At 33.7% G+C, this 57,671-nt stretch carries 58 protein-coding genes and 1 CRISPR repeat array (1 of these 59 running past the window's edge); of the genes, 22 read left to right on the plus strand and 36 right to left on the minus strand.

Annotation, left to right across the window (positions count from 1 at the left end):
• Positions 1 to 111 precede the first annotated feature (111 nt).
• The 32 genes from pyrF to CSUIS19073_RS03055 all read right to left on the minus strand — a co-directional run bounded on the left by pyrF (position 112) and on the right by CSUIS19073_RS03055 (position 30,799).
• Complete coding sequence (pyrF, locus tag CSUIS19073_RS02895; RefSeq protein WP_086242180.1) at positions 112 to 792, minus strand: orotidine-5'-phosphate decarboxylase; 681 nt, start codon at positions 790 to 792, stop codon at positions 112 to 114.
• Positions 789 to 1,187 carry a transcription antitermination factor NusB gene (gene nusB, locus CSUIS19073_RS02900; protein ID WP_086242181.1) on the minus strand — a complete coding sequence of 133 codons (399 nt, stop codon included), beginning with the start codon at positions 1,185 to 1,187 and terminating at the stop codon, positions 789 to 791. The genes pyrF and nusB overlap by 4 nt, the downstream gene beginning before the upstream one ends.
• A 1-nt stretch (position 1,188) precedes the next feature.
• Complete coding sequence (gene ribH / locus CSUIS19073_RS02905) at positions 1,189 to 1,659, minus strand: 6,7-dimethyl-8-ribityllumazine synthase (protein WP_086237700.1); 471 nt, start codon at positions 1,657 to 1,659, stop codon at positions 1,189 to 1,191.
• A gap of 9 nt (positions 1,660 to 1,668) precedes the next feature.
• Entirely contained in the window at positions 1,669 to 1,992 is a 324-nt protein-coding gene (locus CSUIS19073_RS02910; protein WP_086242182.1) for a DMT family transporter, read from the minus strand.
• Positions 1,989 to 2,315, minus strand: coding sequence for an SMR family transporter (locus tag CSUIS19073_RS02915; RefSeq protein WP_086242183.1), 327 nt, complete (start codon positions 2,313 to 2,315; stop codon positions 1,989 to 1,991). Before CSUIS19073_RS02915 ends, CSUIS19073_RS02910 begins: the two co-directional genes overlap by 4 nt.
• On the minus strand, positions 2,305 to 3,108 hold the full coding sequence (gene kdsA / locus CSUIS19073_RS02920; RefSeq protein ID WP_086237703.1) for a 3-deoxy-8-phosphooctulonate synthase: 804 nt from the start codon (positions 3,106 to 3,108) through the stop codon (positions 2,305 to 2,307). The genes CSUIS19073_RS02915 and kdsA overlap by 11 nt, the downstream gene beginning before the upstream one ends.
• A gap of 59 nt (positions 3,109 to 3,167) precedes the next feature.
• A complete protein-coding gene (locus CSUIS19073_RS02925) occupies positions 3,168 to 4,163 on the minus strand; it encodes a type II asparaginase (RefSeq protein WP_086242184.1) in 996 nt (331 codons plus the stop codon).
• Positions 4,164 to 4,197: 34 nt separating this feature from the next.
• On the minus strand, positions 4,198 to 5,091 hold the full coding sequence (locus CSUIS19073_RS02930; RefSeq protein WP_086242185.1) for a DMT family transporter: 894 nt from the start codon (positions 5,089 to 5,091) through the stop codon (positions 4,198 to 4,200).
• Between the two features lie 195 nt (positions 5,092 to 5,286).
• Positions 5,287 to 8,838 carry a pyruvate:ferredoxin (flavodoxin) oxidoreductase gene (gene nifJ, locus CSUIS19073_RS02935; RefSeq protein ID WP_086242186.1) on the minus strand — a complete coding sequence of 1,184 codons (3,552 nt, stop codon included), beginning with the start codon at positions 8,836 to 8,838 and terminating at the stop codon, positions 5,287 to 5,289.
• A 280-nt stretch (positions 8,839 to 9,118) separates the two neighbouring features.
• Positions 9,119 to 9,775, minus strand: a complete 657-nt coding sequence (locus CSUIS19073_RS02940; protein WP_086242187.1) for an HAD family hydrolase — start codon at positions 9,773 to 9,775, stop codon at positions 9,119 to 9,121.
• Positions 9,765 to 10,568 carry a mechanosensitive ion channel family protein gene (locus tag CSUIS19073_RS02945; protein WP_236845254.1) on the minus strand — a complete coding sequence of 268 codons (804 nt, stop codon included), beginning with the start codon at positions 10,566 to 10,568 and terminating at the stop codon, positions 9,765 to 9,767. The genes CSUIS19073_RS02940 and CSUIS19073_RS02945 overlap by 11 nt, the downstream gene beginning before the upstream one ends.
• Positions 10,569 to 10,606: 38 nt before the next feature.
• Positions 10,607 to 11,623, minus strand: coding sequence for an OmpA family protein (locus tag CSUIS19073_RS02950; RefSeq protein WP_086237709.1), 1,017 nt, complete (start codon positions 11,621 to 11,623; stop codon positions 10,607 to 10,609).
• A gap of 277 nt (positions 11,624 to 11,900) precedes the next feature.
• Positions 11,901 to 12,290, minus strand: coding sequence for a 30S ribosomal protein S9 (gene rpsI, locus CSUIS19073_RS02955; RefSeq protein WP_086237710.1), 390 nt, complete (start codon positions 12,288 to 12,290; stop codon positions 11,901 to 11,903).
• A 2-nt stretch (positions 12,291 to 12,292) separates the two neighbouring features.
• On the minus strand, positions 12,293 to 12,718 hold the full coding sequence (gene rplM / locus CSUIS19073_RS02960; protein WP_086237711.1) for a 50S ribosomal protein L13: 426 nt from the start codon (positions 12,716 to 12,718) through the stop codon (positions 12,293 to 12,295).
• 87 nt (positions 12,719 to 12,805) lie between these two features.
• Complete coding sequence (locus CSUIS19073_RS02965; RefSeq protein ID WP_180379364.1) at positions 12,806 to 15,565, minus strand: RecB-like helicase; 2,760 nt, start codon at positions 15,563 to 15,565, stop codon at positions 12,806 to 12,808.
• Positions 15,562 to 17,955 carry a PD-(D/E)XK nuclease family protein gene (locus CSUIS19073_RS02970; protein WP_180379365.1) on the minus strand — a complete coding sequence of 798 codons (2,394 nt, stop codon included), beginning with the start codon at positions 17,953 to 17,955 and terminating at the stop codon, positions 15,562 to 15,564. The genes CSUIS19073_RS02965 and CSUIS19073_RS02970 overlap by 4 nt, the downstream gene beginning before the upstream one ends.
• Positions 17,909 to 18,442 carry a hypothetical protein gene (locus CSUIS19073_RS02975; RefSeq protein ID WP_086242190.1) on the minus strand — a complete coding sequence of 178 codons (534 nt, stop codon included), beginning with the start codon at positions 18,440 to 18,442 and terminating at the stop codon, positions 17,909 to 17,911. Before CSUIS19073_RS02975 ends, CSUIS19073_RS02970 begins: the two co-directional genes overlap by 47 nt.
• Positions 18,429 to 19,040, minus strand: a complete 612-nt coding sequence (locus CSUIS19073_RS02980) for a TPM domain-containing protein (protein ID WP_180379366.1) — start codon at positions 19,038 to 19,040, stop codon at positions 18,429 to 18,431. Before CSUIS19073_RS02980 ends, CSUIS19073_RS02975 begins: the two co-directional genes overlap by 14 nt.
• Positions 19,041 to 19,147: 107 nt before the next feature.
• Positions 19,148 to 19,366 carry a DUF4006 family protein gene (locus tag CSUIS19073_RS02990; RefSeq protein ID WP_086237716.1) on the minus strand — a complete coding sequence of 73 codons (219 nt, stop codon included), beginning with the start codon at positions 19,364 to 19,366 and terminating at the stop codon, positions 19,148 to 19,150.
• Position 19,367: 1 nt separating this feature from the next.
• Positions 19,368 to 20,240, minus strand: coding sequence for a cbb3-type cytochrome c oxidase N-terminal domain-containing protein (locus tag CSUIS19073_RS02995; protein WP_086237717.1), 873 nt, complete (start codon positions 20,238 to 20,240; stop codon positions 19,368 to 19,370).
• A complete protein-coding gene (locus tag CSUIS19073_RS03000) occupies positions 20,237 to 20,467 on the minus strand; it encodes a cytochrome c oxidase, cbb3-type, CcoQ subunit (protein ID WP_086237718.1) in 231 nt (76 codons plus the stop codon). Before CSUIS19073_RS03000 ends, CSUIS19073_RS02995 begins: the two co-directional genes overlap by 4 nt.
• An 8-nt stretch (positions 20,468 to 20,475) precedes the next feature.
• Complete coding sequence (gene ccoO, locus CSUIS19073_RS03005) at positions 20,476 to 21,141, minus strand: cytochrome-c oxidase, cbb3-type subunit II (protein ID WP_086242191.1); 666 nt, start codon at positions 21,139 to 21,141, stop codon at positions 20,476 to 20,478.
• A gap of 10 nt (positions 21,142 to 21,151) precedes the next feature.
• A complete protein-coding gene (ccoN, locus tag CSUIS19073_RS03010; protein ID WP_086237720.1) occupies positions 21,152 to 22,618 on the minus strand; it encodes a cytochrome-c oxidase, cbb3-type subunit I in 1,467 nt (488 codons plus the stop codon).
• Between the two features lie 189 nt (positions 22,619 to 22,807).
• Positions 22,808 to 23,494 (minus strand): response regulator transcription factor, encoded by a 687-nt coding sequence (locus CSUIS19073_RS03015; protein ID WP_086237721.1) that lies wholly within the window; start codon positions 23,492 to 23,494, stop codon positions 22,808 to 22,810.
• A 20-nt stretch (positions 23,495 to 23,514) separates the two neighbouring features.
• Entirely contained in the window at positions 23,515 to 24,180 is a 666-nt protein-coding gene (locus CSUIS19073_RS03020; protein WP_086237722.1) for a sulfite exporter TauE/SafE family protein, read from the minus strand.
• Entirely contained in the window at positions 24,180 to 25,298 is a 1,119-nt protein-coding gene (gene carA, locus CSUIS19073_RS03025; protein WP_086237723.1) for a glutamine-hydrolyzing carbamoyl-phosphate synthase small subunit, read from the minus strand. The genes CSUIS19073_RS03020 and carA overlap by 1 nt, the downstream gene beginning before the upstream one ends.
• Positions 25,298 to 25,849 (minus strand): DUF507 family protein, encoded by a 552-nt coding sequence (locus CSUIS19073_RS03030; RefSeq protein ID WP_086237724.1) that lies wholly within the window; start codon positions 25,847 to 25,849, stop codon positions 25,298 to 25,300. Before CSUIS19073_RS03030 ends, carA begins: the two co-directional genes overlap by 1 nt.
• Before the next feature lie 83 nt (positions 25,850 to 25,932).
• Positions 25,933 to 26,451: a MotE family protein gene (locus CSUIS19073_RS03035; protein ID WP_086237725.1), complete on the minus strand. Its 519-nt coding sequence runs from the start codon at positions 26,449 to 26,451 to the stop codon at positions 25,933 to 25,935.
• Positions 26,452 to 26,460: 9 nt separating this feature from the next.
• Positions 26,461 to 26,877, minus strand: coding sequence for a flagellar FliJ family protein (locus CSUIS19073_RS03040; RefSeq protein WP_086237726.1), 417 nt, complete (start codon positions 26,875 to 26,877; stop codon positions 26,461 to 26,463).
• Positions 26,874 to 28,124: an adenylosuccinate synthase gene (locus tag CSUIS19073_RS03045; RefSeq protein ID WP_086237727.1), complete on the minus strand. Its 1,251-nt coding sequence runs from the start codon at positions 28,122 to 28,124 to the stop codon at positions 26,874 to 26,876. Before CSUIS19073_RS03045 ends, CSUIS19073_RS03040 begins: the two co-directional genes overlap by 4 nt.
• Positions 28,125 to 28,134: 10 nt before the next feature.
• Complete coding sequence (locus CSUIS19073_RS03050) at positions 28,135 to 28,989, minus strand: ATP phosphoribosyltransferase regulatory subunit (protein ID WP_438939314.1); 855 nt, start codon at positions 28,987 to 28,989, stop codon at positions 28,135 to 28,137.
• 10 nt (positions 28,990 to 28,999) lie between these two features.
• A complete protein-coding gene (locus tag CSUIS19073_RS03055) occupies positions 29,000 to 30,799 on the minus strand; it encodes a PAS domain S-box protein (protein ID WP_086237728.1) in 1,800 nt (599 codons plus the stop codon).
• Positions 30,800 to 30,926: 127 nt separating this feature from the next.
• On the opposite strand from CSUIS19073_RS03055, the gene CSUIS19073_RS03060 reads away from it, so the two are divergent.
• The gene (locus tag CSUIS19073_RS03060) at positions 30,927 to 31,502 is read left to right on the plus strand and encodes a BON domain-containing protein (protein WP_086237729.1); all 576 of its coding nucleotides are present in this window, start codon (positions 30,927 to 30,929) and stop codon (positions 31,500 to 31,502) included.
• 75 nt (positions 31,503 to 31,577) lie between these two features.
• On the plus strand, positions 31,578 to 32,060 hold the full coding sequence (locus CSUIS19073_RS03065; protein ID WP_086242192.1) for a DUF4405 domain-containing protein: 483 nt from the start codon (positions 31,578 to 31,580) through the stop codon (positions 32,058 to 32,060).
• A 21-nt stretch (positions 32,061 to 32,081) separates the two neighbouring features.
• Here CSUIS19073_RS03065 and CSUIS19073_RS03070 read toward each other — a convergent pair whose 3' ends face one another.
• From CSUIS19073_RS03070 to CSUIS19073_RS03080, 3 genes are read right to left on the minus strand one after another with little or no spacing between them, the layout of a single operon-like run.
• Positions 32,082 to 34,508, minus strand: coding sequence for an efflux RND transporter permease subunit (locus tag CSUIS19073_RS03070; RefSeq protein ID WP_086242193.1), 2,427 nt, complete (start codon positions 34,506 to 34,508; stop codon positions 32,082 to 32,084).
• A complete protein-coding gene (locus CSUIS19073_RS03075; protein WP_086237732.1) occupies positions 34,505 to 35,098 on the minus strand; it encodes a Tgt2/MlaC family protein in 594 nt (197 codons plus the stop codon). The genes CSUIS19073_RS03070 and CSUIS19073_RS03075 overlap by 4 nt, the downstream gene beginning before the upstream one ends.
• A 3-nt stretch (positions 35,099 to 35,101) precedes the next feature.
• Positions 35,102 to 35,821, minus strand: a complete 720-nt coding sequence (locus tag CSUIS19073_RS03080; RefSeq protein ID WP_086242194.1) for an MlaA family lipoprotein — start codon at positions 35,819 to 35,821, stop codon at positions 35,102 to 35,104.
• Between the two features lie 176 nt (positions 35,822 to 35,997).
• Between CSUIS19073_RS03080 and CSUIS19073_RS03085 the strand changes: the two genes are divergently transcribed.
• The 5 genes from CSUIS19073_RS03085 to CSUIS19073_RS03105 all read left to right on the plus strand — a co-directional run bounded on the left by CSUIS19073_RS03085 (position 35,998) and on the right by CSUIS19073_RS03105 (position 39,746).
• A complete protein-coding gene (locus tag CSUIS19073_RS03085; RefSeq protein WP_086242195.1) occupies positions 35,998 to 36,786 on the plus strand; it encodes a TOBE domain-containing protein in 789 nt (262 codons plus the stop codon).
• A 155-nt stretch (positions 36,787 to 36,941) separates the two neighbouring features.
• Entirely contained in the window at positions 36,942 to 37,673 is a 732-nt protein-coding gene (modA, locus tag CSUIS19073_RS03090) for a molybdate ABC transporter substrate-binding protein (protein WP_086242196.1), read from the plus strand.
• Between the two features lie 8 nt (positions 37,674 to 37,681).
• Positions 37,682 to 38,509, plus strand: coding sequence for a sulfate/molybdate ABC transporter ATP-binding protein (locus tag CSUIS19073_RS03095; protein ID WP_086242197.1), 828 nt, complete (start codon positions 37,682 to 37,684; stop codon positions 38,507 to 38,509).
• Positions 38,506 to 39,171, plus strand: coding sequence for a molybdate ABC transporter permease subunit (modB, locus tag CSUIS19073_RS03100; RefSeq protein WP_086242198.1), 666 nt, complete (start codon positions 38,506 to 38,508; stop codon positions 39,169 to 39,171). The genes CSUIS19073_RS03095 and modB overlap by 4 nt, the downstream gene beginning before the upstream one ends.
• A 32-nt stretch (positions 39,172 to 39,203) precedes the next feature.
• Positions 39,204 to 39,746: a hypothetical protein gene (locus tag CSUIS19073_RS03105; RefSeq protein ID WP_086237738.1), complete on the plus strand. Its 543-nt coding sequence runs from the start codon at positions 39,204 to 39,206 to the stop codon at positions 39,744 to 39,746.
• Positions 39,747 to 39,775: 29 nt separating this feature from the next.
• Here CSUIS19073_RS03105 and CSUIS19073_RS03110 read toward each other — a convergent pair whose 3' ends face one another.
• A complete protein-coding gene (locus CSUIS19073_RS03110) occupies positions 39,776 to 40,549 on the minus strand; it encodes a sulfite exporter TauE/SafE family protein (RefSeq protein WP_336526356.1) in 774 nt (257 codons plus the stop codon).
• A gap of 132 nt (positions 40,550 to 40,681) precedes the next feature.
• Between CSUIS19073_RS03110 and CSUIS19073_RS03115 the strand changes: the two genes are divergently transcribed.
• The 15 genes from CSUIS19073_RS03115 to cas1 all read left to right on the plus strand — a co-directional run.
• Entirely contained in the window at positions 40,682 to 41,944 is a 1,263-nt protein-coding gene (locus CSUIS19073_RS03115) for an anthranilate synthase component I family protein (RefSeq protein WP_086242230.1), read from the plus strand.
• Positions 41,944 to 43,545 (plus strand): anthranilate phosphoribosyltransferase, encoded by a 1,602-nt coding sequence (gene trpD / locus CSUIS19073_RS03120; protein ID WP_086242199.1) that lies wholly within the window; start codon positions 41,944 to 41,946, stop codon positions 43,543 to 43,545. Before CSUIS19073_RS03115 ends, trpD begins: the two co-directional genes overlap by 1 nt.
• Positions 43,542 to 44,639: a DNA adenine methylase gene (locus CSUIS19073_RS03125; RefSeq protein ID WP_086237741.1), complete on the plus strand. Its 1,098-nt coding sequence runs from the start codon at positions 43,542 to 43,544 to the stop codon at positions 44,637 to 44,639. Before trpD ends, CSUIS19073_RS03125 begins: the two co-directional genes overlap by 4 nt.
• A complete protein-coding gene (locus tag CSUIS19073_RS03130) occupies positions 44,639 to 45,250 on the plus strand; it encodes a phosphoribosylanthranilate isomerase (RefSeq protein WP_086237742.1) in 612 nt (203 codons plus the stop codon). The genes CSUIS19073_RS03125 and CSUIS19073_RS03130 overlap by 1 nt, the downstream gene beginning before the upstream one ends.
• Positions 45,247 to 46,428, plus strand: a complete 1,182-nt coding sequence (trpB, locus tag CSUIS19073_RS03135) for a tryptophan synthase subunit beta (protein ID WP_086242200.1) — start codon at positions 45,247 to 45,249, stop codon at positions 46,426 to 46,428. The genes CSUIS19073_RS03130 and trpB overlap by 4 nt, the downstream gene beginning before the upstream one ends.
• Positions 46,421 to 47,167, plus strand: coding sequence for a tryptophan synthase subunit alpha (gene trpA, locus CSUIS19073_RS03140; protein WP_086242201.1), 747 nt, complete (start codon positions 46,421 to 46,423; stop codon positions 47,165 to 47,167). Before trpB ends, trpA begins: the two co-directional genes overlap by 8 nt.
• A gap of 110 nt (positions 47,168 to 47,277) precedes the next feature.
• Positions 47,278 to 47,697: a chemotaxis protein CheX gene (locus tag CSUIS19073_RS03145; RefSeq protein WP_086242202.1), complete on the plus strand. Its 420-nt coding sequence runs from the start codon at positions 47,278 to 47,280 to the stop codon at positions 47,695 to 47,697.
• Positions 47,694 to 47,999, plus strand: a complete 306-nt coding sequence (gene fliN, locus CSUIS19073_RS03150) for a flagellar motor switch protein FliN (protein WP_086237746.1) — start codon at positions 47,694 to 47,696, stop codon at positions 47,997 to 47,999. The genes CSUIS19073_RS03145 and fliN overlap by 4 nt, the downstream gene beginning before the upstream one ends.
• A complete protein-coding gene (locus CSUIS19073_RS03155; protein WP_086242203.1) occupies positions 47,996 to 48,898 on the plus strand; it encodes a hypothetical protein in 903 nt (300 codons plus the stop codon). The genes fliN and CSUIS19073_RS03155 overlap by 4 nt, the downstream gene beginning before the upstream one ends.
• Before the next feature lie 20 nt (positions 48,899 to 48,918).
• Positions 48,919 to 50,106, plus strand: coding sequence for a 2,3,4,5-tetrahydropyridine-2,6-carboxylate N-succinyltransferase (locus CSUIS19073_RS03160; protein ID WP_086237748.1), 1,188 nt, complete (start codon positions 48,919 to 48,921; stop codon positions 50,104 to 50,106).
• 9 nt (positions 50,107 to 50,115) lie between these two features.
• Positions 50,116 to 51,708, plus strand: coding sequence for an ABC-F family ATP-binding cassette domain-containing protein (locus CSUIS19073_RS03165; protein ID WP_086237749.1), 1,593 nt, complete (start codon positions 50,116 to 50,118; stop codon positions 51,706 to 51,708).
• Positions 51,705 to 51,908 (plus strand): sulfur carrier protein ThiS, encoded by a 204-nt coding sequence (gene thiS, locus CSUIS19073_RS03170; protein ID WP_086237750.1) that lies wholly within the window; start codon positions 51,705 to 51,707, stop codon positions 51,906 to 51,908. Before CSUIS19073_RS03165 ends, thiS begins: the two co-directional genes overlap by 4 nt.
• A 120-nt stretch (positions 51,909 to 52,028) precedes the next feature.
• Positions 52,029 to 52,641: a CRISPR direct-repeat array (repeat unit 37 nt; unit sequence GTTTCAAACCGAGTTGGTTTATGGTATAATTTGCAAC).
• Between the two features lie 280 nt (positions 52,642 to 52,921).
• The gene (locus CSUIS19073_RS03175; RefSeq protein ID WP_086242204.1) at positions 52,922 to 54,703 is read left to right on the plus strand and encodes a hypothetical protein; all 1,782 of its coding nucleotides are present in this window, start codon (positions 52,922 to 52,924) and stop codon (positions 54,701 to 54,703) included.
• Entirely contained in the window at positions 54,597 to 56,741 is a 2,145-nt protein-coding gene (locus tag CSUIS19073_RS03180; RefSeq protein ID WP_086242205.1) for an HNH endonuclease domain-containing protein, read from the plus strand. Before CSUIS19073_RS03175 ends, CSUIS19073_RS03180 begins: the two co-directional genes overlap by 107 nt.
• On the plus strand, positions 56,722 to 57,671 hold the 5' portion of the coding sequence (cas1, locus tag CSUIS19073_RS03185; protein ID WP_086237752.1) for a CRISPR-associated endonuclease Cas1. Its footprint extends 7 nt past the window's final position; 950 of the gene's 957 nt are visible here — the first part of the coding sequence; its start codon is at positions 56,722 to 56,724; its stop codon lies off the right edge, out of view. Before CSUIS19073_RS03180 ends, cas1 begins: the two co-directional genes overlap by 20 nt.

A 57,671-nucleotide genomic window follows, 5' to 3' on the forward strand; every position in this document is an offset into this window, starting at 1 on the left:
CCCTCGAAGCCCGATTAAGACTTGCACCCTTAGCAGGGGTGTGGTTTCAGCCGCTCACCCATCTGTCCTAAAAAGAAGTGGAATTATACTAATTATAGACTTAAAAGCTACTTAAATTTGGCTTAGTATCTTTTGAGCGATCTCTTTGGGATTGGTAGCTGTGTATATAGGTCTGCCAACTACGATAAAATCGGAGTGATTTTCTATGGCTGTAGCTAAATCAGCCACCCTTTTTTGGTCTGCGTTTGCTTCGCCAAATGGGCGAATTCCAGGCGTTAGAGTGATGAAGTTATCGCTTGTGACTCCTTTAATAGCTAGGCTTTCATAAACTGAGCATACCATTCCATCTAAGCCCGATTTATACGCTATTTGAGACATATTAATCACGCTTTTTTTAATATCAGAGTTATAAATAGCTTTAAATCCACTATCATCAAAGCTAGTCAAGGCTGAAACTGCTAGTATAAGTGGTCGTTTGGGGAGTAAATTTAGCCTATCCATAACCGCTCTCATCGCTATTTCTCCAGCACTTGCATGGATATTTATCATATCTACGCCAAGCGATGAGATGACTTCACAAGCATCGGCCATAGTGTTTGGTATATCGTGAATTTTAAGGTCTAAAAATATCTTAAAATCGCTAATATTTTTTAACTCTTCTATAAATTTCGCCCCATCTCTAAGGTAAGCTCTAAGCCCAACTTTAAGCCACAAATCAAGCCCTTTAAGCTCCCTAGCAAGAGCTAGACAATCATCCTTTTTAGCCATATCTAGTGCTACACAAAGCTTCATTTAAGCTCCTTTGCGATTGCATCTAAAACGCCATTTATAAGCTTGATTGAAGACTCAGAAGATAGCTCATTGGCTAAAATTACAGCTTCATTTATCACAATGGCTAAATCTATATCGCTATATCTCATCTCATAGGCTCCAAGGCGTAGAATTTGTCTTTCTACACTGCCGATTTGATCTAGCTTCCACTTGCCAAGATAGTTATTAAGCAAGGTATCAATGCTATTAAGATTATCTAAAATTCCATTATATAAAGCGATTGTGAAGTTTTTTTGGTCGTTTCTAATCTTTTTTTCTTCTAAATATTCATTGCTAAATTGCTCCATCTCGCTACCCATCTCTTTAGCGTAGAGTAAGCTTACTACAGATTGTCTCACTTGGTGTCTAGTAGCCATTTTAAGCCTTTAAATTCTCATATAAACCAAGCAACTCAATAGCTCCAGCCATAGCTTCAAAGCCTTTATTTCCTGCTTTTGAGCCTGCTCTTTCGATGGCTTGTTCTAGATTATCCACGGTTAAAACGCCAAAGGTTACTGGCTTATCATATTTTAGCGTTATATTGGCTATGCCTTTTGTGGTCTCAGCACTGACATAATCAAAATGCGGAGTGGAGCCACGGATCACGGCACCTACGCACACTACAGCATCAAATTTGCCACTTTGTAAGGCTCTTTGAAGTGCCATTGGTATCTCAAATGCCCCAGGCACCAAAATCAAAGATAAATTCTCGCTTTTACCACCATGGCGTAAAAAAGCGTCTTTAGCCCCTTCAACTAATCTATCTGTGATAATGTGGTTAAATCTAGCGTTGATTATAGCTATTTTTTCATCGCCTTTTAGGGCTAAATTTCCTTCTATTATATTCATCTTAACTCCTTAAATTAATTTCAACATTATTACACTAAAAATTATTAAAAATAGATAAACCGCCTTTGGGATAGTGAATTTCTCATCATTAAAGACCACCCCCACGGCTACAGCGCCAACAGCACCGATACCAGTCCAAACCGCATACGCTACAGACATTGCAAATTCATTCATAGCATAGCCAAGTAAGGATAAAGAGCAACCAAAAGTAGCTATTAGGAGTATGAAATTTAAGAGCTTAGCAATGCTTTTGCTTTTTGACATTTGGTTTAATACAATAACTCCTAAAACTTCACAAACCCCAGCCCCAAATAGTGCAATGCTATATATCATGCTTGGCTCCTTTTAAGCCCTAAGACGCCGATGATAATAAGCAAAATAAATAAAATTCTAAGAAAGCTAATGCTCTCATTATTAAAATAGTTAGTGATAATCTCAGCACCTACTATAAATATAGTCCCAAAGCCAATAAACATAGTATATGCCACGCTCACACTAAGATACTTAAAACTTAGCATAAATGATAAAAAGCTACAACAGACCAAAATAGCCGTAGCAATCCACTCAAGCGGAGCGTTAGCGTATTTTAATCCATAAGCCCAACTCGCTTCAAATGTAGCCCCAACAATAACCCAAAAAAAGCCCTTATTGCTCATTTAAAGCGTCCCTAATCCTTTTTATCTCATCTAAATTTAATTTTAGTTTATCTAGGCTAAGCATATTTGGGCCATCGCACATAGCTTCGCATGGATTTATATGAGTTTCATAGAAAAATCCATCTACGCCCACAGCCGCTGCAGCCCTAGCAAGATATGGCACAAATCTACTATCGCCACCGCTTGTAGAGCCATTCGCACTTGGCATTTGAACGCTATGAGTCGCATCAAAAACAACAGGAGCAAACTCCCTCATAATAGGCAAACTTCTCATATCCACTACTAAATTTCCATAGCCAAAAGTGGAGCCTCTCTCGCATAAAAATACCCCATTTTCTCTAGCTACTTCATAGCCAAATTCGCTTATTCCCCTTGTTTCTAAGACCTTTTTTACGCTATGCTTCATCGCATCTGGGCTTAGAAATTGCCCCTTTTTGATATTTACCATAGCTTTGGTTTTAGCTGCTGCTACAAGCAAATCTGTCTGGCGACATAAAAACGCTGGTATTTGTAATGCATCTGCTACTTGTGCTGCGGGCTTGGCTTGATAGCTTTCGTGAATGTCAGTTAAAATTTTAAAGCCAAACTCTCTTTTGACCTCATCTAAAATTTTTAGCCCATTTTCAAGTCCTGGCCCCCTAAAGCTACTAATACTTGTGCGATTAGCCTTATCAAAACTGGATTTAAAATAAAAATCTATCCAATCTAAATTTGCTATTTCTGCTAATTTCTCAGCAACTTTAAAAACCAAATCCCTACTCTCAATAACACAAGGCCCCGCTATTAATATCATCTTTACACCTTAAATTTAATTTTAATTGGCAAATTATAGCTAAATATTGCTAAACCTATTTAATATTTTAAGAAATAATCTTGAATTTCTTGAGTATTATTAGTTTTACTTAGTGCTAACATAAATAAAACTCTAGCTTTTTGCGGATTTAAATCCCCAACACTGATAAAACCAAGCTCTTTATCTGCATCGCTTATGGCTACACGACCACTTACAACTCGTGAGCTTACAACTACCTTAAGTCCTTGCTTCATAAGCTCTTTTAGGGCGTTTTTTTGATCTTCGTGTATGCTTCCAGCGCCACTTCCAGCCACTACTATGCCCTTAGTGCCATTAGCAAATAGAGCCTTTGCTGCTACGGCGTTGCCGTCATTTGAATAACTATAGAGTATATCTACTTTTGGCAAATTTGTGATTTTGCTTATATCAAATGGAGTATCTTTAGTGTGTGCTTTTGTAGTGTTATTATAAAAAAACGCCTCACCATCTACGATATAACCCAAATCACCAAAATCAGGCGATGAGAAAGCGTCTAAATTTAAAGTATGGGTTTTAACCACGCCTCTAGCACTTAAAATTTTATCATTCATTGCTACCATAACGCCTTTGCCTTTAGCGCTTGGATTTGCCGCTAATGCTACGGCGTTGTAGAGATTTTTAGGACCATCAGCACTCATCGCAGTAGCAGGTCGCATAGCACCTACTAAAATCACAGGCTTAGGGCTTTTGATTGTTAAGCTTAAAAAGTAAGCCGTCTCTTCCATAGTATCTGTGCCGTGAGTGACCACCACCCCATCAATGCCATTATCAAAAAGAGTATTAATCTCTCTAGCAAGTTTTAGCCAAATTTCATCACGCATATTTGCGCTATCGATATTTGAAATTTGCTTGCTAGTTATAGTGGCTAAATCTTGAATTTCTAAAATACCACCAATGAGAGCTTCTACACCAAAAGCCCCAGCCCTATAACCAGTCGTAGCAATAGCGCTATCAACATAACCAGCAATAGTTCCACCTGTGGCTAAGATGGCGATTTTTGGTTTTGATTGTGGCATACAATACTCCTTAAAATCAAATTTAGCCCCCAAATCACTTTTGATAAGCGACCAAAACTCCAGCCCCAATAATCATTATAATACCCAAAAACGCCAAATAACTAGGAAAAGAATCGCCTAAAATCAACCCAAAAATCATACTAAAAACCACATCGCTATATCCCACAGCTGCTACTACACCAGCTTTTTTGCTTGCGGCGTAGGCTTTGGTAAGATAGATTTGAAACCCAGTCGCAAGCAATCCCATCACAATCACTAGCCCCCAGCCATTTAAGCTAGGCATTACAAATGGACTAATCAAAAAATCCAAATTTGGCTTATAATAAAAGCTCCCAATAATCATTGATAGTAGCGGAATGGCACTCCCACATAGCATAAATGATAAGACAATTGCCCTAGTATCATAGTGCTTTCTAAGTCCTCTAATGCTCGTATAGGCAAGAGCCGCACCAATCCCACTAAGCAAACCTATATACTCATCTTTGTTAATTCCAAGTGTTGGCTCGATTACAAACAAAATTCCAACAAACCCAATAAAAATCGCAAACCAACTAAGATAATTAAGCCTCTCTTTAAAGATAAAAGCCGCAAATAAAGCAGTAAAAATCGGACTAGTCTTAGAAAATGTAAAAGCTGTCGCAAGGTCTATATGAGCGATATTATAAAAAAACGCATATAACCCAATTGTCCCTATAATCCCACGAAACGCAAGTAGCCAAAATTTGCCACCAGATTGATGAAGTGGCTTTTGATAAATCATAAAAATAATAAGAAATAGCCCGATGATATTACGGAAAAAGACAATCTCAATGGAGCTAAGCTCACTGCTTAAAATCTTCGATAATGCCCCAGTCCCAGCAAAGAGCATAGAGGCAATTAGCATATAGTAGATGCCTAGATGGCGAATTATAAATTTATTATATCTCATTGTTTTACTTAAATTTGATTTTAAATCTGTAATATTAATTAAATTTAATTTAATTTAAAATAAAAAATATGGATTTATGGAAGCTATTAAAAGTGATAAGCCACGGAATTCCGTGGCGATGAAGGAGTAAAACAAATCAGTTAATAGCAAAATTATATAACTGATTTGGTAAATAATCAGTCAAAAAAGTTAAATTTAATTTAACTCATCACTATAATCAGCTGCGGCTAGGCGTTTTAATTGTCTATAGCGTCGCTTAGCGTCGCTTAAATTTTGAGCAAATAGCTCATCAGCGTGACTAGGATTTATCTTTTTAAGCGAGTTATAGCGAACTTCATTTAATAAAAACTCCTCATATCTATCCCAGTTAGGCTCTTTTGAGGTAATTTTAAGCGGATTTTTACCTTGCGAAACTAGGCTTGGGTCATATACATATGTCGGCCAGTATCCACAAGCCGTGGCTAACTCAGCTTGCTCTCCTGACATAGTAAGACCGCCTTTAATGCCGTGAGCGATACATGGAGAGTAAGCTATAATAAGGCTTGGGCCATCATATGCTTCAGCTGCGGTGATAGCTTTTATAACATTTGCTTGACTAGCATTTAGATTGATTTGAGCTACAAAAATATTACCATAAGTCATAGAAATTTGACCCAAATCTTTCTTTTGGACTGCCTTGCCACTAGCGCTAAATTGTGCTACTGAGCCACTTCGGCTAGATTTTGAGCTTTGACCGCCTGTGTTTGAATACACCTCTGTATCAAGCACTAAGACATTGACATTTTCTCCACTTGCTAATACATGATCTAGCCCACCATATCCAATATCATAAGCCCAGCCATCGCCACCTATAATCCATTGTGATTTTTTTGCTATGTATTGCTTTAGGCTTAAAAGCTCTTTTGCCCCTTCAAAATTTGAATTTGCTTCAAGAAGTGGGACTAAGGTATCTCTAATGCTTTGAGTGGCGATCCTATCATTTTTATTAGCTAGCCAGTCATTATATAAAGCAGCAATAGCGTTTGGTGCTTTGTCTTTGGTATTTAGCATAATGCTCTCTACTCTATTGCGGATAGTTTGCATAGCTATCTCCATACCCATACCAAACTCAGCATTATCTTCAAAAAGCGAATTCGCCCATGCTACGCCGTTGCCAGTTTTATTAGATTTTCTATATGGAGCCGACGGGGCTGATCCACCATAAATAGAGCTACATCCAGTAGCATTAGCTACCATTAATTGCTCTCCAAACAGTCTTGTAATTAGGGTGATATATGGAGTTTCACCGCATCCAGGACATGCGCCGTGAAATTCAAATAAAGGTTGAGCAAAGCCTGAGCCTTTGACACTTTGCTTATTCATCAAATCATCTTTATATACTACTTTTTTAAATAGATAATCAGCATTTTCTTGCTCACCCTTTTCTATCTCGCCATTTAGTGGCACCATTACTAGGGATTTCTCTTTGCTTGGGCACTCATGAGCACACAGCTCACAGCCTGTACAATCTAGTGGGCTTACTTGAATTTTATATTTTAATCCAGTTAGCTCCTTGCCTTTAGCGTCAATTGCTCTATCTTTTACGCCTTGTGGGGCATTTGCCATCTCATTTTCATCTATTAAAAATGGTCTAATAACAGCGTGAGGACATACAAAGGCACATTGATTACACTGGATACAATTCTCCTCTATCCATTTTGGCACCATTACCCCTACGCCTCGCTTTTCAAATTCTGTTGTGCCAGATTCAAAAGAGCCATCTTCATATCCCACAAAGGCTGAAACTGGCAAATAATCCCCACGAGCTGCGTTCATAGGCTTAACGATATTTTCTACAAAATCGCTACCTTTGTATTTATCCTCTTTTACATCATCGCTTAAATTTACCCAGCTTGGATCAATATCGATTTTTACAAGCTCACTAGCACCCTCATCAATGGCTCTATAGTTCATCTCTACAATTTTATCGCCCTTTTTATGATAGGTTTTGTAAGCATACTCTTTCATATATTTTTGAGCTTCTTCATAGTCTATAATGCCTGAAAGCTTGAAAAATGCCGATTGCATAATTGTATTTGTGCGATTTCCTAGACCTATTTCATAAGCTAATTTGGTAGCATTTAGGATATAGAAATTTGCGTTTTTTTGTGCTAGAATGCGTTTTACTCTATTTGGGATTTTCTCTATCGTTTTTTTAGCGTCCCAGATGGAATTTAATAAAAATGTCCCCCCATCTCTTAACCCATCTACCACATCATAAATATCCAAATATGCCGCCACAGAACATGCTATAAAATGCGGATTTGATACTAAATATGTAGAGCGGATAGGGTTTTTGCCAAATCTTAAATGGCTTCTAGTATAGCCACCTGATTTTTTACTATCATAAGCAAAATATGCTTGAGCGTATAAGTCTGTTTTGTCCCCTATAATTTTAATTGAGTTTTTATTTGCTCCTACTGTTCCATCGGCTCCAAGCCCATAAAATAAGCACTCTATACAATCTTTATCACTTAGTGAAATTTTATCCCCTACTGGTAATGAAGTAAATGAAACATCATCTATTATCCCTATTGTAAATCCATCTTTTGGAGTAGGTGAATTTAAATTTTCATAAACTGCTAACATTTGAGCTGGATCGACATCTTTTGAGCTTAAGCCATATCTTCCGCCTACGATAATTGGGGTATTTTCTTTGCCATAATATGCAGCTTTGATATCTAAATATAGTGGCTCACCTAAACTGCCTGGCTCTTTAGTGCGGTCTAATACTGCTATTTTTTCTACTGAAGTAGGCATTACATCAAACATATGCTTAATACTAAATGGTCTATATAGATGGACTTTTAGCACGCCTACTTTTTCGCCTTTTGAATTTAGATAATCCACCACTTCTTCAAGAGTTTGAGTTACTGAGCCCATTGCTACGATAACTCTAGTGGCATCTTTGGCACCATAATATACAAATGGGGCGTATTTCCTACCTGCAACCTTAGATATTTCATCCATATAATACGCCACGATATCAGGGATTGCGTCATAAAATTTATTTGTTAGCTCTCTAGTTTGGAAGTATATATCATCATTTTGGGCTGTTCCTCTAATCTTTGGATTTTCTGGATTCATAGAAGTGCGTCTAAACTCTTCAACCGCCTCTTTATCAAGCAATCTATCAAATACACTATAATCCATCACTTCGATTTTTTGAATTTCATGGCTAGTTCTAAACCCATCAAAGAAGTGCATAAATGGCACTCTACCCTTAATAGCACTAAGGTGAGCTACTCCAGCTAAATCCATTACTTCTTGGACTGAGCCAGTTGCAAGCATAGCAAAACCAGTCTGCCTACAAGCATATATATCTTGATGATCGCCAAATATAGATAGAGCTTGAGCAGCAATAGAGCGAGCCGCAACATGGATTACTCCTGGTAGCATTTGACCTGCGATTTTATACATATTTGGAATTTTAAGCAATAGCCCTTGAGCGGCTGTAAATGTAGTAGTCAATGCTCCAGCTTGAAGGCTTCCATGCACCGTTCCAGCTGCTCCTGCTTCGCTTTGCATCTCTACTACTTTAACAGGCATACCAAAGAGATTTTTCTTACCCTCACTAGCCCATATATCCACATGGTCTGCCATAGGAGAGCTAGGAGTTATGGGGTATATTCCAGCAACCTCAGTAAAAGCATATGATGCATATGCTGCTGCTTCATTGCCATCCATGGTCTTCATAATTTTATTCATCTATATTTCCTTTCTAAGCTTAAATTTTACTACAATAGATAGAAATTTAAAGACTTATTTTGGTTTAATTATTTTACTTAACTTAAGATTAGTAATTATATTATAAAAACTTAAAAACTAGGTTAATTATAAATTTATTTTTATATAAATTATCAGTTATATTAATATTAAATAGCTCAAAATATGATTTTACCATAAATTTATATCAAAATAATCGAAAAAAATTATCTGAATTTATTTAATAAATTTATAAGTTTTAAATAAAAATTCAATGAATTGTTTATAAATTAACTATATTTTGAGCTATAATATACTCTATAGCATTTAAGGCACTAGAGCAAACATAATCACAAATCAACTCCAAATTCTCCCTACTTTCATATCCGCAAGTAACGCCGATACTAAAAATACCAGCACTCTTAGCAGCTTTAGCATCCATTGGTGTATCTCCTATCATATAGATATTTGAAGTTTTACCAATTACTTCTAACGCCTTTAAAATCGGCTCTGGATTTGGCTTTGGGTGAGTTACATCATCTCTACCTATTACAACGCTAAAATATTTTAAAATTCCCAAATTTTCAAGCAAATTTTTAGAATACAAAGAGGTTTTAGTAGTAACAACACCTAAATTTGCAAATTTACTAGCCTTGCTAACTGCTTCAAATCCGCCTGGCAAAAGAGTAGTTTGAGATAGAAAGTTTTGCCTATAATCATCTTTGTAAATTAAGATAAAGGAGTCTATAAGGTGCTTTGGCACACCAAGGGAAGCAAACATATACTCAAGCGGATGGCCAATTAGCGAACAGATTTGCTTCTTTGTAGGTTGGGTAAGATTATGCTCTTTAAAAGCTTTATAAAATCCGTTTAAAATAGCCTCCGTAGAGTCTATAAGCGTCCCATCAAGATCAAATAAAATGGTAGGTTTATTGCTCATTATCATCTCTTTTTTCATAAATATGATGAGTTATAATCTTTGGATATGGTATGCTAATTCCACTTTCGTCAAATGCAATTTTCACACTCTCAAGCATAGAAGATTGTGCTGAAGTATAATTCTCATTAAGCACCCAAAATTTAGCCACTAAATCAACGCTATGCTCTCCAAGGGCGCTTACTGATACGCTTGGAATTGGGTCTTTTAATATTAGCTCATTTTTGATTGCTAAATTTAATATCAGCTCTTTTGCTAACTTCAAATCATCTTTATAATCAACGCTAAAAGATAGATCAATCCGCCTTGTGGGAGTTATAGAAAAATTGATAATTTTGCTATTTATAACCTGTTTATTTGGGATAATTATGCTTTTGCCATCGCTAGTTGCTATACACATATTAAATAAATTTAGCTCACTAACAACACCGCTACTACCGCCAATCTCTACACTATCTCCAATTTTAAATGGTCTAAAAAATAGAATCAAAATCCCAGCACCAACATTGCTAAATGAATCCTTAAATGTCATTCCTATGCCAAGTCCGATTGCACCAAACATAGCTATAAATGATGTAGTTTCAATGCCAAGGTTAGCAAGTGCGGCGATAATAACTATGATTAAAAGGATGGTTTTGGCTGCATTGATGATAAAACTAGCTATTAATTTATCAACTTTAGCTCTAATAATAACTCTTTGTAAAATAAGACAAATTCTACCTACAACCCACTTTCCAATAAGAAATATAAGTAGTGAAAAGAGAAGTCTAAGGCCATATTTGGCAAGTAATGCCAATATGACCGTATAATCAAAACCGGTTATAATCTGCATAATTAATTTCTAAATTTAGCATCAACACGGCGATTTTGAGCGCGTCCCTCTTTAGTTTTATTTGTAGCAATTGGGGATAATTCGCCATAACCAATCGTTTGAATTCTATCTTTGCTTACACCCATTTTGATTAGCTCGGCCGCGACTGCGTTAGCTCTTCTTTCAGATAGTTTTTGGTTATACTCTTGTGAGCCAGTAGAGTCAGTATGACCCTCTAATATGACTTTATACTCTTGATTTGCATTTAAAACCTTAGCTACTTCATCGATTTTAGCGATATATTCTGGAGTTAGAGTTGCACTATCACTTGCGAAATTGGCATGTAAATTTAGGTTTAATCTAATTACTTTTTCACAACCATTTTCATCAACTACAGCTCCAGCTGGGGTATTTGGACATCTATCTTTGCTATTTAATACACCATCATTATCATCATCGCCATCTACTAAATTTGGTTGAGTAGGTGCTACTGGAGTGGCGATAGGCTCAGCTTTTGATGAGCTACCAAAGCTACTAGCAAAACCTAAAGTGTATAAAAATGTGTTATCTCCGTCTTTAAAATTAATAGCATCTCTAGCTTCTAATTTAAGAGAGAAATTATCTACAACTTTAAATTTAAATCCAAGACCAGCTTGACCAAATCCATCATCACCAGCATCATTTGCCTCACGACTAAGATCTTGATAGCCAGCACCTGCTAAAGCATAGATAGAAAATCTATCAGTTAAGGCAAAATCTTTGACTAAATTTACAAAATATCTAGCAATTCTTGTATCATATCCTACTGCTTTGCCATTTTGATCTTCAAATGTAGCCTTTGGAGTATAGTCAAATCCTAACTCAATTTGGCTTAGCCATGATAGATCTAGATTTCGGCCTAATCTAAGACCTATTAATTTTTGGTCATCAATGCCTTGAGTTCCTTCTGGATGAGCGTATCCGCCAACTATGGTTAATTCATACTTGTCAGTTGCAAATAGTGCTGAAGCCGCACAAAGTGCCAAAACGATTTTTTTCATATTAATTCCTTTATAATCAATTATAGATTGATATAGGAATGATACATTAAATCGCTTTAAAACAATATAAAAGATTGATAAATGAGATGAAAAATCGGAGTTGAAATCTCAACTCCGAAACTATTACAAAAAGGAGGTTTATCTGTTGGACATTGGAATTATAAGCAAACAATATTAACTTAATGAAAATCTATTATAAATTTTTACTAAATATAGAAAATTAAATTTTAAAAGAGATCCAAAAGCCAAAAAAGCTTTTGGAAATTTGATAAAGATATTATCTTTTTGAGAATTGTGGGCTTCTTCTTGCTTTTCTGCGACCATATTTTTTACGCTCAACAACACGGCTATCGCGAGTTAGAAGACCTTGTGGTTTAAGAGCAGCTCTAAAAGTAGCATCAATAGAAGCTAACGCTCTTGAGATACCATGGCGAAGTGCTTCTGCTTGAGCTGAATATCCACCGCCTAAAGTTGTAGCAGTTATATCCATAGAAGTCTCTTGCTTTGTTACTAGTAGGGGTTGAACTACTTTTAATTTGATAGCTTCGTGTCCGCCAAGCCAGCTATTTAGATCCATACCATTTACTGTGATTTTGCCGCTACCTGGTTTTACCCAAACCTTAGCAACTGCTGTTTTTCTTTTACCTGTTGCGTATGTTGTTGCCATTATTATTTTCCTTCTTTAGCTATTTGTGCAGTGTGCGGATGCTCACTACCAGCATAAATTTTTAATTTTTTAAGCATCTCTTTGCCTAATTTTGTCTTAGGTAGCATACCACGAACTGCTAATTTATAAAGTTTCTCAGGTTTATTTGCTAATAAATCACCAAATTTCTCACTCTTTACACTTCCAAAATAGCCTGAATGTCTATGATATAACTTCTCTTGAGCTTTATTAGCACCTGTAAATTCTGCTTTACTAGCATTAATGATGATTACATAATCGCCACAATCAACATTTGGGCTAAATCCTGGCTTATGTTTGCCACGAAGTAGTGTAGCGGCTTCAGTTAGCAATCTACCAAATCTCTTTCCAGAAGCATCAAGAACTATCCAATCTCGTTTTACTTCATTTGGCTTTGTTATCTTTGTCATAATCTTGCCTTTTATCTATATTAATTTAAGAGCTGAAATTATAGCGAGATTTACTTAAAAATAGCTGAATTTAAGTAAAATTTTATATTAGAGTTTTAAAATTTGAATCTTTTCACTTAATATATAAATTATAGCCGCCTTAACTGATTTATCTGGATAAATTTGGGATAAAATTTCCAAATATTGCTCCACTTGAGCCCTATCTTTATCTAAATTTTTATCTGAACTTTTATAATCAACGATATAAATTTCGCTCTCATTCATACAGAGCAAATCTATGCGTTTTAATGCTCCATTAAAGCCAATTTCTTGCTCTTTATATAGCTCTTTGCCATCTATAATTTCTAAAAATTCTATATTATTTATAAGTCTATTAGCCCTTGATATAATATCTTCTAAACAATCACTATCAAGATATGCCCCAAATCTATTATATAGGCAATTATTAGCTATTTTTTGTGATTTTATATCATTAAAATTTAAACTCTCAAGATAGTAGTGTAACGCATTTCCAAAATATATTAAATCTAGATTTTTCTCACTTTTTATCTCATCATCTTTTACAATCTCTTGACGAGCTACCTTGATAAATGGCTCAAGCTCAACTGGCTTAACCAAGCTACTCTCTTGCTCTTTAATGGCTGGTTTTATACTTCCTAGCTCACACTCATCTAAATTTAGATACTCCACTGTATTATGATTACTTATATATTGCGTAAAATATGATATATTCTTGCCATTTGGATCATCTTTTGCTAAGATTATTAAGCTATGCTTTGCTCTAGTTAGTGCGACATAGAGTGCATTTATCTTATCAATTTTATCAAGCTCTTTTTGTCTATTTTTAAGCTTTATATAACTCTCATCGCCTAAATTCTCAAAAGCTTTATTATTTAATCTAATCTCCCATCTATTTGAATTTAAATCATACTCAATTAGAAATTTATTCTTATCTACACTAGATTTTGCTATACTATCCATCACAATCACATGGTCAAATTGCAACCCTTTGCTCTTATGAAGTGTCATTATAGTAATGCCGTTTTGGCTACTTTTAGCACTTTTGGTCTGATCCTCATCAATATTAAAAATAAAATCATATATATCGCTATAGTTATTGCTAATCTCATATAGCTTTAGCATATCAATATCATAAGGCTCAATGCCAAGATATTTTGCGATAAATTTAAGAGTGCTAGAGATGGGGGCGTCGATTTTTAACTCTAATTTATCATTTTTGCTTTTTAAAATCTCATAGACTATTAAGGAGTAAATCTCATCACCTAAAATACAATATTTGACAAATGCCACCACAGCAGCTACATTAGCACTTTTAATAAGCATATTTGTCATCTGCGTAGATACTATCAAGCCTTTAGATTCTAAAAAATTCTTAATTTTATAAATATCATCATTTTTCCAGCAAAGTATCGCCATATCGCTATATGCTACGCCAGATTGGCTTAGATGGGTGATATTTTCATAAATTTTATCCAAATACTCATTAAAATCAAATCTATCAACCTTTACATAGCCATCATCTTTGCTATTTGGAATTTGATCTATATAGTTTGTATATTTTGATCTAAAAATATTATTTACATACTCTACTATGAACTTATCGCTGCGATAATTTTTACCTAAATTTTGAGTTTTGATCTGTGAAAAATCATCTTTGAGCTTATTAAAAAGCCCACTTTGCCCACCACGAAATCTATAAATACTCTGCTTTGTATCGCCTACATAAAAGAAGCTCCCAAGACCACTTTGCCCTATTCCAGCCACACTTTCAGCGATTAATGGCTCTAAAATCTCATACTGATTTACGCTAGTATCTTGAAATTCATCAATCAAAATATGCTTAATCCTAGCATCAAGGCGAAAATATAGCATATCAATATCTTGCTTATTTTTGCTCGTTAGTAGCTCATTTACCCAGTTTGCAATATCAGCAAAACTCAAGCTATTTTCACGGCGATTTACATTTATAATAGCTTGTTTATATAGTTTAATCAAATTTGAAATTTGAGCTATTTCATACTTCTCAAGAGCTAGATAATACTCTTTAGCCGCACTTATAAATGCATCTCTAGCACTATTAAACTCGGCATTATCAATTACTTTTTCAAAATAATCTGTATTTATAGCTTTGACAATTGGCTTTTCAACTATATCTTTTAAGCTTAAATTTTTATTAAAATTCTTTATATAGTTCTTATGGCTACTTAATTTTAACGCTACATCGCATAGCTCTTCATACTTTTTCATCGCTAGTTTGGTGGTAGGGCATATGGAGCTATAGGGTTTAAATTTACACTGGCTAAGCATATCTAGCTTATCAAATAGATCGCTCTCCTTGCTATTTGTGCTATTTAAATATTTAGCTACGCTAGTAATCATAGAGTTAGAAATTAGCAGTTTTTTAAACTCATTCTTTACTAATATTTTATTATTTTCTACTGAATTAAAATCAGGCATAATGCCTAAATTTAAGCTAAATTGCCTAAGAATCGTAGCAAAAAATGAGTCAAATGTGGATATTTTAAGCTCACTTGATAAAAACTCATCCATCATCTCATCTCTTAAAGCCAAAATCTGCTTAGGCTCCTTGTCTAAAAGCTCACAAAGTTCTGCTAACTCGCCTTTTTGCTTATCTTCATGTAGATTACAAAATGTGGTTATAATCCTATGAAACATCTCATTGGCAGCTTTGTTCGTAAAAGTTAGCGCAAGAATCTTGCTTGGGTGATTGCCTTGTAATAATAAGGCGATGTATCTAACAGAAAGTGCAAATGTCTTACCGCTTCCAGCACTTGCTTCTAGGCATAAATAGCTCTCAAAACTCATTTTAATTCCCTTAAGCATATCTGAGTATAAGGACAATAATTACACGACTTTGTATCTTGTTCAAAGGGAATTTTGGATTTATTAATATCTTTTAGCTTTTTTAAAGTATTACTTAATTCATCAATACTTTTTTTATTTGGTGTAAATTTATTATCTTGTAATGAGTAGAAAAAGCCTTTAGCTTCTATATTAAATTTCGCCATATAAAGCGCTTCGTAAAATGCTAGTTGGAGTGATGCCCCATCTACACTTCCGCTTTTATAATCAATCAGCCAAATCTCATCGCCATTTGTATCCACCCTATCAATCTTGCCTTTGATAGGAATTCCATTAAACTTAGCTTCAATCTCCATCTCACAAGCCAAAACACTAAAACCATCATCAAAATGGCTATTTTGCTCAATTTCAAACTCATCAAGCTTAATCTTAAAAAGCTCATTTTTCAAGGTTGTATCGCTATCTTCATACTTGCTATATAGCTTTAAAAATTCATCTTTATTAAATTTATCTGGGGATTTCTCAAAATACTCTTGTAATGCATTATGCACAGCACTTCCAAACTCAACCGCCTCTTTATCGCTAAATCTATCTTGGCTAATATTTTTAATGTATTTATAGTAGTATTGCCTTGGGCATTTAATATATGTATTTAAGCGACTAAATGAGATTGGAGAATCAAAGAAATCGTGCTCTAATATAATTTGGCTAGGCTCTAAAATAATAGATTTTCCGCCTTTATAAAGCGAGTTTTCATATGAAATTTGCGGAATTTGAATATGGGTGATATTTTTAAAATCCTTAATAAATCTAGATACCATCTGCTCATCATTCTCAACATGGCTAATAGATACCATCTTAGCCCTATTTATCAGGCTTTCATAATAAAATCTTTGTAAATTTTCCCTATCACTATGGCTGATTAATCCAGCATTTTTCCTAACTGATGAGCTTAAAAACATCTCTTTATGGCTTCTTTTTGGCACAAATGAGTCATTAAAATCTACAATTATCACCCCATCATACGCCTTTGAGCGACTCTCTAAAATTCCCATCGCAGTTACCAATCCCCCACCAACCATACTTTGGGTTTTAGTCGAGATATTAAGCAAAAATAGCTCAAAAATATCGCTAAATTTAAGCTCAATTTGACGCAAAAGATTTTTAATGGTAAATAATTCACCTTGGATAATCTCAGCCACTTCAGAATCTATTTTCACGCAGTTTGATATGGATTTTATCAAATTCTCAAAACTATCAAAATCAGCCTTGCTATAAAATATATTTTTTATATCGCCATATAGCTGCACAGGTAGCTTGAAGTCATTTAAAGTGGCGATTATTTGGTTTGGATTTTTGGCTTTTTTGATATAATTCTCATCAAATTCATACTCTAGCTCTTCTATAACTGCCTCTTTTATGCTATGCAAAATTATATAAATAGGGCTATTTTTCAAGCTTTTACCCATAGCGTAATTTAGCATATTATTCTCATCAAGATTTTGTAGTATCAAAGCAAAGCTCTCATCAGGTAGTATCACGGCGATATTTTGCGGCTCTATTCCACTCTTAACCATCTTAGAAATCTCATCAAATACAAAAGCCGCTTGTAAGCTGCGAAGAGAAAATCCTTTAAGATTGATTGTTGGCTGAGTGTTTAATTTTATCTCTTCTTCTATAATTCTATCGCTTAAATTAATCTTATAACTATAGCCAATTTTTAAATTTAAACCCGTAAAATGGGTAATCTCTTTTATAATTTTTTGATTAAATTTACTACAATCAACGCTTATAATAAATGGAATTTGCTCACTTACCTTAATCAATATCTCCCAATCCAAAGCGGTCAAATTCCCATCAAGTCTAAACTCAATCTTATCAAAATTATTAATAAAATTTAGATTAATCTCATAGCAATCGCTAACTACTATATCATCATATAAATTTAACTCTTCTAAGCTCTTTTTATAAATCCGCCCCAAATTATCTAAAATAGCCAAATGCTCCTCATAGCTTGCGTATGTATCAGCCATATTTAAATCAGATATGGAGCATTTTTCTCTACTAAGCTCTTTAAAAAATGAGAAAAGATAGTGTGAATTTTTTAAAAATAGCAAAAATTCATCTTTGATATTTAAGATTTTTGAGATATTTTTAACCTTGCTAATTGCCGTTTGCATATGGAGCAAACACTCTATTTGAGTAGCACAGCGTCTATTAGGCACATAGATAATTTGAGTGAAAAAATCAGCTATACTAATACTTTTTGGCAAAAGCGAATTTGCCCCTAGCTCATTAGAGTAAAAATCCCTTACATTCCTAGATGAACTAAGAACAAAAAGCGTCCTATTTGGCATACAACTCCACTTGATAAAATCCAGTTTTATTCTCATCAACAGCGAGTTTGACCTTTATCTGCCACCTACCTGCTTTGGTTAGATTAAGATTGTTTATTATCAATTTACCATCTAAAATTTGAGGTGCTAACTCTTTATCAAATTCGCTACTATCTGGGCGAGTGAGTAATATTTTAGCACTATATTTAGTGGCATTTGTATCAAATTTAAGAGTAAAATCTTGGTTTAATGGCACTATTGTGGCGGTTTTTCTTTTACGAAGTTTTTCTACTTCATTTGGTAAAATCTCACCATTTAGCTCAATTTGCGGAGTTAAATCAAAGCTAAATTCTCTATTAAAATTTGATTGTGCGGCTTGAATATCATTAAATTTGCTATCTACTTTTTGATACTTATCAAAGTAGTAATCATCCATATATACAGGATAATCCAGCGAATAATATATAGTGTAAGCACAAGCACATACTATGGCAAATATGGAGATTAAAATACCATATGGCCAAAATGTTTTACGAGTTTGCATTATTAGCCTTTTTAAATTTACGAATAGTTAAGAAAATAATCACAAAAATGATTGTCCCATATATTAAGTATCTAAAGATATTTATAGTGTCTCTATTTTGTGAGCCTATTGAGGTTTCTAAGCTTATATTTTTGCTATATGCTATTTGGTCGGCTATATCAGCATAGCCATTTAACATAGAGGAATTATAAATATCCTTACCCTTATTTTGTGTCAGCAGTGGGATTATGGAGCCAGTTTGCGGAAATGGGCTTAATACGGCTTCTTTGTCAAAAAGCCCCAAAGCATCACTTGAAGCAAAAATATCAAGCTTACCAGCCTTGCTAGAAAAGTCTTTAGGAAATATAGCTAAAACTACATAAGGTGGCTTTAAAGTTGATATATGCCCAGACGCGGCATCTTTTAGCGTAGAACCATTTAAATCAGATATAGTAAGCAAATCCAAGCTAACGCCAGTTTTACTCTTTAACTCTTCGCCGATTAAATTTAATTTTACCTCCACCGCATCGCTTATAATATTAGCATTATCTACAACCACGCCATAAGCACCTAGACCAAAAAGAGCAGCTATAAAGCCACTCTTAAAAATATTAAACAATATCATCCGATATAAAGACTATTTGGTGTAAGAACTGACCAAGCAGTGATAACGGCTGCGATAACAAGTCCGATAACAATCAACGATTCTAGTAAATTAGACATATCTTACTCCTTAATTACCATAACTTCAGCAGCTTTTTGAACACTACTTCTCATCTCAACAGATGATGGATCTACTAATTTATATGGTTTTTGCATTACATCTTGCTGAGCTACTATACCAAGATATGTAAGCACAACTAATATAGATAGTAAAAGAACAGTAGCAATCAGCATACCGCTAACACCGCCAAGACCAAATACAGATCTATTCATATTTTCCATACTATTCTCCTTTTGAAAGCGAGATTATATATTCGCCAACGGCTTTTTCTTGAGTAGGATTAATAAGTCCTGTATCTGTAAATTTAGGCATATGACCGATATCACCACTCTTACCGCGTTTTAAAACTTCTACTACAAAATCGCTTGAACCATATGTGCTAAGATCTGGAGCCATACCATCCATACCCTTACCATCTTCTCCATGACAAGCCGCACAAGTAGCCCATGCCGCACGACCAATCTCTACTAAATCCTCATTTATAGTAGATTTAATAGCCGTTATCTCCTTAGCGGTAAATGCAGCTATTGCCTTAGCAGTAGTCTCATCAATGCCATTATCAACAGCATTTGGCATATCTCCTAGTGGATAGCCTAGACCTTTTGAGCCTTTGATAATAGCATCATAAATGCCTTTTTCGCTACCCCACTCTATCAAATTAGCCGCTTTGCCATTTATCCCATCGCCTGTTATACCATGGCAAGCCGCACATTGGACTAAAAATACTTGCTCACCAATAGCTTTTAACTCATCTTTAGTAGCATTGTGAAATTTCGCTTGGAAGTTTGCATTATATCTTTTTACCTCTTCATTGTATTCTCCAATTTGAGAATATGAATTTAAAGGATAACCAAATAAGAAATACCATATAGCCCAAGCTATAGTCAAAACAAACACCACAGCCCAACCAACCGGTATTGGGTTTTTATACTCGCCTATTCCATCCCAGTTATGCTCACTTAATTCGCCACCTTCTTTTTTCACTTTCATTAGTTTAAATAGCCTACCTACGACAATCAAGGTCAATAAGATAATAGCTATAGCACCAAGAATAGAAAGCGAATTTACATTGTCTTCTAGATTAAACCATTTCATTTTTTAACGCTCCTATTATCATCTTTGTCTGAAGATGAGAGACTCTCAAGAACATCATCTTGTAAATTATCATTTAAGGCTAAATTTGAGTATTTTTCATAATCTTTTCTGCCTACTTTTTCTGACCTTTTTAAATGAAACCAGTAGCTATATAGTATAACCACCATAGCTACTAACATTATATAAAAGCCATAAGCTTGAAGTTCTCTCATAGTCTCTATACTCATAACAAACCCTATTTTAAGCTATTTAGATATGCAATCAATGCGACAATCTGACGAATTTCGCCTCTAGCAAACGCATCTTTCACATCTTGATCTTTCATTTGGCTTATAATAGCCTCCGCTTCTGTTTTTACCTGCGCTTGAGCCTCCTCCCAGCTACCTAGTTTTGGCATACCCTCAATATCATAAGGGACATTAAATACCTTTTTAACCGTTAAAGCTTCAGCATAAGCTGTCTCTATATCAGCATTTTTATTAAACATATGTTTATACGCTGGCATAATAGATCCTGGCACTACGCTTACTGGATCTCTCATGTGATTTTCATGCCAATCAACGCTTCTATAGTTGCCGATTCTAGCGAGATCTGGGCCTGTTCTTTTAGATCCCCATAAAAATGGCCTATCATAAGCAAATTCGCCACTTACAGAATACATACCATATCTATCTGTTTCTGATTTAAATGGGCGAATCAATTGAGAGTGGCAAGCATTACAGCTATCAGCTATATAGATATGGCGACCAGCTAGCTGTAAAACTGTGTATGGTTTTTTATGCTCGACAGGTCTAGCACGATCAGCAAAATCTGGCAAAATTTCCACAATACCAGCATAAGCTATAAAGATAAACACAAATACCGCAAAAAAGAATGGATTTTTCTCTAACCAACTAAACATTCATTCCTCCTTACGCAGCCATCGGTGAAGCACTAACTGGCTCACGATCTATAGGCTTACTTGATGAGATAGATTTCATAATATTGTAAGCAAACATGAAAAATCCGATTAAATACAATAGACCGCCTATAGCCCTAATCCAATAATATGGAATTAAAACAGTAACAGTATCTATAAATGAGTAAGCAAGGTTACCATACTCATCAGTAGCTCTCCACATCATACCTTGAGTAATTCCAGCTATCCACATAGAAGCAAAGTATAAAACTATACCTGTTGTTTGGATCCAAAATTGTGCTTCCATCAAAGATTTGCTATAAAGTTCTCTTTTAAATATGCGTGGAGTCATATGGTATAGTGCAGCCATAGTCATAAATCCAACCCAGCCAAGAGTCCCATCATGGACATGCCCTGGGATCCAATCAGTGAAGTGAGCTAGTGCATTTACTGATTTTATTGAAAGAATCGGTCCTTCAAGAGTAGAGAACATATAGAATGTAGAGGCTAAAATCATAAATTTAATTAGTGGATTTTCTCTTAGTTGTCCCCATTCACCCTTCATTGTCAAAAGCATATTTATAGCTGAACCCCAACTAGGCAAAATAAGAACTATAGAGAATATAGATCCCATAGTCTGCATCCAATCTGGCACCGTAGAGTAGATAAGGTGGTGACCACCAGCCCAAAGATAGACAAACATAAGACCCCAAAATGAGAATAATGATAGCTTGTAGCTAAATATTGGCTGACCACTCTCTTTTGGTAAGAAATAGTAAATTTGTGCGATAATAGCTACTGTAAATACAAACGCAACTGCATTATGACCAAACCACCATTGAACTAATGCATCATTTGTGCCAGCATACATAGATACAGAGTGAATCCAGCTACCCATACCTGTAACTAAACGAGTAGGAACTTCCATATTATTAAATAGATATAGCATAGCCACGCCAAGGAATGTAGCGATATAATACCAAAGTGAGATATAAAGTGTTTTTTCACGGCGAATTCCAATAAGTCCAAATATAGAAACTCCCCATAAAACCCACACAACAACAACTATAATATCAATAGGCCACTCAAGCTCTGCATACTCCTTAGATGTAGAAACACCAGCAAAAAGAGTAATAATTGCTAAAGCTATAACTAGCACATATAGCCAAAAGTGCAACTTGCCTATAAACATTAAAAATTTAGATTCGCTCATAGAGACCTTAAGCACTCTTTGTCCGATATAATACCAGGTAGCAAAGATACCTGATAACATAAATCCATAGATAACGCCATTTGTATGAAGCGGTCTAAGACGACTAAATGTTCCATATTCACCAGCTAGATAGTTAAGATCTGGGTATGCTAGCTGAAAGGCTATCAAAGTACCAATACCCATACCAACTATACCAAAAATAATAGTGGTAAACATGAAGTACTTAGCGACTGTATAGTCGTAGTTCAATGCATTACTTGGCTGCATTAAAAGTCCTCCTGTAAAGTTTATTATCTTTAAAAAATATCTATAATTATATGGTAAATAAAATATAAATTAACTTAAAATAAACAAAATAAATTTAAAATATTTTACATTTAATAAATATGCGTGGAGTTACCGCATTTTAAGGTAACTCTGTAAATAACAAAATTTAATTTAATGTTACGATTTTACTCATTTTTCATCATTTGTTGTGATTTTATAGCCAAGACCAGAGATATTTTTGATTAAATTTGCTCCAATTTTATCCCTAATTCGCTTTACAAATGTTCTAATTGCCGCTTCACTTACCTTCTGACCTGTCCAAACTCTTTGCTTAATATCTTCATGTAAAACCAAAGTATCCATTCTTTGGGTTAAAAGCATCAAAAATGCTATCTCCTTTTTAGTCAAAGATATCTCTACTCCATCGCTATTTATAAGAGCTCTTTTGGCTTTATCAAATTTAACTCCATTACCAAAATCAACTTGAGCTATAAATCCCATATCCTTAGCAAATTTATATATAATCTCCAAAAGCTCCTGCATTTCAACTGGCTTTATTAAATATTTATTAACCCCTGCATCGATCGCACCTAGCAATCTATCTTGATCGCTAAAGGCACTAAGCACAATTACCGGAGTGGATCTAGATATACTCTTAATCTGCTTAGTCATCTCTAGTCCATCTATAATAGGCATTACAATATCGGTAATTACTATATCGGGATTGTATTTTTTAAATTTCTTTAGCCCTTCATCTCCATTTTTAGCCAAAATCAAATTTTTAAAAACGCCATCTATAGACTTAGATACCCAGCTTTTTACATCATTATCATCTTCTACAAACAAAATAGTCAAAGACTTTAAAATCTCATTCACGCTAACCCCTATTAATTATCTCATTTTAATACCATAAATCCTAAATATAAAAGGTAAATTCCATATCCAAGCATAATAAAAAATGAAACTAAATTTATATAATTTTTAAATTTAACACCAATGGCTGACAAAATACCGCCAAACCCCATCATAACTGGAATAGTACTAAGACCAAAAATAGCCATAATCGCCGCCCCTTCTATTATCGATCCACTTCCAAATGAGATAGCTAGAAAATAATATACAACCCCACAAGGCAAAAGCCCGTTTAAAAAACCTAGAATTAGAAGTGATATAGTGCTATTTTTTTGTCTGAATTTACTAAGTAGCGACATTATAAACGAGATTATTTTTTGATTTTCAATACAAGAAAGGAGCCTACCTCTTTTAAAAATGGCAAAAGATAAAATTATTAAGATAACTCCAGCAAAAAAGATAAATAATCCCTTGCTAAAGCCGCTAAAGATAACTGCCGAGCCAAAAAGACCAAACAAAATACCTAAAATCACATAGGCCAAAACTCTACTTAAATGATAACCAAGAGATAAGATAAAATGGGTTATTCTATCTGTTTTGCTAAGCTTAAGATTACAAGCTGCTACAAATCCACCACACATACCAATGCAATGAGAGAGGCTAAAGCCTATCCCAAGGGCAATGGTGGTAAGAATTGTAGTTAGCTCCATTATAAGATTTCTACAAATTTATTAAATATATACTTACTCTCATTTGGCCCACTACTTGCCTCTGGATGATGCTGAACTGAAAAGACCTTGCCACCATTATAGCACACGCCTTCGATTGTATTATCAAAAAGATTTCTATGAGTAATTGTAGCTACTTCACAAATGCTCTCTGGGACATTATAATTATGATTTTGCGCTGTGATCTCTATGCTTTTTGTATCTAAATTTTGAACTGGGTGATTTGCTCCATGTTGTCCAAATTTAAGCTTATAAGTCTCATAACCATAGGCATTAGATAGTAGTTGATGACCAAGACATATACCAAACATAGGGATATTTGCCGCAATTAGCTTTTTGATTTGTGCTATCTCATCTACTAGCATTCTAGGCTCGCCTGGACCATTGCTTAAAAATACTCCATGGATTTGACCTTTATTAAATTTATCTATCAAAACCTCAGCCCTTACATCATGCGGATAAACCTCAAGCTCAAGACCAACGCTACAAAGCTCATTTAATATATTTCTTTTTACTCCATAATCAATCACCGCAACCCTTTTGCCAATGGATTTAACACTACCATAAGATTGATTTTTATGCTCCCATCTTGTGAAAAGATGAGTATATGGCTCTTTGGTGCTAACAACGCTTACATAGTTTATTTCATCGATTCTAGCGCTACTTTCTAAAGCTTTTTTTAGCTCATTTTTATCGCTAATTTGAGTTGATACATATGCTCTTAAATTTCCACCATCTCTTAGCATTTTGGTTAAATACCTAGTATCTATATCATATATTCCGAATTTGCCTTGATCGTAAAAAAACTTCTCAATGCTCTCTTGGGATCTAAAATTACTTGGATTGGCATTAAAATTACGCATAAATACACCACTTGCGTGAATTTTACTGCTCTCTTTATCATCATCATTTATCCCCACAATCCCAATTTCTGGCATAGTAAATATGATAAATTGCCCAGCGTAGCTTGGGTCTGTGATGATCTCTTCATATCCAGTCAAAGACGTATTAAACACAAGCTCCCCAAAGGCACTTCCACCCTTGCCAAAAGCCTTAGCCTCTAAATAGATACCATTTTCTAAATATATATAAGCCTTCATTATATCATTCCTCTTTTGCGAAGCTCTTCTTCATATAATTTCTCAAATATCAAATCATACTCATCTGTGCCTGGGATAACTTTCTTTTTATAGTTTTCTAAGCGGTCAATTACACTATCTTCGATAGCCTCATACTGCTTTAGATAGCTTTCTATGGCGTTATAAATTAAATTTTTTACCCTATTTTCTGAAACTTCATAATCTATTAAATCATCTTTCCATAATTTTTGTAAAATCTCATGTGATAAGCTACTATAACGATCATCATAAGCAAGCATTACGCCAAAATCTTTGGCTAATTTTTTCTTAATGAGCCAAAACATACTCTTGCGATCAACTTGCATAAAATCAATCTCATTTTCATTTTGATCCAAAAGCTCTTTTACACGCTCTTCTAGCGCTCTTTCTTTATTTATATCAACACAAAGAATATCTTTAGCCACAGCCGCTATAGGCTCAGTTCCGCTCTTAAATTTAATAAAACCAGAATTTAATAGATCAATTGCAATTTTTCTTGCTATATATGGAGCATGAGGAAGTTTAATACGCATTTAAATGGCCTTTATAAATTTTTTGGCTAATTTTATCAAAAAAATATATAAAATCAGCTAAAAATAGCAAGATAAATTAAATTTTATTTAGTTGAATTTGACTCTTTAAAAAGCTCATCATTTTTTAAAATTTGGGTAAGTTCAGCTGCGATTTGCGGATCCATTTTAGCAAAAATTGCAGATATTTTCTTAGCTTCAAGTGAGTGTAAAACCTTAGCTGCCTCATCTCTTGGAAGTTGCGAAATTATCGTAGCTGCTGGAGCGTCTTTCATCTTGGCATATATCTCTAAAACCTTATCGCTTGTAATGCTTTTTAACTCAGATAAAATTTTTTCATTTTTCTCAAGCATTTTTTTAATATTCTCTTCTTTTTGAGCTATTATCTCTAAGGTTTTATTTAAATCTTGCTCTTTGGCTAAAATTTGAGCTTCACGCTGATTAAATAAAGTAGTAGTAGCCGCCCTATAAGCCTCTAGCTCCTGGCGTGAGCTATCTATGAGTTCTAAATTCTTAGCGATATTAGCCTCTCTATCAGCTAAAATCTCATCGCTATTAGCATATAAAAATGTGTTTAAAATAAGTATAAAATATATAAATTTCAAATTCTATCCTTATTTCAAAAATGAGTATCTCATAGTGCCTAGCTCATCAAGCTCTTTGCTCTCTTTTTTCTTAAGGTTTTTTAGCTCTTTTTGTATCTCTTCTCTTTCCATATATTTGACTTTTTCTAGCTCTATATATGCTTTTTTATACTTAGATTCAAAGTGCATAATCTCCTTTTGCATAAGTAGCATTTTCTCTTTTATCTTATCTTTTTGACTTCTTAAGAGCTTTTGTTGTTCGATTGTGGATTTAATTTTAGATGATGAGCCGCTTTTTGGAAATTTACTCATATTTATCTCAGTATTTATAGCATCCATAGAGCGACTAAGCTCACGAAACATCGCCTTAGATTTAGCTAGGCTCATCTCAATCTTATTTAGCTCCTCTTCTCTAACCTTTACAATTTGCGAAAATTTATTATTCATCTTAGTATTGTATCGCTCCTTTCTGGGCTAGTAGAGATAATGCTAACTCTAACTCCTGTTAGCTCCTCTATCCTTTGTATATATCGCTTAGCATTTTGCGGAAGATCATCATAATTTTTAATCCCGCTAATGCTATCCCAACCTTCAAGCTCTTCATAAATAGGAGTTACCTCATCTAAATTTACTGGCACATAATCTATAATCTCGCCTCTATACTCATAAGCTTTGCAAATTTTAACACTCTTAAATCCATCTAAAACATCTAATTTCATCAACGCATAGCTATCTACTCCATTTAGCTTTGAAGCATATCTTACGGCTACTGCATCTAGCCATCCACAGCGTCTTTTTCTGCCAGTAGTGGTGCCATACTCCTTGCCTACTTCGCACATTATATCCCCATCTTTGCCGTGATCTTCAGTAGGGAATGCACCATTGCCAACCCTTGTTGTGTAGGCTTTTAAAATTCCAATCACATTTCCTATGCTTTTTGGGCTTAAGCCAAGACCCGTACAAGCACCAGCTGAGATTGTATTTGAGCTAGTAACATATGGATATGTGCCATGGTCAATATCTAAAAGTGTGCCTTGAGCCCCTTCTAAAAGAATTTTCTTATTCTCATCTATGGCTTTCCATAGAATTTGAGTAGTATCAGCAATGTATGGCGATAGAGAATTTTTAAATATTTCAAGCTCTTTGTATATCTCATCTTTGCTAGGTATATTCACCCCAAGAGCGTCTAAATAAGCCCTATTGGCCTCAAAATCGCTTATTAAATTTTCGCTAAGTTGCTTAGGATTAAGCAATTCGCCAACCCTATGCCCCGTGCGACTAATCTTATCAGCATACGCTGGGCCAATGCCTTTGCCAGTGGTGCCTATGGCTTTATCCCCTTTTAATCTCTCTTTGGCTTGGTCTATTAAGGAGTGATGCGATAAATTTAAGTGTGCCCTATCGCTGATATAAAATCTCCCTTTTAAATTTTCAAACTGCGACATCTCTTTTATAAGCACTTCAGGATTTACCACCACGCCATTGCCTATAATATTTATTATATTAGGGTGCAAAATTCCGCTTGGAACTAGATGCAAAGCGTATTTAACCCCATCTACCCATATAGTGTGTCCAGCGTTGTGTCCGCCACCGCTTCTACATACCAAATCATAATTTTGTGAGAGCATATCGACAATTTTACCCTTGCCTTCATCTCCCCACTGAATTCCAACAATTAAATCCGCTTTTGTCATATCAATCCTTCTATTTGCTTCTTAAATTCTCTATCACAGCATCGCTAAATATAGCAAATCCCGCTGAAATATTACCATCTATCTCATAGCTTCCGCCACTACTTAAAATACTATTATCGCATAAAAACCTAAAAAATAGCTTATCATAATATCGCATTTTGGAGTAGTATAAAGGTGCGTATATGCGTTTTTCGTAGTTACTAGCTAATCCCTTAATGGAATTTAAAGGCTCTTTTAACTCGCTTGGGGCAATAGCGATTACTGAGTCTATATCTGCGTCGCTTTTAATGTTAGCAAGGCGATTTAGCCATGGTAAATCAAGACCCAATATCACCTCTAATCTGCCATTTTCAAAGACGCTAATTGGTAAATTTAAAAGCTGGCATATTATCTTTGGAATTTGGATATTGCTAATTTGTAAGTGCGCCTCAATGCCAAATTCCTTAAAAATTTGACTAACAATATCAATACAAGGCATTATACTACTATCGCCTAGTATCTCAGCGCCTATTTGGTAGATCTCGCTATTTGGGTATTTAAATACTGGCTGGATATAAAACCATCTTTTTGTATTGCTATCTTTTAGCCTTTTTGTGGCTATCCGCACGACATCGATGGTGCTATCGCTACGAAGTGCAATCTCTAAATTTTGCTTATCACCAAAGCGTATTAAATTCTCAGGCTTTACGCTAACTCTTTGATGATGGCTAAAATATGGAGTAATAATTTCACTAAAACCGCTACTTTCTAAAATATCTGCCGCTTTAGACTCAATCTGTCTTTTTAGCTTAGCACTAGAGCCAAAATATAGCTTAGAGCCATCTGGAATATCGTGCTCGTAAATCTTTTGCGTATCCAAATTCAAATCTCTCTCCTTACTCCATAATTTTATAAAATGATGCTATATAGCGTTGGATTATGCCGTGTTCATCTTTAATAGCTGTTATAACCAAATGCTCCAAATAGACCTCACCTGCGCGATTTTTGTTATAAATTTTCCCACTCCAACTACCAAAATGCTTTATATCAGACCACATTTTAGCATAAAATACATTATCGTGCCTATCTGAGCGTAATATTTGTGGGGTTTTGCCTATTATCTCATATTTGCTATATCCTGTAATCTTAGAGAAACTATCATTAATATCAAGGATATTCCCATTTACATCGCATATCATAATGCCATTAATAGAGCTTGACATTATAGCATTTGTTAATGCACTTTGGACTATATAGTTTTGATGGTCGCTAATATCAGTAGCAGTTCCGATAATCTCATCAGAATCATTTAGCGTATCTAGAGCTTTGGCTTTTATTTTAGTATAAATTTGCTTACCATCTTTTTTAATTAATCTTATATCGCACTCAACAAGCCTTGAAGTGCCTTCTATATATCTATCTAACTCATCTATTAATATATCAATATCATCTCTATATACAATTTTATAAATATCTTCAATGGAGCTAACACCCATATCAATGCTATTTTTATAGCCTAAAAACTCCACAAAATCAACGCTAAATTTCAAAGCCCCACTCTTAGCAAAATACTCAAATCCCAGCAAATCACTACTTAAAATTCTACTTTCGCATCTTTTTAATTTGTTTGTTAAAATCTCTTTTAATATCTCTTGATCTGTATTATCTAATAAAAACATTATAACTTCTATTTGTCCATTTATATTCTTACTGCTTGATACAAATACCCTAAACCACCCATACTCTCCACTTGCTAATTTAAATCTATATGAGCGATCAAGCTCTTTTTTTGTATCATATATGCTATTTTCTAGCTTGATTTTACGCTCAATTTCTAGGCTTAAAGAGGCTATATCATCGCTATGACACAGAGCTTTAATATCTATATTTTTTTCATCACTTTGGATTAGTAAATTTATATTTGAGCTTAGCTCAGTAGCTACCCAGTGATCTGCATATGTAAATTTAACCACAATCGCTGGATTATTCTCTATTATAGCAATTTCGCTATTTAAGCTTTCAATCTTCTCTTGTGCTTTTGTAGCATCTAATATAATCATAAAATATGAATCATTAAAATATAAACTTACTGGCGTGCTAATAACCTCAACAAATTTAATCTCACCATTTGAAAGTCTATGCTTATGATATGATGCTTTGGTATCATAATTTATCTGAATATCAAATATACTCATAGTCAAAAGCTCACCCTTAGAATATCCATAAAAATCCACCGCACACCGACTAGCGTCCATTATGCTACCATCTTTAGCATCAATAAATAAGATCTTTATATCACTCTTATCAAATAGCAAACTATAATACTCTATATAATATTTTAAGCTATTTTGAGCCCCGATCCACGATGTAAAAAACTCATAAATATTCTTATTAATATGGTAAAAATCTAAATTTGAAATCGGCTCAATGACCTCTTTGGCTACAAGTCTTTCAATAAATATTTTGGTATTTGCAATTGGTAAGATAAGATTATTTCTAATATATAAAATTACCTCTAAAAATAGAGCCAAAAGTATAATCACAAAGGTAGAAAAACCAAGATAAGCAACTCCATCTACACTACTATCAGAAAATATAAAATAGAGACCAAAAACACTCATAGTAACAAACATTACTATGATAATTATAGCTCTTTTAAGTAGCCCAGAAGCAAGGAAAACTCTGCCTTGTTGCATATATCTAAACCTTTGGCATAAGTGAATTTACGCAATGTAAGCCTAAATTCTACCTAAATTTTAATAAATTCAAGCTAAATATATATTTTTAAGAAAGCTTTGGTTTAAATTTGGCTAAAATGGCACAATGAAGTTTATAATATTAGCAATTTTGACTAGCATTATCATCAGTGGCTGCACCTTTAAATCCCCACTTTTAAATCTAAACTCCATCTATGATACATATACAATTAGCAAGGACGAGCGAGGTATTTACACCATAATAAAAGATAATATAATCCAAAAAAAGATCCAAGCCAAAATCCTAGCAACACCAAATTTAAGCAACTTCCACATAGATGTAGTCTCACAATGGGCTGAAGTGTTGCTAATTGGCGAGGTGGCTAGTATGAGTGATAAGATGGAGCTAATCAATCTAGCTAAAAATACAATGGGGGTAAATCATATCAAAACATATATAAATTTAAAAACAGAAAATTCTTGTCACTTTACAGATGAACTAGCCATACTAACTAAAATCAAAACCAATCTCATCAGCGATCCGCTTATAGATAGCACAAATATAAATATCCATATTATCCAATGTGATGTTGTATTTAGCGGTGCGATCGCAACGATAGAGCAAGAGAAACGAGCCCTTTGGTATGCTTTACATACTGATGGGGTAAATAGTGCTTATTCATTTTTACATATTTTAAAATAGTAATTAAATTTAATTTAACATATTTTTAACATACTTTTGAAATAATTTTGCCAAATTTAACTCAAAGGATAGGCAATGAAAGTCTCTAAACCAATAGCCACCACAGCCACTATAGCTACATTTGCCATTGTCGGCGTTACTGGTGTTTTTATGTTTTTTAATCTTAAAAGCTATGGCATCAAAATAGCCCACGAATATATCGGTATGGCAATGGTGATTGCCTGTGTGCTTCACATATTTGCTAATCTTGCCCCATTTAAGAAGTATTTTACTGGCAAAAAGCTTGGCTTTATCAGTGCTACCATAATAGCTGCTATAGTATTTATGATTTTTGCTCCAAATTCAAACAAGTCAAAACTACCGCAAAAAGAGCTATACTCTAGCTTTATGAATGCGAATTTAAGTAGTGCAATGGCAGCTTTAAATAGCGATAAAACCGCATTTGAAAAATACTTAAATAGCAAAAATATTAAATTTGAAGATAGTAGCATTAAAGAGTTTATCTCTAAAAATAATTTAAATGAAGTAGAATTTATAAATACTCTTTTAAATCGCTAAATTTTAGAGCCATCTTAGGCTCTAAATTGACTTTTTATAAAATGAAAAGATCAACGCAGGAAGTAAGATTAACGCCCCAAGAAGCATCATTAGCATAACCAAATCAGTCAAAACGCCAAAATATATAGTCGGCCAAAAATTAGATAGACTCATCACACTAAAGCCTAAAAATATCGCAAATGATGTATAATACATCGCATAGCCAATGCTTAAATGAGAATTTAAAATTGAACGCTTAATACCATAAATACGGCTTTCGCTCTTAAATCTATGAATATAGTGGATAATATCATCAACGCCAATCCCAAAGCTAATAGCTGCTATGGTGATACTCATAATATCAAGGGCAATTCCAGCTATTCCCATCACGCCAAATACCACACAAAGTGGGACTAGATTAGCAATTATGCCAATAATTGAGAGCTTAATACTCCTAAATATCAAAATAAAAACCAAAAATAGCGCCAAAACAACAAAGATAATCGTATCAGCTTGAGAGGCAAATAGAGCTTGGAGCATATTATTATAAAGCACCATTATACCAGCTACTTCTATCTCTACTGGCTCATTTTCAAGCAAAGATTGTAGATCTTTTTTTAATGATTTTATAAACTCATCTCGCTTTAAATTTGGATCACTATCAAGTGTTCTAATGCTAAATCTAGCTTCATTATTTTCTATATTTATATATGGAGTTAAAATCAGCTCCTTATACTCACTTGGCAAATTTTTATATATTAGCGAAAGGGATAGCGGATCAAGCTCTTTATTGTTATTTACACTCTTGCCTACTTCTAATAGGGTTGCTAGTGAGCCGACATTGCCGATAAAATCACGCTCTTGTAGAAATTTATCCACTTTTTTGATAATCTCAAGCTTATAGCTATTAAACCAATATTCAGGCTCGTTAGTAGCAAATTCATCTTCAAAATCCCCTAACTCATCATTGCTATACTCATCTTTGATAGAAGCAAATTTGATAATCACATCAAGTGGAATTGTCCCACCTAGCTCTGTATCTATAACCTTCATACCTTGGTAAATTTCGGTATTTGACTTAAAATAACCTATAAAGCTATTTTCAACCCTTAATTTACTAACACCATAAATCCCAATTATCACAATAATAAAGCTAATAATATAAACAATATATGCCCTTTTAATGGCTATTTTCGCACACCAGTGTGTGAATTTAAAGCTATTTTCAAAGCTCATTTTTGGCTCTATTTTCTTAAGCAGTGTAAGCAAACTACCAAAGACAAAAAACGCCACAAAAAGCGATATAGAGATACTCACGCTCATCATCATTCCAAGCATAATAATAGGCTTAATATCACTTAAACAAAGTGATAAAAATCCAATCACAGTAGTCAAAATCGCAAAAAAACATGGCTTAAATTTTGATCTAAGAGTGAGATAAACTAGCTGAATATTCGTATAATCTCTATGCTTAAAATATAGCTCACGATAAGCAACGATCAAATGTATAACAACTGATATAGTAATAATAAGCTGAAGTGCTATATAATTAGAGCTAATCACGGTAATCTCATACCCTAAAAGCCCAAACAAACCACTAGCTAAAACCACGCTTAAAAAGCAAACTACAATAGGTAAAATCACAAATCTAATCTGCCTAAAAAATAGCCACAAGCAAAATCCAAGTAGTAATAATACGCCACTTCCATACACTAGCAAATCACTCTTAACAAAGCTCACCATATCATCAGCTATCATACTAATTCCGCCTAAAAATAGCTTCTCATCGCCACTATGACGCTTGATAATCTCCCTTATTTGACTAATGGTTTGATGCTCTAAAATACGCTGAGAATCCCTATATTTTTTAAACTCACTCTCCAAATTTTCAACCATATTTTGATCTAGATTTGGCTGCTCTTTTAATCTAGCTCTTTGCTCGATAAAATTAGCATATTTCTCATCATCTTTTAAATTTACCACAATTGAAGTGGTCTTAAAATCACTACTTACGAGCGAATTTTTGTATAATGGGCTATTTGTTAGCTCCATTTTAGCAGCATTCATATCAATGCCAGCCTTACTTAGATTTGGCACATTATCTACAAGTTCGCTGATAGTTAAATTTGGATTATTTGTTAGAAGTGGCGCTTTTAATATAGAAAATACAGAATCCACACTTTGTAATTTCTCAAGATCATTTGATATAGCCTCAATCTTGCTTAAGCTCTCCTTGCTTAATAGATTAGAATTTGGCTTATAGGCGATGATGAGAAAATTCTTACTCTCATAGTGTTTTACAATCTCTCTATAAATGGCTAGGTCTTTATCATTTTCTAAAAGTAAAGTTTGGGTTGAAGCATCAATCTCTAATTTATATGAAAATACTCCAATCCCAATGGATATAGCTAGGTTCAATGCCAAGACTAATTTAGGAAATAAAACTATAAATTTAAATATCTTTTTCATTTAATGGTTGTATTGTTATCTAAATTTACACTTTGCAATCTCTTTATAATCTCGTTAAAATCAGTATTTTGCGATAAATCACTAAATTGACTTCTATAGCTTTGAATTATACTAACCCCCATAATATCTATATCATAAATTAGATAATCACTCCCATTAGCAGGGTGGAATTTAAGTATCAACGGGTAGTTTTCACTCTTATTTTTTATAATCGCATGAGCATTATATCGATTTTTATTTGTCAGCTCACCTTTTACAAACTCAATCTCTTGGTCGCTATAATATCCAAGCTTTTGAGAAAAAGATAGCTTTAAATTTGATACAAAAAGCCTTTGAAATTCATCTTGCTGGCTACTATTTAGAGCTTTATACTGCTTAGAAAGTGAGAGTTTAGCCATCAAAGAGTAATCAAAATAACCATCAAAAAGCTCAAAAATCTTAAGCGGTTTTTGCTCTTTGCTTATCTTATTATCGCTCATTATATTCAAAGCTTTTTGAAAATCCGCTCTAAGCGTATCATCAATACTTTTAAGCTCGATAGAAAAAGATATTGTGTAAATTAAAGATAGTAAAATTAAAATTCTCTTCATGCTCTACTCCTGAATTTGTGCGTTTCTGCGTTGTTCATATCCATCTTTTAAGAATGCGTATAGATCGATTGTGCCGTTAGTTAGTTTATTATACAGCTCTGGATCTTTAGAACCATCATTGATTACCCGCCATGATTTTGCTATTAAATTTAGATGAAAATATCTATTTGCATTATCTGTAAATATCTCATTTGTATAGCTCATTGGATTGATAAAAAAGTCGCCACTCATACCTATTAAATCCCGCAAATTTGTCTGACCTAAAAATGGTAACACAATGGGAAATCCACCGCCAACACCCCAATAGCCAAGAGTTTGCCCTAGATCCTCATCATGCTTTTTAAGCCCATATACATTAGTAGCTACATCGCTAATTCCGCCAAAACCAACTATAGTATTAGCGATAAATCTTAAGCTCTCTTCACTAGCATTTGCAAATTTAAGTTGTAATACATTATTAACTAATCTAATAGGAAAGAGTAGATTATCAAAAAAATTGCTTATAGCATCTTGAGCTGGATTTGGCATCATATAGTCATAGCCTTTAAATGTCGGTATCAACACATTTTGATAAAATATATGGTTAAATTCTGTCATAACTCTATTATACCCACTTAGCGGATCAAAGCTATCTTGAGCGATATACTCATCTTCAAATGAATCAATATCAGTAGCAAAACAGCTAATGATAAAGATAAAATTAACAAAAAAGATCCTAAGCATAAATAAGCTCCAAAAATAAAAAGCTAGTATTATATTAAACTCAACCTTAAGTTTAGTATAAACAATAAATTTACTATATTTAATCTATTTATTTTTAAATTTAGTAAAATATATGCCAATTTTTAATAAAAAAATATTATAATACACTTAAAAAATAAATTTATAAAGAGGTTTTTATGAAAGCACGAATAAATCTTGAGCTAATTTTAAACGATGAAGTGGTGCTTTTGCCAAAACATATTAAGCTTCTAAAAGCTCTAGATGAGACTAGAAGTATTACCAAAGCTGCAACTGTAGTGGGTATATCATACAAAAACGCTTGGGATTGCCTAGATTTAATCAATTCCAAAGCCGATGAGCCGCTCATTCTAAGGGTCGATGGCAAGAGAAAAAATAGCGGTAGTGAGCTAAGCCAATACGCAAAAGATATAATAGATAAATATGATGCAATCTTAAAGGCTCAAAACCACTTTCTAAATGAAATTTGTAATGATTTAGATGGCGATATTATAAGTAACTTAAAGGGGATAAATATGAAACTAAGCGCTAGAAATCAGCTCCAAGCTACAATCACAGATATTGAAATTGGTGCGGTAAATGCCCAAATCACCGCTAAATTAAGCGATGGAGTGTTACTAAAATCCATAATCACAATAGATAGCCAAAAAGAGTTAAATTTAGAAGTTGGCAAGGAGATTATCTTTGTTTTTAAAGCCTCAAGCGTGATTTTAGCTAAAACTGATGATAAAGAGTTAAAAATTTCAGCAGCAAATAAACTAAAAGGCAAGGTTACTCAAGCAACCTTAGGTGCGGTAAATGCGAAAATTTCTGTAAATATAGGTCATAACCAAATAATCCACGCAATAATCACAAATGAATCAGCTCAAGATATGAGAATTAATGTAGGCGATGAAGTTGAGCTATTTATAAAAGCTAGCCATATAATTATCGCTACACAAGCCTAATTTACACAATTTAATCTAGCTAAATTTTGGCTAGGTTAGCTATCTTTAAAATATAAATATATAATTTATATGTATAAATATCATTTTATTTATAGCCTATTTACTATTTAATCATATAATTTTGAAGTATAAATTTAAAATATAAAGGATAAATAATGAGAACACTTCTACTTCTCCTAGCCTTTGTGATTTGCTCTTTTGCTTCAAACCTTAATGTCGCCGCTGCGGCAAATACTGCTTATGCCCTTGAAGAGATAAAGCGTAAATTTACCAAGCTTCACCCAGACGCTAAAATCAACATCACACTAGGCTCAAGCGGCAAATTAGTAGCTCAAATCAAAAATGGAGCCCCATTTGATCTATTTTTAAGTGCTAATATAGGCTTTGCAGATACATTATACAAAGATGGCTTCGCAGTAGATAAACCACAAATATACACTAGCGGAAGCGTAGCAATACTAAGCGTAAGAGGCTATGAGCCAAGTCTAAACTCACTACAAAACAAAGATATAAAAACAATAATAATCGCAAATCCTAAAACCGCACCATATGGAGCCGCCACAATCGAGGCTTTAAAAAATGCTGGAATTTATGATGAAATAAAGCATAAAATCATAGAATCAAATAGCATAGGAGATGCTCTAAATCAAACTATAAAAGCTGGAGATATAGGATTTGTAGCAGCTAGCGCTCTAAAGGCTAAGCAAATGCTACAATATACCAACTACTCTATCCTTGATAGCTCACTTCATACTAGCATAGACCAAGCGATGGTAATTTTAAATAACGGCAAAGATAATAAACTAGCTAAGGCGTTTTATGACTTTATCCTAAGCAAAACCGCTCAAGATATATTTGCTAAATTTGGGTATAAATCAATCGACTAGGCTAAATTATGATTAATTTCCACTGCCAAAAATCATTTAATGGATTTGAGCTTGATGCGAAATTTAGTGTAGAAAATGGTGAATTTGTCGCACTATATGGCAAGAGTGGTAGTGGTAAAAGCACGATATTAAGGCTACTTGCTGGATTTGATAAGCCAAATAGCGGAGTAATTAGTAATAATGAGCAAATTTATTATAATAAAGATATATTCTTACCACCACAAAAGCGAAATATAGGCTATCTTTTTCAAGATTATGCCCTATTTCCTAATATGAGTGTAATGCAAAATCTACTATTTGCTAAAAATGATATTAAATTTGCCACTGAGCTGCTTGAATTAACCCAGCTTTTAGAGCTTAAAAATGCCTATCCCCATACCCTCTCAGGCGGTCAAAAGCAACGCACAGCCTTAGCAAGGGCTTTGATGAGACGCCCTAAACTACTGCTTTTAGATGAGCCGTTATCTGCTTTGGATATAAATTTACGCACTAAACTCCAAGAGTATCTAAGCCAAATTCATAAAAAATATGGTATGAGTATAATTATAGTTAGCCATGATAAAAATGAGATTTATAGACTTGCAAGCCATGTATTTATAGTAGATAGTGGCAAAATTATCCAAAGTGGCTCGCCAAAAGAGCTGTTTTTAAACTCAAATTCGCACCAAAATATCGATTTTCTAGCCACGATTTTAGAGATTAATCAAAACTTAATCACTTGCGAATATGCAAATCAAATTTACCAAATCACCTTACCAAATAGCCTAAATAGCCTAAAAATCGGCGATACCATCACTCTAAGCACACAAATATCAAATCTAAAGGTTACTATATGATAGATTGGACGCCACTACTATTATCATTTAAATTAGCTTTAATAACAACAATTATACTATTTATCATCTGCTTATTTTTTGCTTATACTGTGGCTAGGTGTGAATTTAGATTAAAGCCCGTTATCGAAAGTGTAGTATCATTGCCACTTGTGCTGCCGCCATCGGTGCTTGGATTTTATATCTTAATACTTCTATCTCCATACTCATTTTTGGGTGAATTTATGCAAGAGTATTTTGATATTAGACTTGTTTTTAACTTTACTGGCCTTGTAATTGCTAGCTGTATCTACTCATTGCCATTTATGTTTTCACCCATATTATCAGGGTTTAAATCCCTGCCAAATTCGCTTATAGAGGCTAGCTATAGCCTTGGTAAAGGCAAGATTACTACCTTATTTTGCGTAGCTATGCCAAATATCAAGCCATCATTGCTAAGTGCGATTATCATTAGCTTTGCTCATACTTTAGGCGAATTTGGGGTAATTTTGATGATTGGTGGGAGCATTGATGGAGAGACTAAGGTTGCTAGTATTGCTATTTATGATGCTGTTGAGATACTAGACTATAAACTAGCACACATATACTCAGCCATTATGCTAATAATTAGCTTTGTTGTGCTGTTTTTAGTCTATTTTATAAACCAAAAAATAGAGAAAAAGTAGTATAATAATCAAATTTATTTTAAAGGAATTTGATGAAAAATATATTTTTTTCTCTGATAATTAGCCTAATATTTTTAGGTTGTGGTAGTCCTGCTTTTACTAGCTATCTTGCTACTTCTAATCCCATTTTTATAACTGAAAATATCAAGGGCAAAAGCTTTAGCATATATTCACAAAACTTAAGTGAAAATTTCGATATCAATCTAAGCTCTGCCCTAATCCAAAATGGCTATAAAAAAGCTGATAAAAATCCAGATATTACAATCAAAATAGCCTTAAATTACCTAAGGCAAAATAGCGATATTAAAAATAATAATTTTATGGAATTTGGCTTTGGAAGTGGCGGTTTTAGACATATTGGCTTTGGAAGTAGCTTTGGTAATGGATATGAGAGTGAGTATTTTTACGACGCTCAAGCCTCGCTATATATCGCTATTAAAGATGGCAAAGATTATCAAACAAATTTAAATTTACAAAGTCAAAAATCTAGTTTTAGCTACTCACAATCTCAAGCTACAGAGGATTTTCAATCCAAAATAATAGCTAAGATTATAGAGATTTTAAATGGCTTTTAGGCTGATATTTCTAAAGCCATTTAAAATGATTAAAATAATATATTTTTTAACATTAAAATAAACATAATTATATATAGCCCTAGAGCTAACCTTTTTTGAGTTATTTTATCAATTTTATGACCAAATTTAACACCAAAATAGACCCCAATTATAGAGCCAATCCCAATCATCAAGCCACTTTTATAATCCACTAGCCCAGCACTTCCTAGGCTGATAAGTCCAGAAAATGAGCTAAATATAACAAAAAATAGCCCAATTGATATGGCCTTTTTAATATCCATTTTCAAAAATCCCACAAATATCGGAGTTAAAAATAGCGCTCCGCCAATCCCAGCAGATATAGCTACAGCACCCACAAAAACCCCCACAATAAACATTACAAATTTAGATATATCTTTTGGATTATCATTTACTACATCAGCTTGAAAAAACTTAATTATAGCCACAAAAAGTATAAAAAGCACCGCTAATTTAAGCACAATACCAGGCATATTTAAAACGATAAATCCACTAAAACTAGCCCCCAAAAGCCCACCAATACCAACTACAATCCCATCATTTAAAACTAATTTTTTATTTTTATAATTTATATAACTACCAAACATCGCCCCCATAAACATCTGAAGCACACTAATACCAATTGCACTCTTAATATCAAAACCCAAATTTAGCAGTATCGGAACCAAAATCGTCCCCCCACCAATCCCAAAAAATCCGCTAATAAACCCCACGCCAACCCCAATAGCGACAAATAACGCAATCAAAAAATAGATAGTATCGCCAGATAAGATCATATCAACCATTTTTACACCTTAAATTTAATGCCAAATTATAGTAATCCTAAGATAAAATCTAGCTTTGAAATAGTAATTTTTAAGATTGATAAAGAAAATTTTTTGTATAATATTTTTTTAAAAAAACTTTTTGGAGCTAATATGCTTTTACTCTGTGATCCAACCATATATTTTAGAGAAATTTTACGCCAATATCCAAAATCTTATCTAGCTGAAGATGAGATGCAAGTCATCATCGGTATTGATTGTGATTATATTAGCGGAGATGATTTTGCTAAATTAAATGAGAGGATTAAAAATGGCAAAAAAATCTCAAATTTTGCCGGACTTTTTGGGATTTTAAGCTACGAAGCTGTATATAAATTTGAAAAAATCGCAGATATAAAGCCATATTTATACGAGTTCCCAATATATCATTATAGCGATGCTAAAGCATATTTACACTATGATAAACAGAGTAAAATTTATGGCTTTTATGGGGATAGCGGATACTTTAATAATCTAAAAGATATAAAGCCTCTAGTCAAATCAGATAAAAGCTATTTCTACACCATAAAAAGCGATCTAGATAGCCAAAAAACCGATTATCTAAATATGATTAAAACGGCTAAAAATTATATAAAAAATGGCGATATCTTCCAAGTAGTTTTATCTAAAACTTTAGAATTAGAAAGCGATTTTGACCCACTTGAATTTTATGAAATTTTAAAATCCCAAAATCCTAGCCCATATATGTTTTATTATCCAAGCGAATTTGGCACCATCGTAGGTAGCAGCCCTGAGCTTGTAGTAGAGATCAAAAAAGGCATTATCCACACAAGTCCAATTGCTGGAACAAGAAAACGAGGGATTGATGCCAATGAAGATGAAGCGATAAAAAAAGAGCTTTTAAGCGATGAAAAGGAGCTTAGCGAGCATAGAATGCTAATTGATCTAGCTAGAAATGATATAGGCAAATTCGCCCTTCCAAGTAGCGTAAAAGTTACAAATCCTATGCATATCAAGCTATATGAGAGCGTAATGCATATTGTAAGTGATATTTACGCAGAGCTAAGTAGCTCATCAACGGCAATGGAGGCGATAACTACGATATTTCCAGCTGGAACCCTTAGCGGAAGCCCAAAGATTAGAGCAATGCAGATTATAAATGAGCTTGAAGGGCATAGTCGTGGAATTTATGGTGGTGGGATTGGATTTTGGCATTTTAATGGAGATATGCAAATGGCAATTCTCATTCGCTCAGCAATCTTCGTGCCAAATTCAGACTCAAATAGCGTATTTATCGGAGCTGGCGCTGGGATAGTGTGGGATAGCGATGCTAAAAATGAGTATGAAGAAATTTGCAATAAACGAAAAAGTTGCCTAAAGATCTTTGAGCAATACGCAACCAAAAGGGATAAATAATGATTTTGATGATAGATAATTACGATAGTTTTGTTTATAATATATATCAATATATTTTAGACACGACTAAAGAGCCTATAAAATGCGTTAGAAATGATGAGATTACAATTGATGAAATTAAAGCCTTAAATCCATCTAAAATTATCCTAAGTCCAGGACCAAAACACCCTAAAGATAGCGGAGTTTGCCTTGATATTTTAAGAGCGAATTTAGGCATTCCTATACTTGGAATTTGCCTTGGGCATCAAGCCATTGGGCTAGTAAATGGAGCTGATATTAAGGTGCTTGATATCCCAGTTCATGGTAAAATTAGCCAAATCAAAACCCAAAACGATAGCATAATCTTTGCTGGATTACCAAGTGAATTTAATGTGATGAGATACCACTCTTTATATGTGGATAATCTCCCGCCAAACTTGCAAGCCACAGCATATAGTAGCGATGGGGTTTTAATGGCGTTAGAGGATAGGCAAAATCAAATTTTTGGGATACAATTTCACCCTGAGAGCTTCTTTAGCCAGTATGGAAAGCAGATAATTACAAATTTTCTCCTACTAAATCAAACAAAAGACGAAAGCCCTAAAAAGGCAAATTTCGCTCCATTCCTTACAAAACTCCAAAAAGGCTTTGCGCTTGATAGTAGCGATTATGAGATAATTTGCAAAGAGATCTATAATAAAAATTATGATGAAATTCAGCTTGGTGCTTTGCTAGTTTTAATAAGCGAAAAATCACTATATCCAGATAGCCTTGCTGCACTTGTAAAAAATATACTAAAATACTCAACTACATATAATGATAACTCGCCGATGATGGATATAGTGGGCACAGGTGGCGATGCTTTAAAAACCATTAATATCTCTACAACTTCAGCTTTCATACTAGCCTCTTTAGGCATCAAAGTAGCTAAACACGGCAACAAAGCCATAACATCTAAAAGCGGCAGTAGCGATGTTTTAAGCCAAATTGGCATAGATTTAGATAGTGATATAAAGCGTCTAAAATCTAGACTAAATAGCCAAAATTTAGCCTTTTTCCATGCTCCATACTTTCATCCTATTACAGCTTCTGTGCGTGATGTAAGATTAAGGCTTGGAGTGGGAACTGTGTTTAATATCCTTGGGCCACTTCTTAATCCGAATTTAAGCCTTAGCAATCAAGTAGTGGGAAACTATCTTGAAGAAGTTAATGGGCTAATTGCGGCTACTTTATTAAATTTAGGTCGCAAACACGCTCTTGTCGTGCATGGCATGGACGGAATGGACGAGATAAGCCTTTGTGATGAGACACTAATACACGAAGTAAAAGATGGCAAAATACTTGAGTATAAGATCACTCCAGAGCAATTTGGCTTTAATAGGGCATTTCACGCTGATATCGCTGGTGGAGATGCTAGTTATAATGCTGATATTTTAAGAGCTACGCTAAAAGGAGAGCTTAGTGGGGCTAAATTTGATATAGTGCTTTTAAATGCGATGTTTGCCCTATATGCTGCAGATGGTGCTAACTCACCACTAGAGGCTAAAGATATAATCTTAAATGCGATTAAAAGCGGTAAAGTTTGGGAGTTTTATAAAGACTACACCGGAGATAATAGGTGAGCAAAAATACAGAGTATTTGACAAATCAACTAATTAGCTATTTGGGTAATAAAAGATCGCTTTTAGGCTCGATTGATAGCGTTGTATGCGATATAAAAAAAGAGCTTAGAAAAGATAAAATCGCATTTGCTGATGTCTTTAGCGGTAGCGGAGTGGTCGCAAGACTAGCTAAAAAGCACTCCAATTTGATATTAGCAAATGATTTGGAAAAATACTCTTTTGTTATAAATTCATGCTATTTAGAAAATTCAGATAATGAGCTTATATCAAACTTAAAGCAAATTCACAATAAAATTTTACAAAATTACACCCCGCAAGAGAGCTTCATCAGTGAAATTTACGCCCCAAAAGATGATAAAAATATCCAAAAAGGCGAAAGAGTTTTCTACTCAAGGCAAAATGCTTTGATTCTAGGCGGTTTAAGAGATGAAATATCTAAAATTCCAACTGAATTTCAAAAATATTTTATAGCTCCACTTCTTAGCCAGGCCTCCATTCACTCAAACACCGGTGGCGTTTTCAAGGGCTTTTATAAGGATAAAGATGGCATTGGGAAATTTGGCGGACAGGGCGAGAATGCTTTAAAGAGAATTTTAGGCAAAATAGAGCTTGAAATGCCGATTTTTTCAAATTTTAAAAGCGAATTTAAGGTATTTCAAAATGACGCTTATGAATTTGCTAAACTAGCTCCAAGCGTGGATATAGCGTATTTTGATCCGCCTTATAATCAGCACCCTTATGGCTCAAACTACTTTATGCTAAATTTAATATGCGATTTTAAAGCACCAAATATAGAGCAAATCAGCAAAGTTAGCGGTATCCCAAATGGTTGGAACCGCTCGAATTATAATAAAAAAGCAAAAGCAGGTAGTGAGTTTTTCACGCTTTTAAGCGAGTTTAAAGCAAAGTATTTGATAATCTCATTTAACTCAGATGGATTTATCAAAGAGAGCGAGTTTTTAACAAATTTAAATAAAATAGGCAAGGTTGAAAAAGTAAAGATCAAATACCCAACCTATAGAGCAAGTAGAAACTTAAACTCAAGAGACTTATATGTAACCGAGTATCTTTACATAGTAAAAAAGGTTATATAATGAGCCCTTTAATTAAAATTTGTGGTATCAAAACTTTAAGCGAAGCTAAAAGCGTGTGTGAGTGCGAATTTAAGGGTAAAAGAGTGGATTTTATCGGGCTAATTTTCGCTGAGAGTAAAAGAAAAATTAGCAAAGAAATGGCTAAAAATATTGCTAATTTGGCTCATAAATTTGGTATAAAAGCCGTTGGCGTTTTTGCTAAAATACCATTTGATGAAGTGGCAAAAATAGTGAAATTTGCGGATTTAGACGCCATTCAAATCTATGAAAAAGTAGATGATAAAACTAAATTTGATTGTGAGGTGTGGCAAGTTTTTAGCGTAGGAGAGAGTTTGCCAAAGCCTGAAGGGAGCTATGATAAAATATTATTTGATACAAAAGGGGATAAGATTGGTGGAAATGGGGTTAAATTTAACTGGGATTTGCTAAAAAATTTAGATATCAAATTTGGTCTAGCTGGTGGAATCGGCGTAGAAAATTTAAAAGAAGCAATAAAGCTTAAACCAAATTTAATTGATATAAATAGCAAAATAGAAGATGAATTTGGAATAAAAGATAGCGATAAAGTAATGGAAATTTTAAAAATAGTTAGCTTAGGAGATTTAAAATGAACGCAAAAGCATATTTTGGCAAATATGGCGGACAATTCGTCCCTGAAACCGTGATGAGCGCCCTAATGGAGCTTGAAGAGGCCTATGAAAAGATCGCAAAGAGCGATGAATTTAAATCTGAATTAAACGCCCTTTTAAAAGATTATGTCGGCAGACCAAGCCCCATGTATCACGCCAAAAGATTAAGCGAGCACTACGGGCATAATATATATTTAAAAAGAGAGGATTTAAACCACACAGGAGCTCACAAGATAAATAACGCTCTAGCTCAAGCACTTCTTGCTAAAAAGATGGGTAAGACAAAGGTTTTAGCCGAAACGGGCGCTGGTCAGCACGGAGTAGCCACTGCAACAGCAGCGGCACTTCTAGGGCTAGAGTGCGATGTATATATGGGGCAGTGCGATACCAAAAGACAAGCCTTAAATGTATATAAAATGCAGCTTTTAGGAGCCAATGTAGTACCTATTAGCGATGGGCTTGGCACACTAAAAGAGGCCACCACAGCAGCCATTCAAGCATGGGTAAATGAGATAGAGAGTAGATTTTATGTTATAGGCTCAGCCGTTGGCCCTCACCCATACCCAATGATAGTTAGAGATTTCCAAAGCGTAATCGGCTCTGAAGCCAAAGCCCAATTAGATGAAAAAGGCGTTAAGCCAGATTATATCATAGCTTGTGTGGGTGGTGGGAGCAATGCTATAGGTATATTTTCAGCATTTTTAGATGATCCTAGCGTAAATATCATAGGCGTTGAAGCTGCAGGTCTTGGTATAGAGACCAAATACCACGCAGCCACTTTAACCAAAGGCACCAAAGGGATAATCCACGGCATGAAAACCATAGTATTACAAGATGAATTTGGAATGATTTTGCCAGTTCATAGCATAAGCGCAGGACTTGATTATCCAGGGGTTGGACCAGAGCATGCCCACTTACAAGATATAGGCAGAGTAAGCTACTACGCCGTAAGCGATGATGAGTGCGTAAATGCCCTAAGACTTCTTTCAAGATTAGAAGGGATAATACCAGCTATTGAGAGCTCACACGCCCTAGCTTACCTTGATAAGCTCTGCCCTACTCTAAATAAACGCTCAAATATCGTAGTAAATGTAAGCGGTCGGGGCGATAAGGATATGAATACCATAATGGAGTATAAAAAAGGAACAATCTATGGATAAGATACAAAAAGCATTTAATGATAAAAAGGCAAATATAGGCTATATAGTGGCTGGGTATCCAAATTTAGAATATACAAAAGAGTTTTTGAATTTACTAGATGAGAGTTGCCTTGATATTTTAGAGATTGGAATTCCATATTCTGACCCATTAGCTGATGGCAAACTCATAGCAAATGCGGCTTTTGAGGCTTGTCAAAATGGAGTTACTACAAATAGCGCATTTGATATATTAAAAGAGATTAAAACCAAAAAAGCTTTAGTATTTTTGGTATATTATAATATCATTTTAAGCTACGGCGAAGATAGATTTTTACAAGATAGCAAGGAGTGTGGTATCAGCGGTATTTTAGTTCCTGATATGCCATATGAAGAGAGCAAGGAATTTGCTAGTAAATGCCAAAAACACGGTATCTCGCTCATAAGATTAATCGCCCCTACAAGTGCTAACCGCAGTAAAGAGATCGCTAGTAATGCAGATGGCTTTATCTATGCTGTAGGATCTCTAGGCGTAACTGGCGGAGAGCAAAGCTCAATTGATAGATTAAAAGATATGATTAAATCTATAAAAGATAGTAGTAAATTGCCAGTTGCAATTGGCTTTGGGATTAAAAATTCTCAAGATGTCAAAGCGATCAAAGAGTATGCAGATGGTGCGATCATAGGCACAAAAATTGTAGAGATAACAAGCAAATTTGACCCACAAACCGCTCATAAAAAGATAAAAGAGTTATTTGAATAGATAGCAATTTGGCTAAATTTAATAATCACAAATTTAGCCAAAAAATTTATAAATAATCTCTTTTAAAGTTAAATTTTGTATAATACTACCCAAAACTTAAGGAGATTATAATGCTAAATGCTATTAATTACGCTACTAAACACTTTTGCACTGATGTCTTTGGATATAAACTAGAAGAGGGAAAAAGCCTAGGTAAAGACCTATATGGTGCTAGTATTCCTATATACAAAGATGGCGAAGAGATCCAATTTTATCTATATTTTAAAAAAGAGACTTTAGAGCTTTTTGTAGATAAGCTATTTAATAAAGAAGAGGGTAAAAAAACAGATTTAGGTGATTTAAGCAGAGAAGTTGCTAATCAAATCGTAGGATATGCAAAAAATCTACTAAATGATAACAATAATGGAACTTATAAGCTTGGAACGCCTGAATTTCTAGGTAAAGTTGAGAGATTTCCAGTTAGACTTGAAAAATCTCAAATATTTAAAATGAAAAATAAAACATTTAAAATAGGCTACAAAAAAGCATGAATGATGAAGGTCTAAGCCCAAATGGGCTATTTCACGGCTATGATGAACTACTTGATATAGGCGTGGAGTTTATAAGCGATCTTGGCATGACGACAATTAGCGTAAGGGAGCTTTTAAAGCTAGAAGTTGGCTCCGTTATAGACCTAGAAAAACCAGCCGGAGAGAGCGTGGAGCTATTTATAAACAATAGAATATTTGGCAAAGGCGAGGTGATGGTATATGAGAAAAATCTCGCCATTCGTATAAATGAGATCTTAGACTCAAAATCTGTAATCCAATATTTCAAAAGAGAGCAATTATGAAAATTTGGCTTTTAATAGCATTAGCGTTACCGCTTTGGGCTGTAAATTTGCTTACTCATAATATTTATCAAAGAGATGAGAGAATTGATATTATGCTAAGCTTTGACGCGCCATATAATGGCACGATAAAGCAGCAAAACAACCCCCAAACCATCAATATAATATTAAGCGATGTAAATACAAAAGATAAAATAAATAAAGAGATAAAATCCAATATCTTACAAAATATCAATATCTCTTCAATTAATAACGCTACAACTCTAGAGCTAAAATATCAAAAACCAATATCTATAATAGCCTCTAAAACAAGTGATAAATTTGGACTTCGTATCCGCATAACACCTAAGGCAAATCAGCCACAAAACTCAGTTAAAAACACGCCAAAAGAGCAGCCATCGCTATCTAATATACCGACCAAAAAGGATAATCAAGATAGCTTATATACAAACTATATTATAGTGATTTTAGTGCTTTTTGCGATGTTTGTATTTGCTATGTATATAAAAACCAAATACGCTAAGAAAAATTTAAAATCCACTAAATCAAACAAAGTAGATCAAACAGTAAAGATTGAGCCATTTGAGTTATCTACTCCCAAAAATTCATTAAATCAAAGCGGTAATTTAAGCTGGAATTTAGATAATGAAAGCGTAGATATTATATATGAAAAGCCACTAGATACGCAAAATAAGGTAGTTTTACTAAACTATGAAAATCAAAAATATCTAGTATTAGTCGGAAGCTCAAATGTGCTTTTGGATAAATTTGGTGAAGAGAAAATAAAGACAAAAGATGATTTTGAGCTATTTTTCGAAGAGAATAAACAAAAGCTTAGTGGCTACCTACAAGAGCGTAAAAACGCTATAAGTAGATACAAAGACATGATGGATAAAGAGTAAATTTAAAATAAAGGAAAAAAATGAGTATCAAAAATTTAGATGAATTAAAAAAATTTACAGGTGAGATTCGCTCCAAAGCTGGGTATAAAGACCCAATGGCATTTGCAATTGGTAGAAGCATTAAAGGTAAATCTGGCAAGACAATTAGCGTAAATTACGCAGTTGTAAATATGAATGAAAACTACGCAAGTGCGGCTATATTGAGCTGGGCAATTGAGAAAAATGGGATAAAAATCGATAATAGCACAAGCGAATTTGTAGCGCCAATTAGCTCAGCTATTATAGCAGATGCTCTGGGTATTTTTGATTTTTTAATTAATGAGTGTGAAGGCGATAAGCATAAAAATATCCAAAATCTACTAGTTATAGATGAGATTTTAAATGATGGCGAAATGGACAATGATGCTGAGTTTGTAGTTACATTTTTATATAGCGATGAAGCGCCTAAGAGCGTTGAAGCTGTCTATTTAAAACTATATCTTCTATCATTAAATAAAGCTGAAATTAGAAGTTTAAATCTAAATGGAGCCTTTGGGTTATTACCAAATTTAGCTTGGGATAGCGATGGAAATCCGCATGAATTAGACCATTTAAGAGAGAATGAAATTTGGCTTAAAATGAAAGGCTGGTATCCAAATATCATTAGCGTAGATAAATTCCCACGCTATCTAAACCACATAATTCCAAGCGACAACACTAGAATACTAGATAGCTCAAAAGTTAGAATGGGAGCAGTTTTAGCTCCTGGTACTACCATAATGCCTGGTGCGTCTTATGTCAATTTCAACTCCGGAACCACTGGTGCGGTAATGGTAGAAGGCAGGATATCAAGCTCGGTTAAAGTAGGCGATGGAAGCGATATAGGCGGTGGAGCTAGTATTTTAGGCGTATTAAGTGGGACAAATGGCAATCCAATTAGCATAGGAAAAAGATGTCTATTAGGTGCTAACTCAGTAACAGGTGTGCCACTTGGTGATGATTGTATAGTAGATGCTGGAATAGCTATTTTAGAAGGCACAAAAGTCTATATAAATGATAAAGAAGCCCTTAAAAAGGTAAATCCTGAATTTGAGTTTGATAAAGATATTTATAAAGCACTTGAACTAGCTAATCTTAATGGAATTCACTACCGCCAAAATAGCCAAACAGGTCAAATCACGGCTAATATTAGCAAAAGAGCTATTAAATTAAATTCCGATCTACACTAAGGGGGCAAAATGGTTGAAATCAAGGGCTTAACTCATCGTTTTGGCTCACAACTGCTCTTTGAAGATGTGAATTTAAAGCTAAATTCGCACAACAGATATGGTCTAATCGGAGCTAATGGCGCTGGAAAATCTACATTTTTAAAGATTTTAAGCGGTCAAATCGAACACACTAGTGGCGAGATAATCATAGAATCTAATAAAAAAATTGGCGTCTTAGGTCAAGATCAATTTGCTTTTGAAGATTTCACCTTAAAAGACGCTGTTTTATGGGGAAATAAGAGATTATATGATGCGATAAAAGAGAAAGAGAAGCTCTATTTAAGCGAAGAATTCACAGATGAGATCAATGAACGCCTTAGCGAACTTGAGATTATCAGTGCTGAAGAAGACCCAACCTATGAGTATGAAACTAGAATAGAAAAAATTTTAAGCTCCCTTGGATTGCATGAGTATGATAAGCTAATGAGCCAAATCGAAAGTAGCGATAAAGTTAAGGTATTATTAGCTCAAGTGCTATTTCCTAGACCTGATATTTTATTTCTTGATGAGCCTACAAACAACCTTGATATAGATGCTATAGCTTGGCTAGAAAGAGAGTTAATCAACCACGAAGGCACACTAGTTGTCATCAGCCACGATAGACACTTTTTAAATAGGGTTTGTACACATATTTTAGATGTGGATTTTAGGCAAATTAGGGAATTTAGCGGTAACTATGATGACTGGTATATCGCAGCAAATTTAGTAGCTAAACAAGCCCAGATGGAGCGTGATAAAAAGCTAAAAGAGCGTGAAGAGCTAGAGAAATTCATAGCTAGATTTAGTGCAAATGCAAGCAAAGCAAAGCAAGCCACAAGTAGAGCCAAACAGCTTGAGAAGCTCCAAATTAATGAGATCAAAACATCTAGTCGCCGTGATCCTAGTATTTTATTTCGAACCAATCGTGATATAGGCAATGAGCTAATCGAGCTAATCTCAGTAAGCAAAAAATTTGATAAAAATGTGATTTTAGATAATTTTAATTTTAAAATGAATAAGGGGGATAAGGTCGCTATCATCGGCACAAATGGCGTAGGCAAATCCACCTTATGTAAAATCATAATGGGCCAACTAGAAGCAAATAGCGGTAATGTCCATATCGGTGCTACCATAGAGCTGGGCTATTTTGCTCAAGATAGCTCAAGTAAAATCACAGGAAACCTAAAATTATACGAATGGCTCCAAGACTCCAAAAATAAAGATCTAGATGAGATACGCAAATGTCTAGGTAGAATGCTATTTAGTGGCACCGAGCAAGAAAAGGAAGTAGGCAGTCTAAGTGGCGGGGAAAAGCACCGCTTAATGCTATCAAAGCTGATGCTACAAAAAGCAAATTTATTAATATTAGATGAGCCAAACAACCATCTTGATCTCGAAGCTATCATCGCTTTGGGTGAGGCGCTTTATAATTTTAGCGGTAGCTGTATCTGCGTAAGCCACGATAGAGAGCTTATAGATGCCTTTGCTAATAGAATTTTACACCTAAAAGGCAACGCAGAGATAGTGGATTTCAAAGGGACTTATGAGGAGTATAGAGCGTATTGCGGATTGGATGAGAAATGATCCAAATTTGGCTTAACTCAAATTTAATTAGCATTGATGATGGCTCTAATCTTGCTAAGCTTATAAAACTACAAGGCTATGAAGAGAGCAGAGTCGCTGTTGAAGTAGATATGCAAATAGTCCCAAGGAGTGCTTGGAGCGAATTTATAATCAAAGATGGAATGAAAATCGAGATTGTAGAGTTTGTCGGCGGTGGCTAAAATAGCCTAAATTTATAGGTATTTATAGATATTTACGATGGCTCTTTAGGGTTGTGGGTTGGTTTATGGTATAATTTGCAACTATTACTTGATAATACACTACCGCCATCAGCCGTTTTAGTTTCAAACCGAGTTGGTTTATGGTATAATTTGCAACTAATTGCTTTAGAATGCGGATTATCAAGCAGCATGTTTCAAACCGAGTTGGTTTATGGTATAATTTGCAACTAAGGTGGGCTTTTTTGAAAGCTCTAAATATACCGATGTTTCAAACCGAGTTGGTTTATGGTATAATTTGCAACTTTCATCTCCTACCCATTGATGGTTCATTTTAATGTTTCAAACCGAGTTGGTTTATGGTATAATTTGCAACCTCAAAATGGCTTAGTGTCTAGTAGCTCAATTGAGTTTCAAACCGAGTTGGTTTATGGTATAATTTGCAACATCGGCTTAAGCGTTTTAATATTCGGCTTGATTTTGTTTCAAACCGAGTTGGTTTATGGTATAATTTGCAACTGATTTAATCGGCTTAAGTGTTTTAATATTCTGTTTGTTTCAAACCGAGTTGGTTTATGGTATAATTTGCAACTAAATTAGGAATTATCCCTTGTTTTGGTAACTCGAGTTTCAAACCGAGTTGGTTTATGGTATAATTTGCAACCTATAGTGCTTACGCTTTATATACTGCGAATTCATGTTTCAAACCGAGTTGGTTTATGGTATAATTTGCAACAGTTCCAAATTTAACCCATTTTATGGGTATTTGGTAGCGGTAAAGGGGTTTAAATTTTTCCACTTTTAAAAAAATTGCTAAAATAGGCAAATTTGTGGAAAAATTTAGATATAATTCTATTTGCAAATTATACTACAAATCAACTCTTTAGCGTTTGAAATCACCTAAAGGTATTAATAGACCTGGGCAACTGCCTTTGGCACCCCAGGTAGTTTATCAAATTTATGAGCTTTTAGACTAAATTTATTTAAAGTATCATAAGTATTTTTAAAGGTTTTAAATGCGTGAATTATCTATAAATGTGGATATGGGAGCAGCAAATAACGGCGTATTTATAGTAAATACCGATGAAGATTCTATACTTTATAAAAAAGCATTTAATCTATATTTTGATAAACAATTACAATTTTCTAAAAGCGATAGAACAGCGCGCCGCCATACTAGGCGCAGTTATGATAGGGATAGATTTATTCTTAGGCTTATTGGCGAGATTTTACCTATTGAAATGCTAAATAAAGAGCAAATAGAGATGATTTATGGGCTTTTTAAAAATCGTGGCTTTAATTATCATAATATTGAATTTGATGAGAATTTAGATGATGAAGTGGCGGAATTTTTAAGTAAATTAGATGGATATATATTTGGGGCCAGTAAGAGCAAGGATGAATTTGAAAAAATATTAAACGAGGTGGTTGTAGATCACTCAAATAGCGAAATTTTAGAGATATTAGATACTCAAAGCTGTATTCTAAATAGCATAGATAAGAGCAATAAAAATGCATTCAAGGCTAGTAAGAGTATATTTAGCTTAATTCAAAGTATCCGCAATGAAATTTCTAAAAATAATAAACACCGCACTAGCTATCTAAAAGATATTAAGGATATAATCAATAATAAATGCGAATTTATAACTCAAAAAAGCGATAAATTTGATAATTTAAATGAATTTTATAATTTTGTAGGAAATATCTCAAATTTGCAAACTAGAGTTTTGCGAAGATATTTTAATTCTAAATTTAATGCTGAATTTGATGATGAAAAACTTAAGATAAATTTAATAAGAAATATAAACTATATGGAGTATATAGATAAAAAGAGCGATAAAGAAAAAATGCTAAATACTCTAAATCAAAAATCTGCATTAGAGTATCTAAAGAGCATTGACCCTATAATCACTATTCCACCATATGAAAATCGTAAAAACAAAAATCCACAAAAGTGTAATACGCTACAAATAAATAGCGATAAAATCACTGCTAATTTGCTTAGTGCTACTTATAAAATTTTAAAAAGCGATGATTTTGTGCATATATTGCGAGATGAAAATGGCCAGATAGCAAGCGTTATAAAAGATTGCGATATAGCCAAATATCTCCAAAGAATATTAGATGTATCAAAAGATAGTCTAATGGATACAAGTCTATATCCAAGAACTCTTGATAATAATCCAAAAATCTTTGCTGATACATTTAGGCTAAATAGCGATGAATTAAGGGAATTTAAAGATTTTGCTAAGCGGTATTATGATGAAGTAGATAATGCTAAAAAGGGGATAATATCTGCTAATTTACTAATCCCATGTGGTAAAAATACACCTCATAAAAATGGAAATAAGAGTGAGTTAGTTTCGGCACTTTTTGGTAGGCATATTACTAATGATGATTTGGCGAATTTAGAAAAATTTATGCTAAAAAATAAGATTAAGGGAAATAAGAGTTATAAAGGATTTTTTGAAGATTTAAGTCAATTAAAAAAGAGCTATCAAAATGGCTTTTATCATAAGCTAAATAGCGATGAAATCGGCGATAAAGATATAAAATCCATTTTAGAATTATACCCAAAAGTTATCCAAAATATAAGCAATCATAATCAAATTTTTGAGTTTAAAACTCCGCTCGATCAAAATAATCTAAACACAAATATAAATTATTTAAGTCAATTAGGCGAGATAATATATGATGAAAAAAAATCGTGGTTTTTTAAAAACTTGCAAATGTCATACACTAGAAAATTTAATTCGCTCTGGCTTAAAAACGGCTATTTGTACCCGTTTGCCATCTAATTCAGCTAGGCTTATAAATGGCAAAATTGAGATGTATCTAAATCGCTTAGCTTACGAGATTAGCACTGCGATAGAGACTGAAAGCTTAAAAGATATTAAGCGTATAAATATTAATGTAGAGATGAATAAATTTAGCTTTGAAAATAACGCTTATGATTTAAAATTAATAAGCAAACGCCAAAAACCAAAGGATCTAATATGTCCATATTCAGGTCAAAAGATAGATCTTACTAATTGTGAATATGACCATATTTTACCACGATCAAAGGCACTATACAACTCTAAGGCAAATCTTATTTGTAGTAGCTCTACAGCCAACTTACAAAAAGGCAATCAAAACTACACCTTAGAAAATTTACATCAAGATTACCTAGAGTCAATCTATAAAATTATAAAAATTAAAAATCTTGATGAGTTTAAGCATTTTATAGATGATAAGATAAAAAATATAGATATAAATAAATTTACAAATTACGATAATCTTAATAGCTTTGAGCAAATTGCCCTTAGACATGCTCTATTTTACAAGGGTTCAAATAGTTTTAATAAAGCACTTGAAATTTTAAAATTAGATAGGATAAAAACGCATTCTAATGGAACTCAAAAGAGATTTGTAAATATATTAATACAAAAGATAAAAGATAAGCTAAATAAATCGAATCAAGATATCGAATTTAGCGTTAATTTCATCAATGCAGAACTAGTAAGTGCAATCAGAAATGAATTAAGCAAAGAAGATAAAGAGCTACAAAAAGCCAAAATTCAAGATAGTCATAGCCACTGCATTGATGCTAGTATAGTATTTTATTACGCTAATAGCAAACTTATAAATAACTCAAAAGGTCAGCGTGAATTTAAGTATGATTATAATCATATTAGGCCAGAGTATAGCAATAAAATAACTATGCAAAGTAAAAAATATCTAGAATTAAACTCTAATAAAATAGCTCGTAAACAGCTATTTGATGATGGTGTGTATTCGCTAGTTTATGAAAATACTAATATATTAAAAGATAAAGAATTTAATATCTTGCTTGATCTTGGGCTTTTGCATACTAAAGAAAATGGCAAAAAGGTTGCTATAACTAATGATTTTAAATCAGGTAAATTTTATATAAGCACACATAAAGTTTTTGATTTATTATTTAAAGCCTTTAATGATGGCGATATTAAATTATTAAATAAACTCAAATTTCTAGATAATCATCTATCTTTTTATATACGAAAAGATATATTTGCTATAAAAAACGAAGATAAAAGTAGTATGTTTTTTAATAATAAAAATGAATTAAAAGCACCAGATGAAAAAATAAAAACAAAAAATATTGATAAATTCTACCATATCTTACAAGCTAATGAAAGCAAGATTATAGAGATAAAAGATGGTAAAAACATATTAAAACATCAAGAGATAAAAGAGCTGTTTAAAGAGTGTTTTTATACCAAACAAGCCAAAAGAAGTAGAAACAGATCTCGTATAATCTACTCTTTGCCTATAAAAGCAATTAAAAGTCCTAACTATATCATAAGGCAAAATGGAGGATATGCTGGACTTAGCAATTCAGATATAGCTACTAAAACATATATAGATTTAGATAATAAAAATATAATCAAAATTCCATTTTTTAGCAAAAATATACTGCCTTGTAAAATAGCAGATATTATAAATATAATTAAATTAAAATCTAAAAATATAAAGCAAATTTATAAACTTCCAATAACTAAAAATCTCCCATCAGCCATCACAAAACTTGAGTTTATAATCTCTCAAGCTAATAGACACGATATAGAGGTTGAATTTGATAAAAGCCAAATTGGAGATTATAATTTACTTGACCAAACTAGTCGTGATGAGTTTATAGATAAATATTTAAATGGTGAATTTAAAGAGCTACTAGGAGAGCCAAGAGATAAGAAAATAACTATAATTAAAGATACAAAAGATAGTCTAATAATCGCATACTGTGTAAAACAAACATCGGCTATGAATAAAAAAATAATGATAGATAATTTAATCGATGAAACATCTAGTTCTTAATAGTTTTGGGCTATTTTTAGGATTAAAATCTCAAAGAATTATAATATATCAAAACAAAGAGATTATAAAAGAGATAGCCCTTAAAACATTAAAAACTATATCTATAAATTCAAATGGCATAACTATTTCTAGCGATTTGATTTTTGCTTGTAGTATGCGTGGAATAAAGATATTTTTTCAAAATTTCAACACATTTAGCGCTACACATGCTCTATATGAGCACAAAGGGGTAAATATCTTAAAGCAACAATTTGCCTCTAAAGAAAATGCCAAGGGGTTAAGTTTAGCCAAAGAATTAATAATTGGTAAGATTAAAAATCAACGCTCGACTATTTTATATTTTTCTAGAAATCAAGAATTTAGGTCAAAAGATATAACTATTCAAAGCTTGGATAAGGCGATCAATATGCTAAGAAACTTACAAATAAAAGATATAAATGAAATTTTCACCATAGAAGCAAATGCCGCTAGTAGATATTTTGATTTTCTTAAGCTTAACTCATTTTTGCCTGATAGCTTTGAGCATCGCACTAAAAAAGAAAGCACAGAAATCACAAATCAAGCGCTAAATTACGGCTATGCCATACTGCTAAATATAGTTTATAAGAGTATAATAAATGCTGGATTAAATCCATATTTTGGGGTTTTACACACTATGCGAAGCTCTAAACCATCTTTAGCGCTGGATATTATGGAGGAGTATAGAAGTTTTGTAGTCGATAGAAATATCATCAAAATTCGCTCACTATTAAAAGGCGAATTTAATATGCAAATAAAAAAGTTAGTAGCATCAAATATATTAAATTCACTAAACAAAAAATTGATATACAACCATAAAAAGCTCACCTTAGAGAGCATTATCCAGCGTCAAATTTATAAAATTTCAGCATATTTTTGCGGCGATACTAGGTATAAATCTTATATATTTAG

The sequence above is a fragment of the Campylobacter sp. RM19073 genome, from assembly GCF_024723495.1.
Lineage (GTDB): Bacteria > Campylobacterota > Campylobacteria > Campylobacterales > Campylobacteraceae > Campylobacter > Campylobacter porcelli.

What these genes read in the sequence shown, in the direction of transcription:
- pyrF (WP_086242180.1), bottom strand. Translation starts at nt 792, where the DNA reads ATGAAGCTTTGTGTAGCACTAGATATGGCTAAAAAGGATGATTGTCTA.
- nusB (WP_086242181.1), bottom strand. Translation starts at nt 1,187, where the DNA reads ATGGCTACTAGACACCAAGTGAGACAATCTGTAGTAAGCTTACTCTAC.
- ribH (WP_086237700.1), bottom strand. Translation starts at nt 1,659, where the DNA reads ATGAATATAATAGAAGGAAATTTAGCCCTAAAAGGCGATGAAAAAATA.
- CSUIS19073_RS02910 (WP_086242182.1), bottom strand. Translation starts at nt 1,992, where the DNA reads ATGATATATAGCATTGCACTATTTGGGGCTGGGGTTTGTGAAGTTTTA.
- CSUIS19073_RS02915 (WP_086242183.1), bottom strand. Translation starts at nt 2,315, where the DNA reads ATGAGCAATAAGGGCTTTTTTTGGGTTATTGTTGGGGCTACATTTGAA.
- kdsA (WP_086237703.1), bottom strand. Translation starts at nt 3,108, where the DNA reads ATGATATTAATAGCGGGGCCTTGTGTTATTGAGAGTAGGGATTTGGTT.
- CSUIS19073_RS02925 (WP_086242184.1), bottom strand. Translation starts at nt 4,163, where the DNA reads ATGCCACAATCAAAACCAAAAATCGCCATCTTAGCCACAGGTGGAACT.
- CSUIS19073_RS02930 (WP_086242185.1), bottom strand. Translation starts at nt 5,091, where the DNA reads ATGAGATATAATAAATTTATAATTCGCCATCTAGGCATCTACTATATG.
- nifJ (WP_086242186.1), bottom strand. Translation starts at nt 8,838, where the DNA reads ATGAATAAAATTATGAAGACCATGGATGGCAATGAAGCAGCAGCATAT.
- CSUIS19073_RS02940 (WP_086242187.1), bottom strand. Translation starts at nt 9,775, where the DNA reads ATGAGCAATAAACCTACCATTTTATTTGATCTTGATGGGACGCTTATA.
- CSUIS19073_RS02950 (WP_086237709.1), bottom strand. Translation starts at nt 11,623, where the DNA reads ATGAAAAAAATCGTTTTGGCACTTTGTGCGGCTTCAGCACTATTTGCA.
- rpsI (WP_086237710.1), bottom strand. Translation starts at nt 12,290, where the DNA reads ATGGCAACAACATACGCAACAGGTAAAAGAAAAACAGCAGTTGCTAAG.
- rplM (WP_086237711.1), bottom strand. Translation starts at nt 12,718, where the DNA reads ATGACAAAGATAACAAAGCCAAATGAAGTAAAACGAGATTGGATAGTT.
- CSUIS19073_RS02965 (WP_180379364.1), bottom strand. Translation starts at nt 15,565, where the DNA reads ATGAGTTTTGAGAGCTATTTATGCCTAGAAGCAAGTGCTGGAAGCGGT.
- CSUIS19073_RS02970 (WP_180379365.1), bottom strand. Translation starts at nt 17,955, where the DNA reads ATGAGAATAAAACTGGATTTTATCAAGTGGAGTTGTATGCCAAATAGG.
- CSUIS19073_RS02975 (WP_086242190.1), bottom strand. Translation starts at nt 18,442, where the DNA reads ATGCAAACTCGTAAAACATTTTGGCCATATGGTATTTTAATCTCCATA.
- CSUIS19073_RS02990 (WP_086237716.1), bottom strand. Translation starts at nt 19,366, where the DNA reads ATGGAAAATATGAATAGATCTGTATTTGGTCTTGGCGGTGTTAGCGGT.
- CSUIS19073_RS02995 (WP_086237717.1), bottom strand. Translation starts at nt 20,240, where the DNA reads ATGAAATGGTTTAATCTAGAAGACAATGTAAATTCGCTTTCTATTCTT.
- CSUIS19073_RS03000 (WP_086237718.1), bottom strand. Translation starts at nt 20,467, where the DNA reads ATGAGTATAGAGACTATGAGAGAACTTCAAGCTTATGGCTTTTATATA.
- ccoO (WP_086242191.1), bottom strand. Translation starts at nt 21,141, where the DNA reads ATGTTTAGTTGGTTAGAGAAAAATCCATTCTTTTTTGCGGTATTTGTG.
- ccoN (WP_086237720.1), bottom strand. Translation starts at nt 22,618, where the DNA reads ATGCAGCCAAGTAATGCATTGAACTACGACTATACAGTCGCTAAGTAC.
- CSUIS19073_RS03020 (WP_086237722.1), bottom strand. Translation starts at nt 24,180, where the DNA reads ATGGAGCTAACTACAATTCTTACCACCATTGCCCTTGGGATAGGCTTT.
- carA (WP_086237723.1), bottom strand. Translation starts at nt 25,298, where the DNA reads ATGAAGGCTTATATATATTTAGAAAATGGTATCTATTTAGAGGCTAAG.
- CSUIS19073_RS03030 (WP_086237724.1), bottom strand. Translation starts at nt 25,849, where the DNA reads ATGCGTATTAAACTTCCTCATGCTCCATATATAGCAAGAAAAATTGCA.
- CSUIS19073_RS03040 (WP_086237726.1), bottom strand. Translation starts at nt 26,877, where the DNA reads ATGAATAATAAATTTTCGCAAATTGTAAAGGTTAGAGAAGAGGAGCTA.
- CSUIS19073_RS03045 (WP_086237727.1), bottom strand. Translation starts at nt 28,124, where the DNA reads ATGACAAAAGCGGATTTAATTGTTGGAATTCAGTGGGGAGATGAAGGC.
- CSUIS19073_RS03055 (WP_086237728.1), bottom strand. Translation starts at nt 30,799, where the DNA reads ATGCAACAAGGCAGAGTTTTCCTTGCTTCTGGGCTACTTAAAAGAGCT.
- CSUIS19073_RS03060 (WP_086237729.1), top strand. Translation starts at nt 30,927, where the DNA reads ATGAAGTTTATAATATTAGCAATTTTGACTAGCATTATCATCAGTGGC.
- CSUIS19073_RS03065 (WP_086242192.1), top strand. Translation starts at nt 31,578, where the DNA reads ATGAAAGTCTCTAAACCAATAGCCACCACAGCCACTATAGCTACATTT.
- CSUIS19073_RS03070 (WP_086242193.1), bottom strand. Translation starts at nt 34,508, where the DNA reads ATGAAAAAGATATTTAAATTTATAGTTTTATTTCCTAAATTAGTCTTG.
- CSUIS19073_RS03075 (WP_086237732.1), bottom strand. Translation starts at nt 35,098, where the DNA reads ATGAAGAGAATTTTAATTTTACTATCTTTAATTTACACAATATCTTTT.
- CSUIS19073_RS03080 (WP_086242194.1), bottom strand. Translation starts at nt 35,821, where the DNA reads ATGCTTAGGATCTTTTTTGTTAATTTTATCTTTATCATTAGCTGTTTT.
- CSUIS19073_RS03085 (WP_086242195.1), top strand. Translation starts at nt 35,998, where the DNA reads ATGAAAGCACGAATAAATCTTGAGCTAATTTTAAACGATGAAGTGGTG.
- modA (WP_086242196.1), top strand. Translation starts at nt 36,942, where the DNA reads ATGAGAACACTTCTACTTCTCCTAGCCTTTGTGATTTGCTCTTTTGCT.
- CSUIS19073_RS03095 (WP_086242197.1), top strand. Translation starts at nt 37,682, where the DNA reads ATGATTAATTTCCACTGCCAAAAATCATTTAATGGATTTGAGCTTGAT.
- modB (WP_086242198.1), top strand. Translation starts at nt 38,506, where the DNA reads ATGATAGATTGGACGCCACTACTATTATCATTTAAATTAGCTTTAATA.
- CSUIS19073_RS03105 (WP_086237738.1), top strand. Translation starts at nt 39,204, where the DNA reads ATGAAAAATATATTTTTTTCTCTGATAATTAGCCTAATATTTTTAGGT.
- CSUIS19073_RS03110 (WP_336526356.1), bottom strand. Translation starts at nt 40,549, where the DNA reads ATGGTTGATATGATCTTATCTGGCGATACTATCTATTTTTTGATTGCG.
- CSUIS19073_RS03115 (WP_086242230.1), top strand. Translation starts at nt 40,682, where the DNA reads ATGCTTTTACTCTGTGATCCAACCATATATTTTAGAGAAATTTTACGC.
- trpD (WP_086242199.1), top strand. Translation starts at nt 41,944, where the DNA reads ATGATTTTGATGATAGATAATTACGATAGTTTTGTTTATAATATATAT.
- CSUIS19073_RS03130 (WP_086237742.1), top strand. Translation starts at nt 44,639, where the DNA reads ATGAGCCCTTTAATTAAAATTTGTGGTATCAAAACTTTAAGCGAAGCT.
- trpB (WP_086242200.1), top strand. Translation starts at nt 45,247, where the DNA reads ATGAACGCAAAAGCATATTTTGGCAAATATGGCGGACAATTCGTCCCT.
- trpA (WP_086242201.1), top strand. Translation starts at nt 46,421, where the DNA reads ATGGATAAGATACAAAAAGCATTTAATGATAAAAAGGCAAATATAGGC.
- CSUIS19073_RS03145 (WP_086242202.1), top strand. Translation starts at nt 47,278, where the DNA reads ATGCTAAATGCTATTAATTACGCTACTAAACACTTTTGCACTGATGTC.
- fliN (WP_086237746.1), top strand. Translation starts at nt 47,694, where the DNA reads ATGAATGATGAAGGTCTAAGCCCAAATGGGCTATTTCACGGCTATGAT.
- CSUIS19073_RS03155 (WP_086242203.1), top strand. Translation starts at nt 47,996, where the DNA reads ATGAAAATTTGGCTTTTAATAGCATTAGCGTTACCGCTTTGGGCTGTA.
- CSUIS19073_RS03160 (WP_086237748.1), top strand. Translation starts at nt 48,919, where the DNA reads ATGAGTATCAAAAATTTAGATGAATTAAAAAAATTTACAGGTGAGATT.
- CSUIS19073_RS03165 (WP_086237749.1), top strand. Translation starts at nt 50,116, where the DNA reads ATGGTTGAAATCAAGGGCTTAACTCATCGTTTTGGCTCACAACTGCTC.
- thiS (WP_086237750.1), top strand. Translation starts at nt 51,705, where the DNA reads ATGATCCAAATTTGGCTTAACTCAAATTTAATTAGCATTGATGATGGC.
- CSUIS19073_RS03175 (WP_086242204.1), top strand. Translation starts at nt 52,922, where the DNA reads ATGCGTGAATTATCTATAAATGTGGATATGGGAGCAGCAAATAACGGC.
- CSUIS19073_RS03180 (WP_086242205.1), top strand. Translation starts at nt 54,597, where the DNA reads ATGATGAAAAAAAATCGTGGTTTTTTAAAAACTTGCAAATGTCATACA.